The sequence below is a fragment of the Micromonospora chokoriensis genome (assembly GCF_000718555.1).
Classification (GTDB): domain Bacteria; phylum Actinomycetota; class Actinomycetes; order Mycobacteriales; family Micromonosporaceae; genus Micromonospora; species Micromonospora chokoriensis_B.
In genome coordinates this window covers 1-57,671 of record NZ_JOAN01000014.1, presented here as the reverse complement: position 1 = coordinate 57,671, position 57,671 = coordinate 1, and the positions used below count along the sequence as shown (strand labels likewise).

General features: G+C 72.6%; 54 protein-coding genes (1 of these 54 running past the window's edge). 25 read left to right on the top strand and 29 right to left on the bottom strand.

Annotated elements, in window-relative coordinates; translation table 11 throughout:
* Both IF46_RS0119175 and IF46_RS0119170 read right to left on the bottom strand, forming a co-directional pair.
* On the bottom strand, positions 1-764 hold the 5' portion of the coding sequence (locus IF46_RS0119175) for an aldo/keto reductase (RefSeq protein ID WP_030489717.1). 154 nt of this gene lie to the left of the window's left edge; only the first 764 of its 918 coding nucleotides appear in the window; it begins with the start codon at positions 762-764; its stop codon lies beyond the left edge, outside the window.
* Positions 765-837: 73 nt separating this feature from the next.
* Positions 838-2,100, bottom strand: coding sequence for an MFS transporter (locus tag IF46_RS0119170; RefSeq protein ID WP_036392565.1), 1,263 nt, complete (start codon positions 2,098-2,100; stop codon positions 838-840).
* 159 nt (positions 2,101-2,259) lie between these two features.
* On the opposite strand from IF46_RS0119170, the gene IF46_RS0119165 reads away from it, so the two are divergent.
* The gene (locus IF46_RS0119165; protein WP_030489715.1) at positions 2,260-3,249 is read left to right on the top strand and encodes a LacI family DNA-binding transcriptional regulator; all 990 of its coding nucleotides are present in this window, start codon (positions 2,260-2,262) and stop codon (positions 3,247-3,249) included.
* Positions 3,250-3,267: 18 nt separating this feature from the next.
* Here the strand turns inward: IF46_RS0119165 and IF46_RS0119160 are convergent, their stop codons facing one another.
* Both IF46_RS0119160 and IF46_RS0119155 read right to left on the bottom strand, forming a co-directional pair.
* Complete coding sequence (locus IF46_RS0119160; protein ID WP_232234088.1) at positions 3,268-4,494, bottom strand: FUSC family protein; 1,227 nt, start codon at positions 4,492-4,494, stop codon at positions 3,268-3,270.
* Positions 4,495-4,564: 70 nt separating this feature from the next.
* Positions 4,565-5,032: an NUDIX hydrolase gene (locus IF46_RS0119155; RefSeq protein ID WP_051724011.1), complete on the bottom strand. Its 468-nt coding sequence runs from the start codon at positions 5,030-5,032 to the stop codon at positions 4,565-4,567.
* A gap of 170 nt (positions 5,033-5,202) precedes the next feature.
* On the opposite strand from IF46_RS0119155, the gene IF46_RS32625 reads away from it, so the two are divergent.
* The 16 genes from IF46_RS32625 (at position 5,203) to IF46_RS0119075 (ending at position 19,496) form a co-directional block, all read left to right on the top strand.
* On the top strand, positions 5,203-5,985 hold the full coding sequence (locus IF46_RS32625; protein ID WP_051724010.1) for an LppM family (lipo)protein: 783 nt from the start codon (positions 5,203-5,205) through the stop codon (positions 5,983-5,985).
* A 147-nt stretch (positions 5,986-6,132) separates the two neighbouring features.
* Positions 6,133-6,477, top strand: a complete 345-nt coding sequence (locus IF46_RS0119145; RefSeq protein ID WP_030489839.1) for a hypothetical protein — start codon at positions 6,133-6,135, stop codon at positions 6,475-6,477.
* An 11-nt stretch (positions 6,478-6,488) separates the two neighbouring features.
* On the top strand, positions 6,489-7,097 hold the full coding sequence (locus IF46_RS0119140) for a hypothetical protein (RefSeq protein WP_030489712.1): 609 nt from the start codon (positions 6,489-6,491) through the stop codon (positions 7,095-7,097).
* The gene (locus IF46_RS0119135; protein WP_030489711.1) at positions 7,094-7,792 is read left to right on the top strand and encodes a carboxypeptidase-like regulatory domain-containing protein; all 699 of its coding nucleotides are present in this window, start codon (positions 7,094-7,096) and stop codon (positions 7,790-7,792) included. Before IF46_RS0119140 ends, IF46_RS0119135 begins: the two co-directional genes overlap by 4 nt.
* A 23-nt stretch (positions 7,793-7,815) precedes the next feature.
* Positions 7,816-9,066 (top strand): phage tail sheath family protein, encoded by a 1,251-nt coding sequence (locus tag IF46_RS0119130; protein WP_030489710.1) that lies wholly within the window; start codon positions 7,816-7,818, stop codon positions 9,064-9,066.
* 1 nt (position 9,067) lies between these two features.
* Entirely contained in the window at positions 9,068-9,550 is a 483-nt protein-coding gene (locus IF46_RS0119125) for a phage tail protein (RefSeq protein WP_030327509.1), read from the top strand.
* Positions 9,551-10,784: 1,234 nt separating this feature from the next.
* Positions 10,785-10,919 carry a hypothetical protein gene (locus IF46_RS35530; protein WP_269639473.1) on the top strand — a complete coding sequence of 45 codons (135 nt, stop codon included), beginning with the start codon at positions 10,785-10,787 and terminating at the stop codon, positions 10,917-10,919.
* Complete coding sequence (locus tag IF46_RS0119115; RefSeq protein ID WP_030489708.1) at positions 10,919-11,770, top strand: hypothetical protein; 852 nt, start codon at positions 10,919-10,921, stop codon at positions 11,768-11,770. Before IF46_RS35530 ends, IF46_RS0119115 begins: the two co-directional genes overlap by 1 nt.
* On the top strand, positions 11,722-13,359 hold the full coding sequence (locus IF46_RS0119110) for a phage baseplate assembly protein V (RefSeq protein WP_232234087.1): 1,638 nt from the start codon (positions 11,722-11,724) through the stop codon (positions 13,357-13,359). The genes IF46_RS0119115 and IF46_RS0119110 overlap by 49 nt, the downstream gene beginning before the upstream one ends.
* Positions 13,359-13,697: a hypothetical protein gene (locus IF46_RS0119105; protein ID WP_030489706.1), complete on the top strand. Its 339-nt coding sequence runs from the start codon at positions 13,359-13,361 to the stop codon at positions 13,695-13,697. The genes IF46_RS0119110 and IF46_RS0119105 overlap by 1 nt, the downstream gene beginning before the upstream one ends.
* Positions 13,694-14,128 carry a GPW/gp25 family protein gene (locus tag IF46_RS0119100; protein ID WP_030489705.1) on the top strand — a complete coding sequence of 145 codons (435 nt, stop codon included), beginning with the start codon at positions 13,694-13,696 and terminating at the stop codon, positions 14,126-14,128. The genes IF46_RS0119105 and IF46_RS0119100 overlap by 4 nt, the downstream gene beginning before the upstream one ends.
* On the top strand, positions 14,125-16,794 hold the full coding sequence (locus IF46_RS0119095; protein WP_030489704.1) for a putative baseplate assembly protein: 2,670 nt from the start codon (positions 14,125-14,127) through the stop codon (positions 16,792-16,794). Before IF46_RS0119100 ends, IF46_RS0119095 begins: the two co-directional genes overlap by 4 nt.
* Positions 16,775-17,290, top strand: coding sequence for a phage tail protein (locus IF46_RS0119090; RefSeq protein WP_030489703.1), 516 nt, complete (start codon positions 16,775-16,777; stop codon positions 17,288-17,290). Before IF46_RS0119095 ends, IF46_RS0119090 begins: the two co-directional genes overlap by 20 nt.
* Positions 17,287-18,216 (top strand): hypothetical protein, encoded by a 930-nt coding sequence (locus tag IF46_RS0119085; protein ID WP_030489702.1) that lies wholly within the window; start codon positions 17,287-17,289, stop codon positions 18,214-18,216. Before IF46_RS0119090 ends, IF46_RS0119085 begins: the two co-directional genes overlap by 4 nt.
* The gene (locus tag IF46_RS0119080) at positions 18,213-18,674 is read left to right on the top strand and encodes a hypothetical protein (RefSeq protein ID WP_030489701.1); all 462 of its coding nucleotides are present in this window, start codon (positions 18,213-18,215) and stop codon (positions 18,672-18,674) included. Before IF46_RS0119085 ends, IF46_RS0119080 begins: the two co-directional genes overlap by 4 nt.
* Before the next feature lie 42 nt (positions 18,675-18,716).
* Entirely contained in the window at positions 18,717-19,496 is a 780-nt protein-coding gene (locus IF46_RS0119075) for a hypothetical protein (RefSeq protein ID WP_030489700.1), read from the top strand.
* 159 nt (positions 19,497-19,655) lie between these two features.
* Here the strand turns inward: IF46_RS0119075 and IF46_RS0119070 are convergent, their stop codons facing one another.
* The 6 genes from IF46_RS0119070 to IF46_RS0119045 are packed head-to-tail and all read right to left on the bottom strand — an operon-like array spanning position 19,656 to position 25,578.
* Positions 19,656-20,510 carry a PmoA family protein gene (locus tag IF46_RS0119070; RefSeq protein ID WP_030489699.1) on the bottom strand — a complete coding sequence of 285 codons (855 nt, stop codon included), beginning with the start codon at positions 20,508-20,510 and terminating at the stop codon, positions 19,656-19,658.
* A complete protein-coding gene (locus IF46_RS0119065; protein WP_198041469.1) occupies positions 20,507-21,196 on the bottom strand; it encodes a hypothetical protein in 690 nt (229 codons plus the stop codon). Before IF46_RS0119065 ends, IF46_RS0119070 begins: the two co-directional genes overlap by 4 nt.
* Entirely contained in the window at positions 21,180-22,070 is an 891-nt protein-coding gene (locus tag IF46_RS0119060) for a carbohydrate ABC transporter permease (protein WP_051724009.1), read from the bottom strand. Before IF46_RS0119060 ends, IF46_RS0119065 begins: the two co-directional genes overlap by 17 nt.
* Positions 22,070-23,053, bottom strand: coding sequence for a carbohydrate ABC transporter permease (locus IF46_RS0119055; RefSeq protein WP_030489696.1), 984 nt, complete (start codon positions 23,051-23,053; stop codon positions 22,070-22,072). Before IF46_RS0119055 ends, IF46_RS0119060 begins: the two co-directional genes overlap by 1 nt.
* 25 nt (positions 23,054-23,078) lie before the next feature.
* Positions 23,079-24,428, bottom strand: coding sequence for an ABC transporter substrate-binding protein (locus IF46_RS0119050; protein WP_030489695.1), 1,350 nt, complete (start codon positions 24,426-24,428; stop codon positions 23,079-23,081).
* A gap of 19 nt (positions 24,429-24,447) precedes the next feature.
* On the bottom strand, positions 24,448-25,578 hold the full coding sequence (locus IF46_RS0119045; RefSeq protein ID WP_036392619.1) for a LacI family DNA-binding transcriptional regulator: 1,131 nt from the start codon (positions 25,576-25,578) through the stop codon (positions 24,448-24,450).
* A 235-nt stretch (positions 25,579-25,813) separates the two neighbouring features.
* Here IF46_RS0119045 and IF46_RS0119040 point away from each other — a divergent pair, with 235 nt between their 5' ends.
* From IF46_RS0119040 to IF46_RS0119010, 7 genes are all read left to right on the top strand, one after another.
* A complete protein-coding gene (locus tag IF46_RS0119040; RefSeq protein ID WP_030489693.1) occupies positions 25,814-27,142 on the top strand; it encodes a Gfo/Idh/MocA family protein in 1,329 nt (442 codons plus the stop codon).
* 25 nt (positions 27,143-27,167) lie between these two features.
* Positions 27,168-28,601, top strand: coding sequence for a glucuronate isomerase (gene uxaC / locus IF46_RS0119035; protein WP_030489692.1), 1,434 nt, complete (start codon positions 27,168-27,170; stop codon positions 28,599-28,601).
* Complete coding sequence (locus IF46_RS0119030) at positions 28,598-29,902, top strand: enolase C-terminal domain-like protein (RefSeq protein WP_030489691.1); 1,305 nt, start codon at positions 28,598-28,600, stop codon at positions 29,900-29,902. The genes uxaC and IF46_RS0119030 overlap by 4 nt, the downstream gene beginning before the upstream one ends.
* A complete protein-coding gene (locus IF46_RS0119025; RefSeq protein WP_030489690.1) occupies positions 29,893-31,386 on the top strand; it encodes a mannitol dehydrogenase family protein in 1,494 nt (497 codons plus the stop codon). Before IF46_RS0119030 ends, IF46_RS0119025 begins: the two co-directional genes overlap by 10 nt.
* Before the next feature lie 18 nt (positions 31,387-31,404).
* On the top strand, positions 31,405-32,616 hold the full coding sequence (locus IF46_RS0119020; RefSeq protein ID WP_232234086.1) for a Gfo/Idh/MocA family protein: 1,212 nt from the start codon (positions 31,405-31,407) through the stop codon (positions 32,614-32,616).
* Between the two features lie 92 nt (positions 32,617-32,708).
* Complete coding sequence (locus IF46_RS0119015; RefSeq protein WP_030489688.1) at positions 32,709-33,434, top strand: HD domain-containing protein; 726 nt, start codon at positions 32,709-32,711, stop codon at positions 33,432-33,434.
* 149 nt (positions 33,435-33,583) lie between these two features.
* Positions 33,584-35,077, top strand: a complete 1,494-nt coding sequence (locus tag IF46_RS0119010; RefSeq protein WP_030489687.1) for an FAD-binding oxidoreductase — start codon at positions 33,584-33,586, stop codon at positions 35,075-35,077.
* Positions 35,078-35,298: 221 nt separating this feature from the next.
* Here IF46_RS0119010 and IF46_RS32620 read toward each other — a convergent pair whose 3' ends face one another.
* From IF46_RS32620 to mptB, 19 genes are all read right to left on the bottom strand, one after another.
* Positions 35,299-36,078: an AfsR/SARP family transcriptional regulator gene (locus IF46_RS32620; protein WP_084597956.1), complete on the bottom strand. Its 780-nt coding sequence runs from the start codon at positions 36,076-36,078 to the stop codon at positions 35,299-35,301.
* 137 nt (positions 36,079-36,215) lie between these two features.
* Complete coding sequence (locus IF46_RS0119000; RefSeq protein ID WP_030489686.1) at positions 36,216-37,343, bottom strand: hypothetical protein; 1,128 nt, start codon at positions 37,341-37,343, stop codon at positions 36,216-36,218.
* A 13-nt stretch (positions 37,344-37,356) separates the two neighbouring features.
* A complete protein-coding gene (locus IF46_RS0118995) occupies positions 37,357-39,705 on the bottom strand; it encodes a hypothetical protein (protein ID WP_030489685.1) in 2,349 nt (782 codons plus the stop codon).
* An 8-nt stretch (positions 39,706-39,713) separates the two neighbouring features.
* On the bottom strand, positions 39,714-41,150 hold the full coding sequence (locus tag IF46_RS0118990) for a baseplate J/gp47 family protein (protein ID WP_030489684.1): 1,437 nt from the start codon (positions 41,148-41,150) through the stop codon (positions 39,714-39,716).
* Entirely contained in the window at positions 41,143-41,646 is a 504-nt protein-coding gene (locus tag IF46_RS34825) for a hypothetical protein (protein ID WP_030489683.1), read from the bottom strand. Before IF46_RS34825 ends, IF46_RS0118990 begins: the two co-directional genes overlap by 8 nt.
* Position 41,647: 1 nt before the next feature.
* On the bottom strand, positions 41,648-41,971 hold the full coding sequence (locus IF46_RS0118980; protein WP_030489682.1) for a hypothetical protein: 324 nt from the start codon (positions 41,969-41,971) through the stop codon (positions 41,648-41,650).
* Positions 41,972-41,983: 12 nt separating this feature from the next.
* Positions 41,984-44,011, bottom strand: coding sequence for a hypothetical protein (locus IF46_RS0118975; RefSeq protein ID WP_030489681.1), 2,028 nt, complete (start codon positions 44,009-44,011; stop codon positions 41,984-41,986).
* Positions 44,008-44,658 (bottom strand): hypothetical protein, encoded by a 651-nt coding sequence (locus IF46_RS0118970; protein ID WP_030489680.1) that lies wholly within the window; start codon positions 44,656-44,658, stop codon positions 44,008-44,010. Before IF46_RS0118970 ends, IF46_RS0118975 begins: the two co-directional genes overlap by 4 nt.
* Entirely contained in the window at positions 44,658-45,158 is a 501-nt protein-coding gene (locus IF46_RS0118965) for a hypothetical protein (protein WP_030489679.1), read from the bottom strand. Before IF46_RS0118965 ends, IF46_RS0118970 begins: the two co-directional genes overlap by 1 nt.
* A 2-nt stretch (positions 45,159-45,160) precedes the next feature.
* A complete protein-coding gene (locus tag IF46_RS0118960; protein ID WP_030489678.1) occupies positions 45,161-46,642 on the bottom strand; it encodes a hypothetical protein in 1,482 nt (493 codons plus the stop codon).
* On the bottom strand, positions 46,639-49,872 hold the full coding sequence (locus IF46_RS0118955) for a hypothetical protein (protein WP_030489677.1): 3,234 nt from the start codon (positions 49,870-49,872) through the stop codon (positions 46,639-46,641). The genes IF46_RS0118960 and IF46_RS0118955 overlap by 4 nt, the downstream gene beginning before the upstream one ends.
* Positions 49,866-50,120 carry a hypothetical protein gene (locus IF46_RS0118950; protein ID WP_030489676.1) on the bottom strand — a complete coding sequence of 85 codons (255 nt, stop codon included), beginning with the start codon at positions 50,118-50,120 and terminating at the stop codon, positions 49,866-49,868. Before IF46_RS0118950 ends, IF46_RS0118955 begins: the two co-directional genes overlap by 7 nt.
* Positions 50,121-50,180: 60 nt before the next feature.
* On the bottom strand, positions 50,181-50,609 hold the full coding sequence (locus tag IF46_RS0118945; protein WP_030489675.1) for a hypothetical protein: 429 nt from the start codon (positions 50,607-50,609) through the stop codon (positions 50,181-50,183).
* A gap of 17 nt (positions 50,610-50,626) precedes the next feature.
* The gene (locus tag IF46_RS0118940) at positions 50,627-51,796 is read right to left on the bottom strand and encodes a hypothetical protein (RefSeq protein ID WP_030489674.1); all 1,170 of its coding nucleotides are present in this window, start codon (positions 51,794-51,796) and stop codon (positions 50,627-50,629) included.
* A gap of 69 nt (positions 51,797-51,865) precedes the next feature.
* Complete coding sequence (locus tag IF46_RS0118935; protein WP_030489673.1) at positions 51,866-52,807, bottom strand: hypothetical protein; 942 nt, start codon at positions 52,805-52,807, stop codon at positions 51,866-51,868.
* A 314-nt stretch (positions 52,808-53,121) separates the two neighbouring features.
* The gene (locus tag IF46_RS0118930; protein ID WP_051724008.1) at positions 53,122-53,496 is read right to left on the bottom strand and encodes a barstar family protein; all 375 of its coding nucleotides are present in this window, start codon (positions 53,494-53,496) and stop codon (positions 53,122-53,124) included.
* 93 nt (positions 53,497-53,589) lie between these two features.
* The gene (locus IF46_RS0118925) at positions 53,590-54,039 is read right to left on the bottom strand and encodes a ribonuclease domain-containing protein (protein WP_232234085.1); all 450 of its coding nucleotides are present in this window, start codon (positions 54,037-54,039) and stop codon (positions 53,590-53,592) included.
* Positions 54,040-54,098: 59 nt separating this feature from the next.
* Positions 54,099-55,322, bottom strand: coding sequence for a glycosyltransferase 87 family protein (locus tag IF46_RS0118920; protein WP_051724007.1), 1,224 nt, complete (start codon positions 55,320-55,322; stop codon positions 54,099-54,101).
* Entirely contained in the window at positions 55,319-56,722 is a 1,404-nt protein-coding gene (mptB, locus tag IF46_RS0118915; RefSeq protein ID WP_036392547.1) for a polyprenol phosphomannose-dependent alpha 1,6 mannosyltransferase MptB, read from the bottom strand. Before mptB ends, IF46_RS0118920 begins: the two co-directional genes overlap by 4 nt.
* 142 nt (positions 56,723-56,864) lie before the next feature.
* On the opposite strand from mptB, the gene IF46_RS0118910 reads away from it, so the two are divergent.
* Positions 56,865-57,671 (top strand): hypothetical protein (locus tag IF46_RS0118910; protein WP_157563162.1); only part of this gene is annotated, 807 nt, incomplete at its 3' end.

Genomic DNA, 57,671 nt, shown 5'->3' with positions numbered 1-57,671 from the left:
CGTACCTGCTGTGGGGTTACGTCGTGCGCGCGAGCCACCGCCTCGACGGCCTGGCTCTGCGCGGCGCTCGCACCCGCCTCCCGCCCGGTGCCGGCCAGCGCGAAGAACGGCACGTAGGCGATGCCCCGCTCACCGCAGAGCCGGACTAGGTCGTCCTGCTCCCGGTAAGCGTCCACCCCGTAGTTGTTCTGCACACAGACCACCGGCGCGATGCCCGCCACCTCGTCCAACTGCTCCGGCCGGACGCCGGAGAGCCCGAGGTGCCGGATCAGCCCAGCGGCACGCAGTTCGGCGAGCGCGCCGAACCGATCAGCCAGCGGCGCCGCGCCCGGCCCCCGGCCGAGCCGCAGGTTCACCACGTCGAGTTGGTCGCGGCCGAGCCGACGCAGGTTCTCCTCCACCTGGGCACGCAGCTGCGCCGGGGTGAATGCCTCGGTGAACCCCGCCTCCGGGTCGTACCCGAAGCCGACCTTGGTGGCGATCACCAGCTCCTGCGGGTACGGGGCGAGCGCCGCGCGGATCAGCTCGGTGGCGTAGCGGGCCGGGCCGGCGCCGACGCGCAGGGTACCGCCGGGCGAGACGTAGAACGCGGCCGTGTCGATGTGGTTGACGCCGAGCTCCACGGCGCGGCGCAGCAGGGCGACGGCCCGGTCGCGGTCGGGGTTCGCGGTGATCCGCATGGAGCCGAAGCCCATCCGGCGCACAGTGCGGTCGCCCAGGTTCCAGGTGCCCGCCGCGGCGGCGGGGATCTCGTCGATTGGCATCGGGCGACGGTAACCAGCACGGGTGCGCAGCGCAGTCGGCCACGCACCCGATACCGCCCGACGGCGAAGTGGGTTAGTTTTTAACTACCGACGGAGCAGTTTCAGCGGGGTGCGGCGGGCGCAGCACCGGCACCAGCAGCAGGGTCGGCAGCAGCAGCAGTGGCACCACCAGCAGCGCGCGCAGGGTGCCGACCTCGTCGCCGATCAGCCCCAGCAACGGCGGGCCACCGAGGAACGCGGTGTACCCGATCACCGCGACCACGCTCACCCGCACCGCCGCGTGCGCCTCGTCGTCGGCCGCCGCGCTCATCCCGACCGGGAAGCCCAACGACGCACCGAGGCCCCACAGCGCGACGCCGACGATGGCCACCGGCCCGGAGCCCGCCAGCACCGCCAGGCCGGCGCCGACCACGGCGAGCCCGATGGTGCCGCTGAGCACCGGCACCCGACCCCACCGGTCCAGCGCGATGGTGCCAACGGTGCGCCCGACGGTCATGCCCACCACGAAGACACCGAAGACCGCCGCGCCGGCGGCCTCGCTCAGGTCCCGCCCGTCGATGAACGCAACCGCCAGCCAGTCGTTGGCGGCACCCTCGGTGAACGCCGCGACCAGCACGAACAGCCCGATCAGCAGGGTGCGCGGCTCCCGCCAGGCGGCCAACTGCGCCCGGCGACGGGCAGCCGCAGTGGCGTCCGCCGGGTCGCCGGTGTGATCGCTGCCCACGGGCAGGAACGTCCGGGCGGCGAGCGCGGTGCCGGTCAACACGACCACCGCCACCGCCACGAGGTGCGTGCCAACCGACACGTCGAACCGGGCCGCCACGGCGCCCAGCCCCGCGCCGGCCACCGACCCGAGGCTCCACCCCGCGTGGAAACGGGGCATGATCGTCCGGCCCAGCCGCCGTTCCACCGCCGCGCCCTCGATGTTCATCGCGACGTCGCAGGCGCCGGAGCCGTAGCCGAAGGCGACCAACCCCAGGGCGACGATGGCGAACGACCCGGTCATCGTGGCGCCCAGCCCCGCCACGGTCAGGCCGATCGCGACCAGCACGGTGGCCATCGTGACGGTGCGGGCTGCCCCGAATCGCTGGGCGAGCAGGCCGGAGGTGGGCATGGCGAGCAGCGCGCCGACGCTCATCGCCAGCAGCAGCAGCCCGAGGCGGCCGGCGGAGAGGTCCAACGCCTCACGGACCGCCGGTACGCGGGAGAACCAGCTGCCGACGGCCAACCCGTTGAGGGTGAAGGTGACAGCGACGCCGTTGCGAGCGAGCCGCACCGCCCGCAGAGGCGGTGGTGCGGTGTCCGGGGCTACGGGTCGACTGGTGGGGGCGCTCACGAGGTCAGGTCCTCTTTCTCGGGGTGAATCCTGGCACGATCGCACACCTGAGAGCGCTACCACCGCAACCGGCGACCGCCCCTTACCGCTGGTGCTCCGGCCGGGGCATGATGTGAGCAGGCGTTTGTCCGACCGGACGGGCCGCCGCAGGAGGCGACGATGACGACAGCGGCACACCGACCGGCCACTCTCGAGGACGTGGCCCGGGTCGCCGGGGTGTCGAGGTCCACGGCGTCGCGGGTGATCGCCGGCACGGGGTTCGCCTCGCCGGCCGCCCGGGAACAGGTCACGGCAGCCGTCGACCAGCTCGGCTACGTGCCCAACCCGGCCGCCCGGGCGCTGGTCCGCGGCGGCGGCGTACGCCTGGTCGTGGCCGCTCTGGGGACCAGCGCCGCGGTGCTGGACGACCCGTACGTGCACCAGGTGGTCGGCTCGGCCGCCCGAGTGTGCACGCCCGCCGGGGTCGGTGTGGCGCTGTACTGGCTGCCGGTCGGCGACCCCCGCGGCCTCGCCCAACTGGACGGGGATGGCAGCGTGTGCGGGGTGATCCTGGTCAACACCACCGAGGAGCTGCTGGAGGCGGTGCCCCGGTCGCTGCGCGGCCGGGTGGTCTCGATCGGCGTCGGCTCAGCGACCGTGCCGTCGTTCGACGTCGACAACGCCGCCGGCTCCGAAGAGGTCCTGCGCCACCTGTACGCCACGGGTCGCCGCCGGATCGCCATGGTGACCGGCCCCCGATGGCTGCCCTGCGCGCAACGCCCCGTGCAGACGTACCGCCGGCTGATGGGCGAGGCCGGCCTGCCGGAGCGGATCCTCCCCGGGGACTTCACGGCGGCGCGCGGCCGGATGGCTGCCGGCGAGGCGCTGCGCCGCTGGCCGGACCTCGACGCGATCTACGCGATCAGCGACGACACCGCGCTCGGGGTGATCGCGGGCCTGCGGGACGCCGGTGCGCGGGTGCCCGGCGACGTCGCGGTGGCCGGCTTCGACGACATTCCGGTGGCCGGGTTGACCACCCCGGCGCTGACCACGGCGAGTCACCCGGTGGGGCGGATCGCCGTCGCCGCGGCTACCGCTCTGCTGGACGGGCGTCCGACCGCTCCGGTGACCCTCTTCCCGTCCGCGCTGGTGGCACGGGCCAGCGCCTGATCCGACACTCAGCGGGCGTCAGGTGTTGGGGAGGCCCAGGGCTTCGTCGACGCGGGCTACGGCGTCGTCGTTTTCGGGATTGACGCCCCGCAGCAGGTCGACGGCCGTGGACCGGACCTGACCGATGATCATCGCCAGTGGGAGAGTCTGCGTGGAGCCGAAGAGCTGCCCGGCGGCGCGCACGGCGGCCAACGCCGACTCGTCGACCAGGGTGGCGTGCCGGTCGGCGGTCTCGTCCTGCCCGTCCAGGTCGGCGGCGAGGGCGGCACCGGCCTGACAGACCGCCTCGGCCAGTGACCGCAGGGCGGCGCCCAGCTCCGGCGGAGCCGGGGTGTGCAGCCGGCTGAGAGTCACGCCCGCACGGGCCAGCACCCGGACGTTGCGGACCGCGTAGTCGATCTGCCGGATCGACTCGTCCACCGAGCGCAGCCGACCGATGTGCTGGCGTCGACGGACGTTGAGCCGCAGCGCCTCACCGGCGGCCAGCACCCCGTCGCGCAGCCCGTCCACCCGGGCGTCCATTCCCCGGGCCTGCGCCAGCGCGGCGACCGCGGCCGGCTCGTCGCGGTGGTCCAACGCGTCGGCGATCGCGCTCAGCAGCCCGGCCAACTCGTCGAAGGTCAGCCGCACCTCGGCGACCAGCGGGGCCAGCGGACGCCGGGAGTCGACCAGCAGACTGGCCACGAGCGCTACCGCGCCACCGATCAGCGCGTCGACGAAGCGAAACGGCACCAAGGACCCGCCCGGCGGTGCGACCACCACCAGATAGAGCGCGGAGACCGCAGCCTGCACCATCGTCACGCCGGTGGCGCCGAAGGCCACCGCGAGCAGGACGGTGAACAGGATGACGGTGAAGACCGTCCAGGTGCTTCCCGGGCCGAGCGCCTGCACCACCAGGTCTGCGACGAGCACCCCGGCGGCGACCCCGAGGATGACCTCGACGGCTCGGTGGATGCGCTGCCCACGGGCCTGACCGAGAACGATCAGCGCGGCGGCTGGCGCGAAGAAGGGCTGCGGCTGCCCTAGCAACCGGGTGGCGAGCAGCCAGGCCACGGTCGCCGCGACGGTCGCCTCCAGCACCGGCCGCCAGCCATGCCGCAACCGCCCACCGGCCGTCCGCAGGCCGCTGAACCCCACCATCGCCACCTTCTCCCACCCGCGCAGGCCGGCCTGCCACGAGCACCACGCCGCCAGCCCGTGACGGCCTGGGGTGATCGTCTCCCACCACACAACGGACCTGCCCACCGGGGCTACTCCGCGCCCCGCCCGGCGTGCCGGGGTGTGACGGCCGGCCGAGCGCGCCGTGTGCCGGTGACTACGCGGACTGGCAACCACCAGTGGGCTGAGCTGGCCCGATGGTCGTCCGGCCGGTGGCCGCGGCGGCGTACTCCGGTGAGGCGAGGAACTCGGTCAGCACCTCGACGGTGCCCGGAGTCCAGGGACGACCGTCGAGCACCTCGGCACCGGGGACGAAGAGCATCGCCGCGCCCTCGCCGAGCACCACGTCCTCCTGCCGGGCCCGGGTGCTGCCGAGGAAGTAGTGCTTCACCCGGTCCAGTTCGGGTAGCGGCTGCACGGCGACCGGGCGCAGCGGCCCGTCGGCGCGCAGGCCAGTCTCCTCCCACAGCTCCCGCTCGGCGGTCTGCTCGGGCGTCTCCCCCGGCTCGCCGTGGCCGCCGGGCAGACCCCACACGTTCGGGTGGTGCATCGCGTCGCCGTCACGCAGTTGCAGCAGCAGTTGCCCGTCGGGATCTACCAGCAGGACGCACGCGACGACTCTCATCCGACCAGCCTACGGTCCACGAGGAACCGTCGTCGCCGCAAAGCTCCAGAATAGTCGCTCGGGTCTCCGTCGGAGCTAATCAAAGGCGACAGTGCGCCGGTACAATCGGCGACTTCGTTGTGACCGATCGCTGACTGCTGATAGTGAAAGCGATCACACACACTGAGCCCATGAACAGGAGAGTCAACCGCGGTAAGGCACTCCGCGTCGCGGTGTGTCTCCTCCTTCTCGCCGCGCTGAGCGGTTGCATGGAACTCAACATGGGGTTGACTGTCAACGCCGACGACACGGTCGACGGGCAGCTACTGCTGACGGCCCAGAAGTCCGTGCTCAGCGCACGGAACAAGAACATCCCGGCCGCCTTCGCGGAACTGCGGCAGAACATTCCCGCCCTACCGGCCGGTGAAGAGACCAAGTACGAGGACGACAAACTCTTCGGCTCCCAGATCAGTTACCACAAGGCGCCGCTGGCCGGCTTCGACACCGAAAGTGTGAAACTGGTTCGCGACGGTGAGCTGTACCGCTTCACGCTGCCGCTCGATCCCAAGAAATACGGCGGAAAGGTCGCGGAGCAGAATCCGCAACAGCAGCAGGCATTTCTCCGGCTCATGTCGTTCGAGATCTCGGTGACATTTCCCGGCCGGGTGATCGACAGCAACGGCAGCGTCAACGGCCGATCGGTCAGCTGGAAGGTCGACTCCAGCCAGGAGAAGCCGCTCGAACTGCGGGCCGTGGCCGAGGCGCCACCTCGACCGTCCGCCTCGCCGGCCGCGGCCGACGACGAGGACGACGGCGGATTCCCCTGGCTGCTAGTCGTCGGCGGTGTCCTCCTGCTGCTGCTGATCGCCGCGGTGGGCGTACTCCTGGTGCGCCGCCGTCACCCCGCGGCGCCGGCTGTGCCCGGTCCGACCCCGCCGCCGGGCCCGCCCGCCGGCGCCCCGGGGCCCGGCTGATCTACCTGGTGGCCGGCTTCGCCGGCCACGCCCGGCCCCGGCCGCCCCCGACACGACGGCGACCGGCCCCGGTGCTCCCCCGACAGGCGCACCGGACCTCACCACCACCACATCCCGGTCGCACCATCGCAGAAAAGGGGGATCGTCATGAACGATCTCTTCACCTGGGCCGCCCTGGGGACCATCGCCGGCGCGAGCGCCGCCACCCTGCTAGCCACCAACGTCATCGGCGGGCTGATCGGCCCGAGCGGCGACAAGCTCCGCAAGTGGATCGCCATCGCCATCGCGCTGCTGCTGTCCTACGTGACGGCGGCGTTCGCCGACGACGCCGGCGGCGAGAAGTGGGTCATCGCGTTCTTCAACGCGCTTGTCATCTTCTCCGCCGCGCTCGGCGTCAACCAGTTCCCGCCCGGCAACCGGCAACCGACCCAGGCGTCGCCCACCCAGGTCGCGCAGGGTCGCGAGCCCCGAGTCTTCCGCTCCTGGGTCTGAGAGGTGTCGTCATGATCTTCGGAATTCTCAGCGCGGCCATCCAGGTCGGCTTCGGCGCCCTGCTCGGCTTCCTCGCCGGTGGCCCGATCGGGCTGCTGATCGGCGCCGTCGTGGGCCTGGTGGTCGGCGCGGTCTTCGGCTGGTCGGTGGCCTCCGCCGGGGTGTACGCCTCGGACGCCCGCGGCATCTTCCTCTTCGTCGTCGACCACACCTGGAGTCTGCTCAACACGGTCGTCGGCGCCATCTACCTGACCATGCACCTGATCTTCGGGCACTCGCTGGACCGGCCCACCTCACTGGGCAGCGGGCGGGTCAACGTGGTGGAGGGGGTCTCGCCCCGCTACGCCACCACCATCGGCACCGTCTGCGCCGGCTCCAACTCGGGCATCCAGCGGCACGAGGACGTGCACATCTTCCAGGGCCGCCTGCTCGGCCCGCTCTACATCCCGCTGGTGCTGGCGAACTACGTCCTGTTCACCATCGCGCCGGTGTGGCTGCTCTACCACGACCACACCAACGCGCCGATCAACCGCTTCACCAGGTACTTCGAGATCGGCGTCTACCCGCACGTCTGGAACGAGGCCATCGCGTACCGGATCCAGGGGACGCCGCCGCGATGAGCACCCACGGGCGCGGACCGATCGAGACCGCCACCGCCGAGCTGGTCGCCTGGGTGAGCAGCACGGCGGGGGAACCGGTCCCGATCGGCCCGCCCCGCGCGTGCGACGACGCCGACGGGCTCACCCTCTGGCCGATGGAGCTACGCCCGGCCCGGCAGACCCGCTCCAGCGGCGCGGTCCGCGAACCGTACCGGTTCACGGTTCGCCACCTGCTCTGCGTGACCGGGCCGGCCGGGTTGCCCCGGCTGGATCGGGTGCTGACCGCCGCGACCAGCGACGGCAGTTACCCGGTCGTCCTGGAGGCCGGTGACCCGCCGCTGTGGACGGCGTTCGGTACGGCGCCCCGGCCGGCGCTGCTGATCGACGTACCCGCGCAGGTGGATCACCCGACTCCGGCCGCGCCTGCGGTGCTGCAACCGCTGCGGCTGCGCCAACTCGACGTGCGCAGTCTCAGTGGACGGGTGGTCGGCCCACAGGACCAGCCCCTGGCCGCGATGCGCGTCGAGCTTCCCGGCACCGGGTCCGCCACCCGCACCGACCCGCAGGGCCGGTTCCTGATCGTCGGCGTTCCACACGACCCCGAGCACCCGAGCCCGGTCCGGCTGCGGCTGACCGGACGTGGGCTCGTCCTCACCGCCGACGTCGACGCGGACGAGGACGACATTGTCATCGTCTGCGCGCCACCGACCCACTGACACCCACCTGCACAGGAGGATCGATGCCCAGTTACTTCTCCCCCGGCATCTATGTCGAGGAGGTCCCCAGCGGCGCCCGACCGATCGGCCCGGCGAGCACAAGCATCGCCGCGTTCGTCGGCGTCTCGCCGGACCGCTCCGCCCACCTGGGCAAGGCGGTGCCGGTCAACAACTGGACCGAGTTCCTGCGGCTCTTCGCTGGTGGGGAGCGGGTGGAGAGCACCCCGCTGGCCCGGGCGGTCTTCGGCTTCCTGGACAACGGGGGCGCTCGCTGCTGGGTGGTCAACGTCGGCGAGGGCGGCGCGATCACCGGCACCGGGCAGCGGCGCGGCGGTCTGCAACTGTTGGAGGCCGTCGACGAGATCTCCATCATCGCCGCACCCGGCTTCCACGACGTGGTGTCCCACGAGGCGCTGCTCAGCATGGCCGAGCGCACCCGCACCATGGTCGCGATCTGCGACCCGGCACCAGACATCGACGACATCTCCGCGTTGACCCGGGTCGCCACGCCGTCCTCCGGCAAACCCGCCAAACCCGCCGAGGGTACGGGCGGCGGTCCCGGCGGCGGCCCGGCCCAGCCGGGCGGCTCCGGTGGGCACGAGGGGGCCGCCTATCGGCCGCGGCAGTCCGAGTTCGGCGCGTTCTACTACCCCTGGCTACGGGTACGCGACCCGATCAGCGGCGAGTTGGAACTCACCCCGCCGAGCGGGCACCTGGCCGGCATCTGGGCCCGCACCGACGCCCTGCGCGGCGTGCACAAGGCCCCGGCCAACGAACCCGTGCGCGGCGCCGTCGACCTGGCGTACCTGGTCACCCGACCGGAACACGACGTGCTCAACCCCAAGGGCGTCAACGTGATCCGCTACTTTGCCGGCGAAGGCATCCGCGTCTGGGGTGCCCGTACGCTCGCCGCCGAGGCCAGCGAGTGGCGCTACCTCAACGTCCGGCGCCTCAGCATCGCCATCGAACAGGCCATCGCCAACGGCACCCGGTGGATGGTGTTCGAGCCCAACGACTTCACCCTCTGGCGCTCGATCCGGCGCGACATCGGGGCGTTCCTGACCCGGGTGTGGCGCGACGGCGCGCTGCTGGGGCGCAGCCCCGAGGAGGCGTTCTTCGTCAAGTGCGACGAGGAGACCAACCCGCCGGACGTGCGCGACGCGGGCATGGTGATCGCCCACATCGGCATCGCGGTCGTCAAACCCGCCGAATTCGTGGTGTTCAAGCTGAGCCAGTGGGCCGGCGGCACCGAGACCGAGACGATCGGAGGCTGACATGCCCACCACAGCCACCCCGCAGCCCGGCGCCCCGGTCGACCCGTACCGGGCGTACAACTTCCGGCTGCTCATCAACGGCGTCACCAACGGCCACTTCACCGAGATGACCGGGTTGGAGGTGAACATCCCCGGGCAGCCGTACCGGGAGCACGGACTGGGTCGGATGCGGATGGTGCCCGGTCAGGCCGAGTACGAGCCGGTCACGCTGCACTTCGGCCTCACCGCCTCCCGCGAGCTGTGGGACTGGGTGAACGCCACTGCCCAGGGCACCCTCAACCGTCGCAACGTCTCCGTGGTGCTGCTCGACTCGGTCGGGACCGCCGAGGTGCTGCGCTGGAACCTGATCGACGCCTGGCCGACCCGGTGGCGGGGTGCGCACCTGAACACCCTCAGCCACGAGATCGCCATCGCCTCGCTGACCCTGCGCTATGAGGGCCTGGAGCTGGAGACCGGCGGTGCCACCGCGCCGACACCCGCGTAGCTGGCTGGCCGGCCGGCTGCGCTCGGCGGCCGGGGCGGTGCAGCGCCTCGCCGGACGGGTCGAGCCCGTCGGACATCGTGCACCGCAGCCGCCGCCGGATACCCCCGTTCCGACACCGCGCCGTTTCGGGGAACCCCCGCAGCACTGGCTGGACCTGGTCGCCGCCCACGCGCCCGGTCTGCTGCACGACCTGGACCTCGACCCGCCCACTGCTGAACCGGCGGAGGCGCGCGATGACCCCACCGGCGGGTCCGGCTTCGGCGATCGGATCGATCAGGACGGACCGGACCGGTGGACCGCGGTGACCCGACCAGCTCGACCCGACGGGGAGAGCGCCGGGCCTGCTGCCGACTCGATGGGTCGTCATGCCCCTGACACGGTGGGTCGTGTCCCCGGCACGGGTAGTGGGCTCGGCCGCGCAACCAGCGTGCGCAGCCCTGACCTGGCCGCACCCGCTGACGGGCGGGGCCGCTCGGCGTCCGCCACGCCTGGCACGGTGGGTAACGACGGCACGGTGGGCGCGGCGTACGGCGTCGACGGGCCGGAGGTAGTGCGCGGGGGCGCAAGGCCGGACGGGTTGCCCTCGATGGGCACAACCGGGAGGCCGGAGCACGCGTCGAGCGCAGCCGACCGATCCGACAGCCCAGGGATCGGCAATGCCAGCCCACGGGGTAGCAGCGACGCCGCGATGACCGCCGAGGTGCCCCTCGCCTCGAACGCGGACCGACGTTCGTCGGCCCGGCCGCTGGACGGTTGGCGTCGACGCGCGCCATCGGGCCGGTTCACGGCCCCGGACAACACCACGGCCACCAACACAAGCGACCTACCCCAATTCGAAGAGCCCTCCTCCCCTGCGATCCCCACCGTCCCCACCACCCCCACCGTCCCTGCCGAGATCTTGAAAGAATTCGGCCCCTCCAGGGGCAGTTACCTTCCAAGGTCCACAGCTGCCGACCCCGAAGTCGGCGGGGCGAGGCCGGGGCGGGCGGCGGCTCGGGACGGGCGGTCAGCGGTTGGCGCTGGCTGGGGGTCAGCCGAGGGCAGGGTGACGGCGGCTGGCAGCGGCCTGTGGCCGGCCCTTCCGTATGATCGGGCACGGTCGGGGCAGCAGGTTGGCGAACGAGTTGGACCGCACGCCGGGCACGGCAACGGTCCGGCCGCGAGGGCCGCAGGTGTGGCCTGGATCGGCTCGACGCACCACGATCCGGGCGGCGGACGGGGGCCGGAGAGCACAGTGATCCAGGCCGACGCGACGGAGTTCGACCCGTGGCCGGCCCTGCCGGACGACACTGCACTGTGGTCGGTCGCCGGCGCCGCGCTGGACACCGTCCAGGTGACCCGGCTGGATCGGGAACAGGCGGGCGACTGATGGAACGCGTCGCCTTCCTCATCGACTCCTCAGGCGTTCGGGTGGACTGCCTGCTCAACCCGGAGACCGTGCAGGTGACCCGGCTCGCCGGCGTACGTCACCGGGGTGCCGGCGGCGGGCAGCTCACCGGATCCGGCCTGGCCGACGACCCGCTTGTCTTCACCGGCGGCGGCCGGACCGAGCTGGTGCTCGACCTGCTCTTCGACGTCGACTTCGTGGAGGCACAGCTGCGTCCGGCCGACGTCCGGGTGCTCACCCGTCCGCTGTGGATGCTGGCGGAGAACTCCACCGCCGAGCATGGTTGGCTGCGACCGCCGCTGGTCCGGTTGGTCTGGGGCAAGACCTGGAACGTGCCCGGTGTGATCATCGCGGTGGCGGAGCGGTTCGACGCGTTCACCGGCACCGGGTCGCCGCGACGGTCCTGGCTGCGGCTCAAGCTGGTCCGGGCCGCCGAGACGGCCGACCAGGCCGAGGCCGGCTTCGCCGAGGAGTTGGCCGCCGCGAGCACCCCGACCGCCGCGCCGGGCAGCGCGGTGATCGCCGCCGGTGACGGCGCGGCCGAGCCGGGTCGCTCCGGGGTGCGCTTCGACCTGCTGGCCAACGACGCGCTCGGCTCACCGTTGCGCTGGCGGCTGCTGGCCGAACACAACCGGATCACCGATCCCCTCGCCGTGCCAGCCGGGACCACCCTCGCGGTCCCACCAGTCACCAGCACCGGTGACGGCTCGGTGACCGGGCTGGCTCGGGCGGTGGCCGGTGCGGTGGGTGCGGGAGCGTCGTACGTAGGCGCCTCGGTCGCAGGGTGGGGCGCGAGTTCGAGCGGGCCGGGCAACCCCGGGGGTACGCCGTGACAAGCGTCGCGCCTCGGGCGTTGATCGTCGCGCTCGACGGCGTCGAGCTGGTCGGCGCGGCCCGTCAGCGGGTCCGCTCACTGCGGGTGGCCGCCCGACTCGACCAGCCCACCCAGGCCGAGTTGGTGCTCGCCACCACCGCCGGGACCGGCGCGTTCGACCCAGCGGTGCGACCCGGCACAGCGCTCGACGTACGGCTCGCCGACCACACCGACGCCCTGTTCACCGGTGAGGTCACCTGTGTCGAGGTGGAGTACGCGGCCGACGGGGCCGCGGTCCTGCGGCTGCGGGCGTACGACCTGCTGCATCGGCTGCGTAAGCGGCAGGGGTTGCGGGTCTTCACCTCGGTGACCGCCGTCGAGCTGGCCCGGGAGCTGTGCGGCGCGGTGGGGCTGGACGTGACGGCGGACGTGGACGGGCCACGGCTGGAGCGGCTGCTACAGCACCGGCACAGCGATCTGGAGCTGCTGCGCGAGGTCGCCGGCCGGGCCGGGCTGCACCTGGCCACCGACGGCGACGGCGTCCGGCTGGTCACTCTCGCCGGATACGGGGAGCCGGTCGCGCTGGCCCTCGGCGCGAGCGTGCACTCCCTGCGGGTGTCCACCAACACCGACCAGGCCAGCGGTGCCAGCGCGGCGCTGGGCTGGCACCCGCAGCGGGCCGAGGTGATCAGCCAGCAGGCCGACGAGGCGCGCTGCGGTCGACCCGCCGATGACCGCCCGGACCCGGCCGACGTGGGTGCCGGCGGCATTCGCACCGCCGTGAACCAGCCCGGCCGCAGCGACGACGAGTTGGCGGCGCTGGCCCAGGCCCGCCTCGACACCCGGGCGGCGGCGCTGGTCACCGCCGAGGGGGTGGCCGAGGGCGATCCGGCGCTGCGGCCGGGCCGCCGCATCGACCTCGGCGGTGTGCCCGACCCGGTCGCCGGGGCGTACGTGCTGACCGAGGTGGTGCACACCGTCGACGGCAACGGGCACCTGACCCGCTTCTCCACGGTGCCGCCGAGCACCCCGACGGCCCCGGCTGGCGGCGCGGTGGTCACCCTCGGCACCGTCACCGACGTCGCCGACCCGGACGGACTGGGCCGGGTCCGGTTGACCCTGCCGGCGTACGGGGACCTGGACGCCGGCTGGCTGGCGGTGCTCTGCCCCGGGGCCGGGCCGGGCAAGGGTCTGGTGGCGCTGCCCGACCCGGACGACACGGTGCTGGTGGTGCTGCCCGGCGGCGAGCCGGCCTCGGGCATCGTGCTCGGCTCGCTCTTCGGCGCCGTCGAGCCGTACGACGCGGGCATCGACGACGGCAAGGCCCGCCGCTGGACGATGCGCACCGCTGGCGGGCAGTCGATCGTCGTCGACGACGTGCGACGCAGCCTGCGGCTGGCCACCGACGGCGGCAGCTTCCTGGAGTTGACCCCCGACCTGGCGACCCTGCATGCGGCGTCCGATTTGGTGATCTCCGCACCCGGCCGGGCCATGGTGGTCCGCGCCCGCAGCGTGGACTTCCTGCACGCCGCCTCGACCGAGGACCCGACCACCGCGGCGGAGCAGGCCCGAACGCTTGCCCGCGCCCACCACGAAGGAGGCGGCTGATGCGCTGGATCCACCGGGACTCCGTGATCACCTGCGATCACGACGGCCGGGTCGAGAACCGACCCTCGCGGCAGTGGGTGACCGTCACCGGCGTGCCCGTGCTCGTCGACGACGACCCGGAGGGACGAAAGATCATCGCCTGCCCGAACTACGGCCCGACCATCAAGCCGTGCACGACGACCCTGACCGTCCGGGTCGGCTACAGCGACTGGGTCCGCGTCGACGGGCACCGGGTGGTCCTGTCGCACCTGGAGGGTTTCACCAACGGCACGCCGCCGGGGCTGGTCAAGCACACGGTGCGCGACCCCGCTCAGGTGTTCCTGGGGGCGGACCGATGAGGGCCTTCCGCTTCGTCGGCGCCGGCTTCGACGCCGGGCGTACCGGCGGGCTGGCGCTCACCGCGGCCGGCGGCCTGGCGATGACCGAGGGCGACGAGAGCGTACGACAGGCGCTGTTTCTGCTCTTGTCGACCACGCCGGGTGAGCGGCTGATGCGACCCGGGTACGGCTCCCGGCTGCACCGGTTGGTCTTCGCGCCCAACGACGACACCACGGCCGGTCTGGCCATCCACTACGTCCGGCAGGCCATCGCCCGGTGGGAGCCCCGGGTCGAGGTGATCGACGTGGACGCCGGGCCGGACCCGGATGACGCGTGGCGGCTGGTGATCCGGTTGGACTACCGGGTGCGGGCCAGCCTGACCCCCGGGCAGCTCGTCTTCTCCGTGGACCTGCTCCCCGTCGACGAGCCCGCTCAGGGAGGAGCGTCATGACGCTGCCCGTGCCGCACCTGGACGATCGTGGGTTCCTCGACCTGGTCACCGAGGCCCGGGAACGGATCCGGCAGTCCTGCCCGGCGTGGACCGACCTGTCGGCGCACGACCCCGGCATGGCGCTGGTGGAGACGTTCGCGCACCTGACCGAGGTGATGATCTACCGGCTGAACCAGTTGCCGGAGAAGGCGTACGTCTCGTTTCTGAATCTGCTCGGGGTCACCCGGCACGCACCGACCGCGGCCTGGGCGGACGTCCAGTTCACCCGCACCGGCACCGACCGGGCCGTGGTCCGGATCCCGGCCGGTCTGCGGGTCGCGGCGGCCCGGGGCGCCGATCCCCGGCCGGTCGTGTTCGTCACCACCGAGCCGACGCTGCTGCCCGCCGACGAGACCTCGGTGACGGTCCGGATGCACCACTGCGAACCGGTCGAGGCGGAGCTGCTGGGCGTGGGCACCGGCCAGCCGGGGCAGGTGCTGCGCGCGGCGCACGCGCCGCTGGCGCACACCGCCGAGGCGTTGGACCTGCTGCTCGGGGTGGAGGTGCCGGCCGGAACTGTCGAGCTCGGCGCGGCGGCCCGTGAGCACGACGGTCGTACGTTCGAGATCTGGCGACCGGTGGACAGCTTCGCCGGGCTCGGCGCGCAGGCCAAGGCGTACCTGGTCGACCGCTGCTCGGGCACCATCGTCTTCGCCCCGGCCCTCGATCTGCGGCCCCCTGCCGGGCCGACCCCGGACGCCGGGCCCGCGCCGGAAGGGTCGACCTCGGTGACCGTCGCGGCCGTGCCGCCGGCCGGGCGGCAGATCCGGCTCTGGTACCGCGCCGGTGGCGGGCCCACCGGCAACGTGGCGGCGGGCACGCTGACCAACCTGCGCGATCCACTACCGGGGGTACGCGTCGACAACCCCGCCCCGGCGGCCGGCGGCCGGGACATGGAGGCGCTGGAGTCGGTGCTGCTGCGCGGCCCGTACGAGTTCTTCGCCCAGCAGCGCGCGGTCACCGCCCGCGACTTCGAGGTGCTCGCCACCAGCTCCGGCGCGGTGGCGCGGGCACGGGCGTTCACCCGTGCGGCGGTGTACAGCTTCGCCCGGCCCGGCGAGGTCGAGGTGGTGCTGGTGCCGTACGTGCCGGAGGAGGCCCGTCCGGGCGGTCGACTGCCGGTGGCGGTGCTGCGCGAGCACGAGGTGCCCGAGGCCCGTCACCGGGTCGAGGCGGACCTGGAGGAGCGCCGGATGGTCGGCATCCGCTCCCGGGCCACCTGGGCGCGCTTCAAGGCGGTGTCGGTACGGGCCCGAGTGGTCGTCCGGCGGGAAGAGGACGTGGACGCGGTCCGTCGCCGCATCCACGACCGGCTGCACCAGACGTTGAGCCCGCTGCCCACCGCGCTCAACCCGACCGGCTGGCCGTTCGGCGAGCCACTGCGGGCGTCCAACGTGTATCGGCTGCTGGAGCACGCCGAGCCGGGTGTGCGCTACGTCGAGTCGGTGCGGTTCGTGGTCGACGAGGCGCCCGACGCCGACGTACGCGCTCTCGCCGTCGACAAGTACCAGCCACGGACCTGGTACGCCGGGCGCGGCCCGGTGCTGTTCCGTTCCAGCAACGGCGGCGCGGGTTGGGAGCCGGCCGGTCGCTTCGACGGTGAGACGGTGCTGCGGGTGGCGCCCGCGCCCGCGCCGGTGCGGCCGGGCATCGTGGCGCGTCCCGGCTCGGTGGCCGTGGTGACGCTGCGCGAGTCGGGCGGCTCCCGGGTGCATCTGAGCACCGACCTGGGCGAGACGTGGTCACCGCTGACCGGCCTGGACGCGCGGATCTCCGACGTGGCCTGGCTGGACCGCGACGGCGCGGGCGCGCTGCTGGTGGCCACCGACACCGGCCTGTACGAGGTGTCGCTGCTGCCCGGGGCGGTGCCGTTGCAGATCCTGGTCGACCCGTCCGACGCCGACCGGGGCTTCTACGCGGTCCGCACGTTCGTCTCCGAGCGAGGCGCGCCGGGTGTGGCGGTGGCCGCGCAGGCCAGCTTCGGGGTGTACCTGTCGACAAGCGGCGGCCGACCCGGCAGCTTCACCCACGTCGGGCTGGCCAACGTGGACAACCGGGTCCTCGCCGTGCAGTACGACGGCCCGGCCACCCTGCTGTGGAGCGGGGCCGGTGAGCCGGACCCGAAGAAGCCCGGCCAAGGCTGTCACCGCACCCGGCTGTTCGAGTCCGACGTGAAGTGGCAGTCGATGCAGGCCGGGTGGATCGGCGGCACCTGCCGGGACCTCGCGTTCGCCGGCCAGCAGGCGGTGGCGGCCACGCAGAGCGGCGGGGTGCTGCGGCTGGACACCCTGGCCGCCCAGCCGCAGTGGCAGGCCGTGTCGGTCAACTGCGGGTTGCCGTTGCGGGACCGGACCCGGTTCGTGCCGGTCGACGCCATCGCGGTGAGCGGCCCGACGGCCGGCGGCACGCCCGGCGGGGGTGCGGAGGCCGGCGGCAACGGCGCGGCGGAGCGGCTGATCCTGGCCAGCGGCGAACGTGGCGTGCACCGCAGCGCCGACGCCGTCACCTGGACGCCCAGCGCCAATCAGGCCACCGCCGACGTGGTGACCGTCCCGGATACCTGGCTGCTCTGCTCCGGCGAGCACGACATCGAGGTGGTGCGCCAGGATGCGACGCTCGGCGATTGAACGGCTGCTGCCCGCCGCCTACCAGCGGGCCTGCGTGCCGGGCAGCGTGCTCTGGGCGCTGCTGGACGTGATGGAGGGGCTGCACGCCCCGGACGAGGCGATCCTCGCCGAGGTGGACGCGCTGTTCGACCCGTACCGGGCGCCGGACGGGCTGGTCGTGCGGTTGACCCGCTGGGTGGCGATGGACCACGTGGTGGCCGCACCTCGACCGGACACCCCGCTGCCGCTGCCGGTGGGTCGACTGCGCGACCTGGTCGCCAACGCCGCCCTGCTGGCCCGCTGGCGGGGCACCCCGTACGGGATGCGCAGAGCCCTCGAGCTGGCCACCGGGATGTCGGGCTTCGCGATCGACGAGCCGGACGAACGGCCCTTTCACGTCGTGGTGCGGGTGCCGGTCGCCGCCGCCGGCCAGCTCGCCGTGATCACCCGCATCGTCGAGGCGGAGAAACCCGCCTCGACGACCGTCGAGATCGTCCTGGAAGAGGAGTCGTCATGACCACCGAGTGGGCGGTCGTCGCCGCCGCCGAGCAGTTCACCCTCGACCCGCGCAACAGCGGCGAGCTGACCTTCACCGTCTCCAACCCGGGCAACGCGCCGGACACGGTGGTGTTCGACGTGGCGCCCGGTGACGGCTCCCAGCGGGCGTGGTTCACCGTCGCCGAGCCACAGCGGGTGGTCCCCGGGCAGGGCTCGGTGTCGTTCCTGGTCAAGCTCGCCGTGCCGGCCGGCACCCCGCCCCGACGCTACGACATGACCGGGTTCGCGTACTCGGCGAACACCGCCCCGGAGGAGAGTTCCCGTTCCAGCGGCCGGGTCACGTACGAGGTGCGGGCGGTCGCGCCGCCACGGCGTACCCCATGGTTGTGGATCGCCGCCGCGGCGGCGTTGGTGCTGGTGGTGGTGACCGTGGGGGTGGTCCTGCTGACCCGCGACGGCGAGCCCGCCCCGGGCGAACCCCGGGTGGTCACCGTCGAGGCGGAGAGCCTGGTGGACACCGCGGTGGTCAAGTCGCCGCAGAAGAGCAAGGCGGCCGTGGGCGCGCAGCCCAACTGCTGCGGGGTGACCTGGTCCGGGGACAAGCAGCTCTTCTTCACGGGCCTGGCGATCGGCGATCAGGTCACCGTGACGGTGCAGATCCCGGCCGACGGCACCTGGCGGTTCGCCACGGTACGGACCACGGCCCTCGACTACGCCAACACCGTCTTCACCATCGACGGCAACCAGGTCGGCGGCACGTTCCTCGGCTTCACGCCGAAGGTGCAGAAGACGGATTTCCTGGACGTCGGAACGGTCCGGCTGGCCAAGGGGCCGCACCAGGTCACGCTGCTGGTGGTCGGCAAGACACAGGGCACGAGCTCCTACTTCGCCGGGGTGGACACGATCCGGTTCACCGAGATCGTGGCGCAGGCCGTGGCGCGATGAGTGGTCGGCAGAAGGCGCTGCTGGGGCTGCTCGCCGTCCTGCTGGTGGCGCTGTTCGCGGTCGCGGTCGGCGCCGGCCGCGACGACCAGGGTGATCCGGGGGCCCGGCACGGGTTTATCGACCGGTTGGGCGCGCTGGGCGGCGAGCGGTCCACGGTGGACCCGGCGACGGTCAGCGCCGACTGCGCCGACGAGCCCGGTCGGCTGGTCTTCTCCGGCAGCTGCGCGGTGCGGGTGGCGGACCCCGGCGGGCTGCGCACCCTGGTGCTGCGCAGCGCGGCACGGTTCACGGTCGTCGCCCCGACGCCCGGCGACGCCGACCTGACCATCCGCGACGAGGTCGAGCCGGCGGCGGACGGCACCGGGGCGGTGGCGAAGATCGCCGTCGATCAGGCCACCGAAGTGGGCCTTAGCTGCCCCGGCCTGGGCGGCTGCGAGGTCGTCGTGGCCACGTCCTGAATCGTTCCTGGCCTCACCCGGACTGGAGAGGAAGGTGCCGCCGTGGGTGACCTGCGCAAGCCGTTCCTGCTGCTGGCCATGCTCGCCATCGTCCTGGCGATCGGTGTGGAGTTGGGTGCCGGGCTGCTGCTCGGCGGCGCCGACGCCGGCGCGGCGCTCGCGGACAGCGCCGGCACGCTGGACGTGGAGATCGACGACGTGTCCGGGGTCAGCGAGCCGTCCGGACGGGGCACCGGCTACCTGGCGCTGATCGACGCGGTGGCGGTCTGGACCACCGGGCTGTTCTGCCTGGGCCTGCTCCTGCCCGAACGTGTCCAGGGTCGGGTGCAGGGCGTCGCCAGCCTGATCTTCTCGATCATCCTGATCATCGTGGGGCTGATCGCGGTGGTCATCGCGTTCGTGGAGCTGATGATCATGGTGTCGCTCTTCCTGGCCGTCCCGTTCGGCACCCTGGCGTACCTGGCGCTGTGGGGGTTCTTCCCGGTCGGCAAGGCGGCGGTGCTGCTCGGGCTGGTGCTGCTGCTCAAGCTCGTGTGGGCCGGCCTGCTGGTGCTGGCCCAGCCCCGCTTCCTGCAGAACAAGGGCCTCGTCCTGCTGATCCTCACCACCCTGCTCTGCACTGTCGTGCTGGAGTTCCTGCACAACCTGGTGCCGGTGATCCTGGTCAGCATCGTCGACGACGTGGCGGCGCTGGTCTTCGCGATCATCGCGATCATCTGGGGGCTGGTACTGCTGATCGGCTCGATCCCGGCGATCGTCAAGGCCATCCGGGTAACCGCCGCCCTCCCGGCCCGCGCCGCCACCCGTTCCCCGCCCCGTTGATCCCCCGCCCCGGCGATCCCCCGCCCCGTCGATCATGAGGTTATTGCCAGCTCGGCCGGCGTGTCGTGACAATAACCTCATGATCGACGTTGGGATGGGGCTTCCTGATCCGTCACGTCCGCCGCCAGCATCCGTCGGGCGAAGAACAGACCACGGGAATCAGGTGAGATTCGCGGCGAGGGCCGCGGCGGTGGCGGAGTCCAGGGCACCGTCGGCGACGACCACCGTGTGTTGCCCCTGCCGCCTTGCGTCGGCCGCGATGGTGACCGGATGTTCGAAGGCGAACGCCACCCCCACGCCCGGATACATCGCGGTCCTGGTGAACCACCGGTCGCCGTCGCCGAGACCAGCAAACACCAGGGTGTACGCCCTACCGTCCGGCCCGGTACCGCGCAGCGCGATCCACGGCTCGTCGGAGCCGTTGACCGCCTCCTCCCCCGTCGCCGAGGCGCTGAACACCGACGCGGGCTCGACCGAGACCGCTCGCCAGAAGAACCCGCCGTAGCCGGCCCCGTCCGGTCGGCCGTTGGTGGCCGGGCTACCCAGCCGCACATCCTGCCCGGCCGGAGCACTCAGCGCGTAGTCCACGTCCAAGCGCCAGGCCGACAGGTCCCCGGCCAGCGGGGTTGCGGCGAGCCGACGGCGCTCGGTGAGCAGCACCGCCCCGTGCGGGTCGCGCCACTCAAGCCGATGGGCCAGTCGGTCGGCCGACCGCTCCGACCAGCCGGTGTGCGCGATCCGCCCATGGTCGGCGCGCCAGGTGTAGCCGACGTCGCGGACGTAGGTGCGCCCTCCCCAGAGGTTGGTGCCGTTGACGTCCTGCACGGCCAGGGAGGCGCCCAGATGCCACACGTGATCGGCTGGCAGCGCGTCGGTGACCACCGTGCCGCCGAGCGTGCGCACCGGATGCAGGTACGGACGGGGCCCGTGCCGCGCGTCCAGCGCAGGGTCGACCACGTAGCGGGCCACCTCCGTCCCCCCGACAAATAGCCGCGCCGACTCCTCGCTGGTCATCGCAGCTCCGGGTGCGCGGGGACCGGCCGGCGGCCGGCGGGGTCAGCGGGGACCGGCCGGCGGGCGGCAGGGTCAGCGGGGACCGGCAGGCGGCCGGCGACGGCGTGCAGGGCGGCCACGGTGTAGCCGGCGAGGATCGGCACCGCGACCGGGGCGACCAGCACCGCGAGCAGCCCGGCCAGCGCGGTAACCCCGGTGAGCGCGGCCCAGCGGGCAGGCGCGTCGAGGCAGGCGCGGGCGGTGAACCGGGCCGCAGCCCGCCACCGCCCACCCCCGTTGCCACCCACCTCGACGACGACCAGCCCCGCGTACCCGGCCAGGCCGGCCGCGATCAGCGCGGTCACCAGCAGCGCCACCGGGCCGCCCGGCACCGAGCCGGTCGCCAGCGCGGCCAGGTCGGCGGCGAGCAGCGCGGCCACGCTGAGCGCGAGCAGACTGACCGGCACGCCCGGCAGCACCGAGCGGCCGAACCGGCGCAGGGTCGTCCGCGCCGACGGCCAACTGCCGGTACGCGTCCAGTCGTGCACCGCCGCGCTGGCCGTGCCCGCCGCCGCAGCGGCGGTGAGCAAGGGCACCGCCGCGAGGGTCAGCAGGACGCCGAGCAGCGCCAGGTCGGCGGCGTCGCGGACGACGTCGCGCCAGTCCCGCCGCCCGCCCACCTCGATGGCCTCAGCCCTTGATGCCACTTGTGTTGATCCCCTCGACGAGCATCCGCTGAAACGCGACGAAGAACAGGAAGACCGGCAGCAACGACAGCACCGACATGGCGAACATCGGCCCGACCGCGCTCTGGCTGGTGGAGTCGATGAACAGGGTCAACGCGACCGGCACGGTGTAGTCCTCCAGTTGGGACAGGAAGACCAACTGGCGGAAGAAGTCGTTCCAGGTCCAGATGAACGAGAAGATCGCCGTGGTGACCAGCGCGGGGCGGCTCAGCGGCAGGATGATGTGCCGGAAGATGCCGAACGGGCCGGCGCCGTCGATCCGGGCCGCCTCGTCCAACTCGCGGGGTACGCCCCGCATGAACTGCACCATGAGGAAGACGAAGAACGCCTCGGTGGCCAGGAACTGCGGGATGAGCAGCGGCAGGTACGGCCATTCGCCGCCGACCAGCCCGAGCGTGCGGAACAGGATGTACTGCGGCACGATCAGCACGTGCTGGGGCAGCAGCAGTGTGCCGATCATGACGGCGAACCACATCCCGCGCAGCCGGAACCGCAGCCGGGCGAAGGCGTACGCGGCCAGCAGGCAGGAGAGCCCGTTGCCGACCACGGTGAGCAGGCTGACCATCGCGCTGTTGAGGAAGAACCGGCCGAAGCTGACGTCGAAGTTGGACCACCCGGCGGTGTAGTTGCCCGGGGTGAACCGCTCGGGCAGCAGCCCGACGTTGTTGACGATCTCCTCCTGGGACTTCACCGAGGTGCCGACCATCCAGATCAGCGGGTAGAGCACCACGGCGACGATCGCCACCAGGATGAGCAGCCGCAGGACCGGCCGTCCGCCGGGCCGGCGACGCGTGGTCGGCGTTGGCGCGTCGACAGTCGGGGTGAGCGTCACCATCACCGGTCCTCCCCGTCGGAGTAGTGCACCCAGAACCGCCCGGTGCTGAAGAAGATCGCGGTGATGACCGCGATGGCGAGCAGGAACACCCAGGCCATCGCCGAGGCGTAGCCCATGTCGAGGTCGGTGAAGCCGGTGATGTAGAGGTTCAGCGTGTACATCAGGGTGGAGTCGACCGGGCCGCCGGTGCCGTTGCTGAGCACGAACGCGGCGGTGAAGCCCTGGAAGCCGTTGATGGTCTCCAGCACCAGGTTGAAGAAGATGACCGGGGAGAGCATCGGCAGGGTGACGTTGCGGAACTGACGCCACCGGCCGGCCCCGTCGACCGACGCGGCCTCGTACAGCTCGGTGGGCACCTGCTTGAGCCCGGCCAGGAAGATCACCATCGGTGCGCCGAACTGCCAGATGGCGAGCACCATCAGGGTTTCCAGGGCCCAGTCGGGGTCGTTGACCCACGGTTTGCCGGTGATGCCGAAGAGGCCCAGCAGCGAGTTGAACGCGCCGTCGCGGTTGAACATGTTGACCCAGACGATGGCCAGCGCGACGCTGCCGCCGAGCAGGGACGGCAGGTAGAACAACCCCCGGAAGAGCCCGACCCCGCGCCAGGCGCGGTTGAGCAGCAGCGCCACGCCGAGCGCCGCGGCCAGCTTCAGCGGTACGGCGATCAGCGCGAAGGTCAGGGTCACCCGCACCGCATGCCAGTACGACGGGTCGGCGGTGAACATCCGTTCGTAGTTGGCCCACCCCACCCACTGCGCCTCGGAGAACGGGGTGAGAATGTCGTAGTCGGTGAAGCTCAGGTAGAGCGACAGCAGCATGGGGACCGCCGTGATGCCCATCAGGCCGATGAGCCACGGCGACAGGAAGACGTACCCCGCCAGACCTTCGCTGTGCCGGATCCGTCCGGGCCCACGCCGCCGCGTGTGGGCCCGGACGGATCCGGGGCCGCCTCGGGTCGGGTCGGGCGCCGTGGTCAGCGCCACGAACAGCTCCTCTCCTCGCGGCCGGTCAGGCGATGGCGGACTTGCACGCCTCGACGAACTGGGCGGCCGCCTCGGCGGGAGTGGCCCGGCCGTACTGCGCGTTCTCGGCGGCCTTGATCAGCTCGGACTTGACCTTGCTGTGTCCCTTGATCGGCACCTGCGGCGACGGGCCGAACTTCTGGGTCAGCTCCGCCTCGACGGCGATCGACTGCTTCATGGCCGGGTCGGTGGTGTTGTCGCTGACCACCCGGCGCAGGTCCAGGTTGGACGGCAGACCACGGTCGGTGCCGAGCAGCGTGACCGCCTCCTGGTCGTTGTTCAGGAAGTTGATCACGTCGACCGCGACGTCCCTGTTCTTGCTGCCCTTGAAGACCGACCAGTACATCGACGCTCGCGCCCACTGTGCGCTGGGGTCACCTGGGTAGGCGATCACGCCCAGCTCGTCCTTGGTGTTCTTCTTCAGGTCCGGCATCTGGTTGGCCCAGACCCAGGAGGTCGCCGACTTGCCGGTGACCACCAGTTGCTTGGTGACATCGCTGGAGTTGCCCTCGTGGATGATGTCGGCGCTCGGCGTGGCCTTGCGGTCCCGGGCGCCCTTCCACAGGTCGAACCACGCGGTCACATCCTCGGCGGTGAAGCCCAACTCCTTGCCCTTGTAGAGGTCCTTGCCCTGCTGGCGCAACCAGACCCAGAACGCCTTGTAGTCGGCGCTCGGGTCCTGGGTGCCGGGCACCTTGGTCTTGGCGGTGACCTGCTCGGCCCAGGCGATGTGCGCCTCCCAGCTCATCCCGGTGGTCGGCTCGGGCAGGTTGTTCTTGGTCAACAGCGTCTTGTTGTAGACCAGGCCCTGGGTGTTCTCACCGGCGGCCAGGCCGGCGAGCTTGCCGTCGACGACGCCGTACTGCCAGAGGCTCTCGGGGAACTTGGAGGTGTCCAGCTTTCCGGACTTCTGGTAGGAGGTGAGGTCGAGCGTGGTGTTGCGGGCCGCGTACTCGGCCAGGTAGTTGTCGTCGATCTGGAACAGGTCCGGCGGGTTGCCGCCGGCGGTGAGCGTGGCCAGCTTGTCGAAGTAGCCCTGGTTGGCCTGCCAGGTCTTCTCGAAGGTCACGTTCGGGTGCTTCTTGGTGTAGAGGGCCAGCGCGTCCTCGGTCAGCTTGGCCCGGGCGTCGCCGCCCCACCAGAAGATGGAGAGCTTGACCGGCGCGTTCGGATCGGCGGCACCGCTGCCGTCGTCTCCGCAGGCGGCGGCACCGAACATCAGCGGCGCGGCGACCGCTGCGGCGAGCAGGCCACGCAGCAGGCGCCGCCGAGGCAGCGGGGTACGGTGAGCGCGCCCGACGGGCGCGTCAGTGGTGGGGGGCGTTGCGGGGTGCATGTGCGCTCACTCCTCGGCATTAGGAGGCGACGGCGTCACCGGTGGCCGCAGTCGGGATGCCCGGGCCCGCAGGGCAATGCGGGTCCGGGCCACGCGGTGCGGCCAGGGGACGTGCCGGTCGGGCGTACGGGCCCGGGCCGGTCGAGTCGCGGATGACCAGGTCGGTCTGGAGCATTACCTGTGCGGTGGTACGACGGACGCCGAGCGCCGTGCCGGCACCGGACCCTCGCGCGCCGCGCGGTGACTCGATGTCCTGTTGCAGCAGCATGTCGACGGCCGTCCGGCCGGCGGCCCCGGTGGGTGTGGCCACCGTCGTCAGTTTGGGGCGGGTCAACCGGCTCAGGGTGATGTCGTCGACCCCGACGACGCTCACCTCCTGCGGCACCCGGACCCCGAGCGCGTCCAGCCCCTCGATCAGGCCGATCGCCATCAGGTCGTTGTAGGCGAGCACTGCCGACACGCCGCTGCGTCGCACCTGCTCGGCGACGGCGGAGCCGCCGACCTCGGTGGGCGCGTTGGGGCCGAGCACGGTCAGCTGCGCGCCACCGGCGCGGGCGGCCGCGCCAGCGGCCCGGCGCATCTCCCGGTTGGTCCACGAGCTGCGCGGGCCGCCGAGCAGCGCGATGCTGCGGTGCCCGAGGCCGACCAGGTGCTCGATCGCCGAGCGGGCGCCCTGCCCGACGTCCATCAGCACGCAGGGCAGGCCGGTCACCTGACGGTTCACCACGACCAGTGGCACCTCGCGGCTGAGCTGTTCGATCAGGCTGTTGCTCATCCGCGGGCTGCACAGCAGCACCCCGTCCACCTGCTTGGCCAGCGCGTGGACCAGCTCCTCCTCGGCGGTCGGGTCCTCGTTGGTGTCGGCCACGAAGACGTGGTAATCGCGGTGCCGGGCCTGACTCTCCGCCGCCTTGATCAGCGGTGGAAAGAACGGGTTCGCGATGTCCGCGATGATCAGCCCGATGTTGTGCGTCCGCCCGGTGATCAGGGCCCGGGCGGCGCGGTTCGGCCGATAGCCCAGGTCCTCCGCGCAGGCCAGCACCCGGACCCGGGTCTCCGGGTTGACCAGGTGCGGGGCGGAGAAGGTGCGGGACACGGTGGAGATGTGCACACCGGACGCCCGGGCGACGTCCCGGATGGTGACTGGCACGGCGGCCCCTTCGTCCGAGGTGGTCGCGGTCACGTGGGTGGGCTCATTAATGCAAACGGTTGCGCCAGTGTCAACGGTCAATGTTTACGGCTATGTTGCATCCGCCCTCCCCTTGGCGACTTTCTGCCCCACAAAAACTGACATATAACGCCGATCCCATCGCCGTCGTTGACGTGATCGGATCGATCATGATTACTTCATTGCAAACCTTTGCAGCGTCACGGGAGGCGACCGCATGGCACCGAGAGCCGCCGGACGGGTCCGGTACGCCGTGGTGGGCACCGGCGCGCGGGCGGAGATGTTCGTCCGGGCGCTCGTGCTCGACCACGCCGACACCACCGAGCTGGTCGCCTTCGCCGACGTCAACCAGGCCCGGATGGACGCGCACAACCGCTGGCTGGGCGAGCTGGGTCATCGTCCGGTGCCCACGTACCCGGCCGGTGACTTCGCGGCCATGCTGGACTCCGAGCGCGTCGACGTCGTCCTGGTCACCAGCGTGGACGTCACCCACGACGAGTACGTGGTGGCCGCGCTGCGCGCCGGCCGGGAGGTCGTCACCGAGAAGCCGATGACCGTGGACGCGGCGCGCTGCCGACGGATCCTGGAAACGGTGCGCGAGACCGGCGGGCAGGTGACTGTCGCCTTCAACTACCGCTACAACCCGCTGCACGAACAGGTCCGCCGGCTGCTCGCCGAGGGCGCGGTCGGCGAGATCGGCTCGGTGCACTTCGAGTGGCTGCTCGACGTGCGCCACGGCGCCGACTACTTCCGCCGCTGGCACCGCGACAAGGCCACCTCCGGTGGGCTGATGGTGCACAAGGCCAGTCACCACTTCGACCTGGTCAACTGGTGGCTGGCCGCCACCCCCGTCGAGGTGTACGCGGCCGGGCGGCTCTTCTTCTACGGCGAGGACGGTCGCCGGCACGGCTACGCCCGCGACTACGACCGGGCGCACGGCTCCCCCGCCGCCACCGACGACCCGTTCGCGCTGCGACTGGACGCGCACCCACGGCTGCGCGAGTTGTACCTCGACGCCGAGGCCGAGGACGGATACCAGCGCGACCGCAACGTCTTCGCCCCCGGAGTGAGCATCGAGGACGACATGGCGGTGCTCGCCCGCTACTCCACCGGCGCCACGATGACCTACCACCTCACCGCGTACGCACCCTGGGAGGGTTACCGGGTGATGGTCAACGGCAGCCGGGGCCGGCTGGAGCTGGACGTGGCCGAGAACGACTTCGTCGACCGGGGTACCGCCGGCGCGGTCAAGGGCGCCGCCCTGCACGGCACCGAGGCGCCGGCCGAGGGCGGTGGTGCGATGCTCACCCTGCGCCCGTTCTGGGGCCCGCCGCGGCAGATCCCGGTGCAGGGTCGCAGTCGGCACGGGCACGGCGGCGCGGACGCCCGGATGACCGCTGTGCTCCTCGGCGGTCAAAGCGACCCGCTGGGCCGCGCCGCGACCGCCGACGACGGCGCGTTGGCCCTGCTCACCGGCCTGGCCGCCAACCGGTCCTTCGAGACCGGTCAACCCGTCCGCGTCGCCGACCTGCTCACCCCCCGCTGACACCGGAGACGAGGAGCCGCACCCCGTGCCCACGTTCGACCACACCGACCTGCTGTTGCCGCCCGAACCAAGCCAGCGCGCGCTGGCCCGGGAGCTGTACGCCCTCGCGGCGGAGCAACCCATCATCTCGCCGCACGGGCACGTCGACCCGGCCCTGCTCGCCGAGGACCGCCCCTTCCCGGACCCGGCGCAGCTGCTCATCGTGCCGGACCACTACCTGACCCGGATGCTGCTCAGTCAGGGCGTACCCCCGGCGGATCTGGGGGTGCCCACCCGCGACGGCAGCCCGGTGGAGACCGATGGGCGGGTGATCTGGCGACGCTTCGCCGCGCACTGGCACCTGTTCCGGGGCACCCCGTCGCGGCTGTGGTTGGAGCAGACCTTCCGCACCGTGTTCGGTGTGCACACCCCGCTCGGCCCGAGCACCGCCGACGCCCTCTACGACGAGATCGCGGCCCGGCTCGCCGAGCCGGGCTTCCGGCCCCGGGCGCTGTTCGAGCGGTTCAACATCGAGGTTCTCGCGACCACCGAGTCGCCGCTGGACGACCTCGGGCAGCACGCCAAGCTCGCCGCCGACGGGTGGGGCGGGCCGGGCGGCCGGGTGGTCACCACGTTCCGCCCGGACGACGTGGTGGACATGGAGTTCGAGGGCTGGTCGACGAACGTGGACCGGCTCGGCGAGCGGGCCGGCGAGGACACCGGCACGTACGCCGGCTATCTGGCCGCGCTGCGGGCCCGCCGCGCCGCGTTCATCGCCGCCGGCGCGACCTCCACCGACCACGGCCACCCCACCGCCCGTACCCTCGACCTGACCCCGGCCGAGGCCGAGCGGCTCTACGACCGGGGCCGGCGTGGCGAGGCCGACGCCGCCGACGCGGAGGCGTTCCGGGCACACATGCTCGTGGAGTTCGCTCGGATGTCGCTCGACGACGGCCTGGTCATGCAGCTGCACCCCGGCGCGGTCCGCAACCACAACCGGTGGTTGCACGCCCGGCACGGCCGCGACGTCGGAGGCGACATCCCGCAGGCCACCGAGTACGTGCACGCGCTCGCCCCGCTGCTGGAGCGTTACGGCAACGACAGCCGGCTGCGGCTGGTGCTCTACACCCTCGACGAGGACACCTTCACCCGCGAGCTGGCGCCCCTCGCGGGCGGGTACGCGGCAGTGCTGCTCGGCGCGCCCTGGTGGTTCCTGGACTCCCCCGAGGTGCTGCGCCGATTCCGGGAGACGGTCACCGAGAGCGCTGGCTTCTACAACACCACCGGGTTCGTCGACGACACCCGGGCGTTCTGCTCGATTCCGGTCCGCCACGACGTGGCCCGCCGGGTGGACGCCGGCTTCCTGGCCCGGCTGGTCGCCGAGCACCGGCTGCCGATGGACGAGGCCGCCGAGACCATCGTCGACCTGGCGTACCGGCTGCCCAAGCGGGTCTTCAACTTCGGAGGCGACTTTCAGTGAGCGTCACCATCACCTCGGTCGAGGTGCACGACGTGCGGTTCCCAACCGCAGCCCGGGGCGACGGCTCCGACGCGATCAACCGGGGCGACTACTCGGCGACGTACGTCCAGTTGGGCACCGACGCCGGCCCGGTCGGCGCGGGGTTCACCTTCACCAACGGTCGCGGCAACGAGATCACCTGCGCGGCGGTGCGGGCCCTGGCCCACCACGTGCGGGGACGCACGATCGAGGAGATCGCGGCCGAGCCGGTCGCGTTCTGGCGCTCGCTCAGCGCCGACGTGCAGCTGCGCTGGCTGGGCCCGGAGAAGGGCGTCATCCACATGGCGACCGGCGCGCTGGTCAACGCGGTGTGGGACCTGCGGGCCACCCTCGCCGGCAAGCCGATGTGGCGGTTCCTCGCCGAGTTGCCCACCGACGAATTGGTGGCCAGCGTCGACTTCCGGCACATCACCGACGCGCTCACCTCGGACGAGGCGACGGCCATCCTGGACAAGGGACGCGACGGGCTGGCGGACCGGTTGGCGACGCTCGAACGTGACGGTTTCGCTTCGTACACCACCTCGGTCGGGTGGCTCGGTTACCCGGACGACAAGGTGCGGGCGCTGACCCGGCGCGCGTACGCCGACGGCTGGCGGGCGATGAAGATGAAGGTCGGCGGTCCGCTCGCGGACGACCTGCGTCGGGCCCGGATCATGCGGGAGGAGATCGGCCCGGACGCGCTGTTGATGATGGACGCCAACCAGGTCTGGGACGTCGACGAGGCGATCACCGCGATGACGGCGTTGGCCGAGGTCGACCCGTACTGGATCGAGGAGCCGACGCACGCGGACGACATCCTCGGGCACGCCCGGATCGCCCGCGCGGTGACCGAGTTGAGCGGCGGCCGCTGCCGGGTGGCCACCGGTGAGGTGGCCGCCAACCGGGTGGTCTTCAAGCAGTTGCTCCAGGCCGAGGCGATCGGCGTGATGCAGATCGACGCCTGTCGGGTCGGCGGCGTCAACGAGGTCCTGGCCGAGCTGCTGCTGGCGGCGAAGTTCGGCGTGCCGGTCTGCCCGCACGCCGGCGGCGTGGGTCTCTGCGAGTACGTCCAACACCTGGCGATCTTCGACTACCTGCGGGTGGGCACCGGGCTGGACGGTCGGATGATCGAGTACGTCGACCACCTGCACGAGCACTTCGTCGATCCGGTACGCACCCGCGGTGGCCGCTACCTGCTGCCCGAGCGGCCCGGTTACAGCGCCACCATGAAGCCCGCGTCGATCGCGGAGTTCCGCTTCCCGGACGGTCCGGCGTGGCGGTGACCGTGGGCGCCTCCCGGCTCGGCCTGGGCATGTTGCGCCGGCTGCCCGCCGAGGCCCGACCCCTGGTCCGGCCGGGCACCGTGCCGACCGGCGTCGTGCACCTGGGGCTGGGCGCGTTCCACCGGGCGCACCAGGCCGTCTTCACCGAGGCGGCGGTCGGCGCGGCCGGCGGCGACTGGGGCATCGTGGCCGTCGCCCCGCGCAGCTCCGCAGTGGTCGAGGCGCTCGCCGCGCAGGACAACCTGTTCACCGTCAGCACCCTCTCGGCCGCCGGCAGCGCCACCCGGGTGGTGGGCGCCCTGAGCGGCGTACGGCACGCTCCTCGCGACCCGGACGCCGTGGTGGCCCTGCTCGCCGACCCGGCGGTCCGCGTGGTGACCCTGACCGTCACCGAGAAGGCGTACCAGCTCGACCCGGTGACCGGTCAACTGTCCCCGGACGCGGCGCTCGCCGCGGACCTGGCCGGCGAGGGCCCGCCGAGCACGGTGCCGGGGCTGCTGCTGCGCGGGCTGGCCGCGCGGGCCGCCACGGATGCCGGGCCGGTGGCCCTGGTGAGCTGCGACAACCTGCCGGCCAACGGTCGACGACTGCGCGGCATGCTCGACCAGACGGTCGGGCGTGCCGGCGGGGTGAGCGCCGGGCTGGTCGAGTGGGTGGCCGGCAACGTCACCTGCCCGGGCACCATGGTGGATCGGATCGTGCCGGCCAGCACCCCGGAGACGATCGAGGCGGTACGCCGGGCGCTCGGCGTGACCGACCTGGCCGCGGTCGCCGCCGAGCCGTACGCGCAGTGGGTGATCGAGGACGACTTCCCCGGTGGGCGGCCGGGCTGGGAGCACGCCGGCGCGGTGCTCACCAACGACGCCGGCCCGTGGGAGCGGCTGAAGCTGCGCACCCTCAACGGCGTGCACTCGGCCATCGCGTACCTCGGGGCGTTGGCCGGTCGGGAGACGATCGCCGACGCGCTGGAGATCCCGCACCTGAGCGACGTGCTGCGCCGGCTGATCGCCGAGGACGTGGCGGCCAGCTTCATCCCGCCGGACGGGGTGCGGGTGGTCGACTACGGCGAGCAGGCCTTGGCCCGCTTCGGTAACTCGGCGATCCACCACCGCACCCTGCAGGTGGCGATGGACGGCTCGCAGAAGCTGCCGCAGCGCGTCCTGCACACCATCGCCGACCTCCGCGCGGCCGGGCGGCCCGCGCGCTGGGGCGCGTTGGTCGTGGCGTCCTGGTTGCGCTTCGCGCTGGGGTACGCCGACGACGGCCGGCCGTTGCCGTTCCAGGACCCCCTGGCCGGGCCGATCCGGGCCGCGCTCGACGACGGCGCGCAGAGCCCGGCTGGCGCGGTCGACGCGGTCTTCGCACTGCGTGAGGTCATCCCGGTGGAGGTGGCCGAGGACGACGAGGTCCGCGCCGACGTGATCGCCTGGTTGACCGCGCTGGAACGGCACGGCGTGGAGGCCACCCTGGCCGGTGCCCGGTGAACGGGCCGACACTGGCTGGTGCCCGGTGACAGGGCCGACAGTGGTCGGTCGGTGGTGAGCGGGGTGACGCCACCCCGGGTGGCGGTGATCGGGGCGAACGGGCACGGTCGCTGGCACCGGCGGGTGATCGCCCCGCTGCACGCCGCCGGGCGGTTGCGGCTGGTCGCCCTTGTCGACGTCCGGCCGGTCCAGGACGACCCGGTGGCACCGGTGCCGCCCGGGGTCGCGGTGTTCACCGACCATCGGGCGATGCTCGCGGCCACCCGTCCGGAGGTGGTGGTGATCTGCACGCCGCCGCACACCCACCTGGCGATCGCCCGCGACGCCCTGGCCACCGGTGCGGACCTGCTGCTGGAGAAGCCGCCGGTGCTGTCGCTGGCCGAGCACGAGGAGCTGATCTGGGCTCTCGCCGCCGCCGGCCGGGTGGCTCAGGTCGGCTTCCAGGCGCTCGGCTCGGCGGCTCTCACCGCGCTGACCGACGCGCTGGCGGCGGGCCGGCTGGGCACGGTCACCGGCATCTCCACGGTCGCCGCCTGGCAGCGGCCGGACGCCTACTACGCCCGTTCCCCCTGGGCCGGTCGACGGAGTCTGGACGGCCGCCCGGTGCTCGACGGCGCGCTCGCCAACCCGCTCGCGCACGCGGTGATGCAGTGCCTGGCGATCGCCGAGGCGCTTGCCGGGGCACCGCCCTGGCCGGTGGCGATCGAGGTGGAACGCTACCGGGTCCGGCCGATCGAGGTGGAGGACACCGCCGTGCTGCGGGTCCTGTTCCGTGCCGGGCCGCCGGTGCTGGTGGCGGTGACCCTGGCCGCCGAGGAGTTCGTGGCGGGCGAGGTGGTGGTGACCGGTACGACGGGGCAGGCGGTGCTGGAGTACCCGACCGACCGGCTGCGGCTGCCCGGCGACGTGGTGACCCGCCGGGTGCCGGGGCGACTGGGCCTGTTGGAGAACCTGCTCGCCCACCGGGTCGACCCGACCGGCGTGCCGCTGATCGCGCCGCTGGCCCGTACCGCGCCGTTCACCGCGCTGCTGGACGCGTTGCGGCCCGCGCCGGAGCCTCGGCTGCTCGACGGCGATCTGGTGACCACTGTCGGCGAGGGCGGGGAACGGATCCGCCACCTGCGGGGCGTCGTGGACGTGCTGCGCCGGGCCGCCGAGCGGGGGGCGTTGCCGAGCGAGCTGGCAGTGCCGTGGGCGTCCGCCGCGTACCGCGCCGAGCTGGCGGGATAGCGGGCGGCGCCAACTGGGATCGATGCAGACTCGCCGTCGGGTCGACGACGTACGGGCTCATCGATGTGGGGAAGATCGGCTATAAGTGACGCATGGACTTCCCGCCGCACCTGGGCAGCATGCCGATGCACGCGATCACCGAGATCCACGGCGAACCGGGCCTGCTGGAACGTTTCCGGTTGGAGGTCCAGCAGTTCGACGAGCCCGCTCGGGCGCGGTTGACCGCCGCGCTCGACCTCGCCGCCGAGCTGCACCGCGACGATCGACGCGTCCGCGAGCCGTACCTCAACCACCTGCTGCGGGTGGCGATCCGGTTGATGCACCACTACCAGGTGCGCGACGTGGACGTGATCGTCGCCGGTCTGCTGCACGACGCGGTCGAGGACCACCCGGCCGAGCTGGCCGACGGCGATCCGGGTGCCGACCCGACCGCGGCCGCGCTGAGCGCGCTCGCCGCCCGGTTCGGGCCGCGGGTGGCCACCCTGGTCGCCGCGGTCACCAATCCGGTGTACGACCCCGCGCGGGATCGCAACGCGCAGTACCGGGAGCACCTGGCGGTCAGCCTGGACCGGGAGCCCTGGGCCCGGGTGATCAAGGTGTCGGACTTCACCGACAACGGCGTGGGCGTGATCCACACGGTCGGGCCGAAGGTGGTCTCGTCGGCCCGGAAGTACCGGCCGTTGGTGCCGCTCTTCCGGGACCTGATCGGTCGGCCGGACACCCCATTGTCACCAGCGGTGAAGCGGCACATCTTCGGCCAACTGGACCTCGCCGAGGAGCGGTTCAGCGCCATCCTGGACCAGCCCGCCCCGAACTGACAGGCCCGCGGATCACCCGACCGTGTTCCGTGACAAGTTCTCGGATATTTGGTGAATCCTCAGCACTACGGTTGGTTTGCGCCAGATGAGAGGCATTCGTCCTCTTGGTCGACCTTTCTGGTGTGACCCCGATTGAGAGGATTCGGACCATGCGCGACCTTTCTCGTCGTGATCTGCTCAGGGCCACGGCCGTCGGCGCCGGAGCGGTAGCCATCCCGAGCATGATCGCCGGCAGCGCGGCAATCGCCGCCGACGGTCCCGGGTGGCCCGCCGACACGTTGTACCCGCCGGCGCAGCTGACCGGCCGTATCGTCCGCCCGCAGAGCCCCAACTACGCGCAGGCCAGCCTCGGCTGGGACGAACTCTTCGTGCACTACCCGCTGGTCATCGTCTTCGCTCAGGAGACCCAGGACGTGGTCAACGCGCTGACCTGGGCGCGGCAGCACAACGTCGCGCTGCGGGTACGCAGCGGCCGGCACAGCCTGGAGGGCTGGCCGAACGTCGACAACGGCATCGTGATCGACGTCAGCGAGCTGAAGGACGTCCACATCGACACCGCCACGCGCACGGCGAAGCTCGGCGCGGGGCTCACCCAGTCGGAGGCGGTGACCGCCCTGGGAGAGCACGACCTCGCGGCGACGACCGGCACGGAGGGGACCGTGGGTCTGTCCGGCGCGACCCTCGGCGGCGGCTTCGGCTTCCTCACCCGCTACCTCGGGATGGCCTGCGACAACCTGATCGGCGTGGAGATCGTCGTGGCGGCGGGCGCGGACGGCGCGAAGGTGCTCGAGGTGGACCCGTGGAACCACTCGGATCTGCTCTGGGCCCTGCGCGGCGCGGGCAACGGCAACTTCGGGATCGTCACCTCGCTGACCTACAAGGTCGCTCCGTTGAAGAGCGTCGCCTACCTGCAGGTGACCTGGCCCGGTCTCGGTGACCTGCACCAGGTCTTCGACGCCTGGCAGCGGGTCGGGCCCTTCACCGACCCCCGCCTCGGCACCCAGGTGGAGGTCCACCCGGACGAGATCCTGCTGTTCGCAGTGTTAGCGGACGGATCCGAGGCAGAGGCCAGGAAGTTGCTGGCGCCGATCCTGTCGATCGGCAACCCCACCATCACCGTGCAGATCGGCGGCTGGGGCGACGTCTACGCCGGCTTCCAGATCCCGAACGAGGAGGAGCCGGCGAAGTGGAAGTTCTTCTCCCAGTTCACCCGCGAGCCGTTCCCGGCGGAGGCGGTCAGCATCGTCCGTGAGTTCATGGAGAAGGCCCCTTCACCGGACAGCAACTTCTTCACTCAGGCCTTCGGTAACGGGGCGCAACGGCAGGAGCCGTTCGGTGGTGCGGCCTTCCCGCACCGCGACGCGCTCTTCTACTCCGAGCCCGGCGCCGGCTGGGGCACCCGCGGCGAACCCGACAGCGATGACGCCGTCACCCCGATCGCCCAGACCTGGATCGCCGAGTTCAGTCAGGCGCTGCGGCCCTACGTGGACGGCGCCTACGTCAACGTGCCGAACATCGGCATGGCCGAGTGGGAGACCGCCTACTGGGGGCGCAACTTCCCCCGGCTGCGCAAGATCAAGGCTAAGTACGACCCGCACAACGTCTTCCAGTACGAGCAGAGCATCCCGCCCGCGACGCACTGACCCGAGTGACCGGCGGTGCGGGCCTCACCACCCGCACGTCGGTCACCACCAATCCCACCCCAACCCAACCTTTGCTCTGCACCCGCGGAGGCGACGGCTACGGTCCGTGACTGGTGCCGATCCGGGTGCAGAGCAAAGGACCTGCGAGGCAGGTTGAGGTATCGCGCTGGCGGGCACGAGGGTGTTACCGCACGCCGGCCCGCAATGGGCGGTGCGGCCGCTCACGGATGCGGAAGCGCGGACCCGGACTTGCCGGCCTGCACGAGGTGTTCCAGCCAGGGTGTCGGGGCGACGCCCAACTCCCGGCCGAGATCGGCTCGGAACAGCTCGAACCGCCGTACCGCCTCGTTGATGTTGCGTTCCGCCAGGTGCACGGCGATCAACGCGCGGGTGGCGCTCTCCCGCAGCGGCTCCAACTGCACGGCGGTCAACGCCACCTGCACCGCCTCGCCGAACCGGCGCTGCGTGGTGAGCCACTCGGCGAGTGTCTCCAGCGCGTACAACTGGGTCTGGCGCAGCCGTTCTCGCTCGGTCAGCACCCAGTCGTCGTACCAGCCGGGCAGCAGTTCGCCGGTCGCCAGCGCCGGCACGCCGGGGCCGACGGCGAGCGGCGCACCACCGGAGAGCAGTGCGGCGGCCGCCGCGCCCAGGGTGGCCACGTCGCTGGTCACCCCGGCGGCCAGGGCCAGCCGGTCGTCCTCCTCCACCAGGGGCTCGGGGGTGACCCGGTGCAGCCGCCAGAGCATGGTGCGCAGGTTGGCTCGGGCCCGCTCCTCGTGCGAGCCGGGCCAGAGCGTGCCGGCGGCCTCGGACCGGCCACACCGCTGGCGTACGCCGAGGTAGGCCAGCAGCCGGCGGGCGCCCTGCGGCACCGCCACCACCCGCCCGTCGCGTTCCAACCCGAACCCACCGAGCAGCCGTAACGCGTACCGGGCGGGCTGTCCCGCGTCGGTCTCGGTTGCCCGGGTGCGAAGGTCCTGCGTTACCTCGTGCACAGCCATGCTTGCGCCTTTCGCACCCGATCGCCCCGTGGCAGTTCCACGCTCGGGTGTGGACGATCGACGCGCCAGCGCTGTGTCGCTTCACCGACCCGGCGAGCGGCGGAGATCAACCGTTCGCCGGATTCGGTCCCGGCCGTTCAGCGCAGCTTGCTCAGCGTCCGGGCGTACGCGGTCCACTCGGCGGCGTCGCCGACCTCGGCGCGTATCCCGGCCTCCTTCATGATGCCGAGCACCTGCTCGGGCTTCGCATCAGCCAGCTTGCCGAGGGTGCTGATCCCGGCGCGGGTCAGCGCCGCCCGGGCCTTGGTCGGCACCCCGGCGAGCATGGCGATGTCGGCGTCGGCGACGTTCTCCAGCTCGGCCTCGACGCCGAGCGCGGCGGCGACCGCCGACTGGGCCCCGACCGTGGTCCGGACGATCACCGCCTCCCGCTCGCTCACCTCGCCGAACATCGCGTCCACACTCTGGTAGGCGCTCTCGGCCGGCAGCACCTTGAGCACGTCGCGGACGGTCCGACCGTCGGCCAGCTCGTCCTCGCCGAAGAAGCGGATGAACTCGGTCAGCTTCACCTCGCGCGGGAAGCGCTGCCGGACGTCCCCGTTCTCGGCCGCGTACCGCTCCAGATAGGCCGCGCCTCGGACCTTCGGGCCCACGACGACGTCCACGCCGAGGGTCTCCACGGCGGGCAGCACGATGGTGCCGGCCTTGGTCTGCCAGATGCTGACCTTCTTGTCCATGAACATCGTGGTGCCCATGTACTTGCCGAAGTCCAGGGCGCCGATGTAGTTGGGGATCTGCTCGATGGCGTGCGGGCCGAGGGTCACCTTGTTCTCGTGCACCGTGGAGTGCAGCCGGTTGATCTCCGCGCGGATCTCGTCGAGCAGCCGGCGCAGGCTCACCCGCATCGCCGCCATGCAGGAGAACGCCTTGGCCAGGTCGGTGCCGAGGTGGTCCAGGTCGTGCTCGATGCGGTGGAACCGCTCGTTGAAGCCCTGCTCCCCCGGCGTCTGCCCGGCCTGCACCACGTCCTCGCCGTCGACCCAGTCGGTGTGGGCGAAGGTCCGGGCGAACGGCGGCGGCGCGCAGCCCGGCTCCACCGCCGGAAACGACTCGGCGTAGCTGAACACCCGCTTCGCGGTGCCCACGTTCTCGTAGATCCAGGACGAGACCAGCACGCTGGCGTCCGAGGCCGGGATGCCGTGCTGGGTGAATGCCTCGTACAGCTCGGTGACGGTCACCCCGTCGTAGTTGATCTCGCTCGCCATGGTGGTGTCCCTCTCAGAGCTGGTCGTACACGCCGCGGTGCCGGCGCTGCTGGAAGGTGCGGAAGGTGCGGGCCACCGCCGGGCGCAGCGGCTCGGCCGTGCCGTCGTCGTCGAGGTCGACGTGGTCGCGCCGAATGCCGAACGTGTTGATCTCCACGCCGAGCGGGCAGACCCTCGTCAACGCGTTCATCAGCCGCTCGTACTGCGCCAGGGTCAACGTCACCCCGTCGGGCAGCTCCACCCGGAACTCGTACGGGTCGGTCAGGCCCGTGCGCACGTAGGAGAGCGCCACCACGGCGACCACACCGGTGTGGGTGGGACGCAGCGTGGTCCGCGCGCCGACCGCCTTGATCTCCGCCGTGCCGCCGCCGAGCCCGACCGTGTACCACCGGAACCCGGTGGCCCGGCGCTCGCTGAGATTCAGCCCGGCCTGCGGCAGGCCGATCACGCTGCACACCAGCAGCACCCGGTTGCCCGTCTCGACCAGCGGCAGCGCGGCGGCGAGGTGCTGGTCGCGCAGCAACCGGACCAGTCGGGCCAGCCGGTCGCCGGCAGCGGGCTGGCCGGCGATCAGCGCGCTGGCCAACGCGGCCGGCAGCTCGATGGTCTCCAACAGCTCGTCGGGGAGCCGGTTCAGCGCGGCCACCACCGGTGCCGGGTCCCGCACCGCCGGCAGGCCGGCGGCGGCCAGCACCTGGTCCACCGGCTGCCCGGCCGGCCGGGTCGGCACCGCCGCCCACCGGGTCCGGGCCACCGCGTCGGTCAGCGGCGTCCACGCCGGCTCCCCGGCGTCGGTCCAGGCCCGCGCGGCGGCGGAGAGACCGGCCAGCAGCAGCGCGTTGCCAGCCGGGTCACCCGGTGCGTAGAACTGCGCCTCGACCGCCGCGTCCGCGCCGAGGGCCGCGCTCAGCGGCGCGGTCACCGCCAACCCTCGGGTGGGCAGGTGGGACAGGTACATCCTGGTGGTGCTGATCCGGTGGGTGGTCGGCAACCCGCACACCCGCCACAGCCAGGCCAGCTCACCGTCGGCGGCCACGGTGGGCACACCGGCGGCGCGGGCCGCGGCGATCAGCGCCTCGGCGGTCCGGTCGCCGGTGGCCGCCCGGCCGGTGTCGAGCACCCGGTTGCGCAGATCGGTGGCCTGCGCGGGGGTCGGCCAGCTGACGTCGACGCCGAGACCCAGCTCGTAGCGGCTGCCGCCGGCGTCGTCCTGGGCCCGGGTCACCTGCCACACGATCGTCGAGCCGAGCGCCCGGCAGACCCGCCCGGCCCGGTCCAGGGCGGCGGCCAGCGGCGGCGCGATGCCGTGCGCGCTGTCGAAGGCGTACGACTGGCGCAGGCTGGCCCGCAGGGCGGTGACCTCGGTCAACCGGCTGGCCGGCAGCGCCCGGCCGGCGTGCACGGTGTTGTTCGGCGGGGTGTTGGCGGGCAGGACGAGGCGGTCGCGGCGCAGTTGGGCGAGGAAGTTCGTGCGGTGCTGCGGATCACCGACGGCGACCAGTCGGATCGCCACCGCGAACCGGTCGTCGTCCTCGCGCAGGGTGAACCGCGCGCCGCCGGGCAGGTCGGCGAAGAGCCCGGTGTTCGGGTCGGTGTCCGTGCCGGGGCCGTTGAGCAGTCGACGCACCGCACCCGGGGTGGGCAGCAGGAACCGTCGGTAGAGCCCGAGCCGGTGGGCGTACGCGCCGTCCGACTCACGGGCCGGCGGGGCGAGCCGGCGCGCGTACACCTCGCCGTTGGTTGGCTCGTGCACCAGCTCGTCGACGAAGCGGGCCACGCCGACGTCGGCGCCGATCCGGTCCAGCGCGTCGCGGCGGGCGTGCGCCAGGGTTCGGTACGCGTGCACCTCGCGGGCGGCGCGACGCAGCCGGTGCTTCTCGTACGACACCAGGTAGAGCAGCCGACCGAGGTTGCCCTCCAGCACGGCCAGCTCGACCAGAGCGGGAAGCGCCGTACCGGTGACCGCCGTGGCGACGGCGCCGTCGACGGTCCGCTCGGCCGCCACGGCGACGGTGAACGACGCGACAAGCGCCTCGTCGGCGGTGTCCGGCACGTACGCGGGCACCGACGCACCGGCCGCCGACCAGGGCGCGAAGACCACCGGCGGCAGCACCCGCTCGCCGGTCCCGCCCGGGTCCACGGTGACCGTGACCCGGACGGTCTCCTCGACCAGGTCCCGACGCAGCACCACGGTGAGCAACGGGTGCCGGCTGGTCCAGTCCACCGCCGCCGCGCCGCTGGCGGCGATCGGCACCACCACCCGCCGGACGGTGCCCGGGTACGGGCCTTCCAACTGGTCAACGAGGTTACGTTCGACGGACGGGTCGGCCCCGTCCACCGGCACCCGGATGTCGGTCACCATGCCCCCGCTCAGACGATCCGGAACGGCCGGGGGTCGTCCCGGTCGACGTAGACGGGCACCTGGTTCGCGGCGAGCACCGCGTTGTCGCCGACCGGCAGTCGCTGCACCCCGTCGCCGGTGGGCGCGCTGCCGGTCACCACCACCGCCGAGTCGGCCGGGAAGCGGACCAGCCGCAGGTCGCGGACGTCCGCGACACCGGGCTCGTTCATCAGCGTCCAGATCACCTCGGCGGCGCGGACCGGCTCACCGAACGGCAGCTCGTCGACGTAGCGGCGTAGTCGGGCGTGCAGCCGGGCCCGCAGCTCGGTGGCGGCGGTGGAGGCGTTCACCGTCTCCTTCGAGCCGGTGGGCAGCGGCAGGCCCCGGATCACCAGGTCGGCCTCGACGCCGATGCCCACCTCGTCGGCCCGGTCCACCGAGGCGAAGATGCCCACCGGGCGCAGGTCCTCGATGACCGAATCGACGGCCGCGTGCAACCCGTCCGGGCCGTCCCAGATGGCCGCGGCGGTCGGCGCGACAAGCACCGTGACGTAGTACGGATTACCCAGGTCACGCTCGGTGCTGAAGACCCGCTCGATGAAGTTGAAGTTGCCGAAGATGGACTGGTTGAGGTCCAGCCCACCCCGACCGTCGAAGACCTGCACCTGGCGTACGCCGGGCACGGTGGCCACGGCCAGGCCGATCGCCTCGGCCGTCCAGATCGAGCGAGGCGCGGCGAGCAGCAGCTGCCGGTAGCGGGCGTCGGAGACCTGCTGCTCGCCCCCGGTCAGCGCGACGGTGTGGGTGATCTCCACCAGCTCCGCGCCGGCGGCCTGCTCGGCGTCGTCCAGGTCGGCCAGCAGGGTGTCGGCGCGGTTCCACCTGTCGATCTTCTGGCTGGCCTGCGTCGGGTCGAGGTTGTGCGCCGGGCCGGGGTAGAACGCGGCGACGGCCGGCACCCGTTCAGCCACGGCGGCGGAGAGCACCACCGTCTCGTCCAGGGCCACGTGGTGCCCGCCCGGTGTGGACAGCCGGGCGCCCCGGGGCAGCGTGAGCTGGGTGCGGCCGGTGGGCAGCGCCGCCTTCAGTCTCAGCTTCACCGTGCCCCGGGCCGACAGGTAGGGCCGGGGGATGCCGAGTTCCTCGCCGAGGCGGGTCAGCGCGTCGGCGGTCGCCGACACCACGTACGAGTTGTCGTAGACCGCGCCGAGCGCCGCCCACAGCCGGGCGTCCTCCAGCGCGGCCAGTTCGAGGACCTTGCGCAGCACGGCACCGCTGGTCAGGTCGATGTCGTCGCCGAAGAGCAGTCGGGCGGTGGCCAGCTTCTCGGCGAGCAGTCGGGCGAAGGACTTCGGAACGAAGCCGCTCTCGACGATGCCGAAGCCGGTCGAGCCGGTGGCCCGCAGCGCGGCGGCGTCGACGGCGAGGACGTCGGCCAGCTCGGCGGGGAGGGTGGGATCAGACACTGGGCAGCTCCCCGAGATGCACCGAGAGCCGGTCGTCGGTGATGGTTTCGAACTGGACCTGCACCTGGAGGGTGCGAGACGAGCGCAGCGCGGCTCGGGCGGCGTCATCGGCGCCGGCCGCGCCGAGCCGACCATCGTCGAGGTTGACGTCGACGATCTTGCGGACGCGGGGGTCGCGGTCGAGCAGAGTGATGATGCCGATGCGTACCTGCTCGCGGATCAGGTTCGGCTCGATCTGCTCGGCGAGGGCGTTGAGGCCGTCGAAGCCGAAGGTGGCGTCGAAGACGTTCGAGCCGCGCAGCGTGGTCAGCGCCACCGCGAGGCTCTGGGCCACGTTCTCGGTGCCGGCGACGAGGGCCAGCACCCGGCCGTTGGGGCCGTCGTCGAAGACGACGTCGCGGGCCAGGTCCACGCCGGGCATGGTGGGTTCGAAGGCGAGGCCCCAGCCGAGGTAGCGGCGCTGGGCGGCCTGCCGTTCCCGTTCGGTGCGGTCCATCTCAGACCGCCTTCAGCTTGGTCTGCCCGGCGCTGGCGGACAGGCCGGGGCTGGAGCCGTCGGTGGCGCCGCTGAGCGAGTCCAGAGCCACCCCTGCCCCGCCGACCTTGAGCTTGCTGGCGGCGCCGGTCGCGGTGGTCACCGTGCTGCACTGCTTGGTGGAGTTGCTGGTGGTGATGGTGCACCCCGCCACCGACTTGCCGCTGATCCCGTCCGGCCGGGTCACCGCGACGTGGTCGACGGTGAGCTTGCTCTGCCCGGCCGGGGAGACCTTGCCCTGGTTGGGGCAGTGCACGTCGCTCGACGTGGTGAGCACGAAAGCCATATCGCTCTCTCCTCAGTGGACGTTCATCGCGTTGCTGACCTGGACGTCGACGTCGTCGGCGGCGATGTTGACGGTGCCGCCGCTGATGTTCACCGCGCCGTTGCCCGCGTCCAGGTCGATCTGGGTGGCGGTGATGGTGATCGAGCCGTCCTGCTTCATCACGATCGACGACCCTCCGGCGGCGTGCTCGATGGTGATGCTGTCGGCCTCGTCCGCGCGGGCCGGGCGCTGACCACGGCCCTGCAGCTGGGCCCGGCCCACCCGCACGGTCAACTCCCCCAGCTCGATGACTCGGTTGCCGTCGCCGTCGGTGAGGTCGTGCGCCACCTTGCCGTCGTGGTCGGCGGGGACCACCGAGTCGCCGATCGACGAGCGGCTGCTGCTGGCCACCCCGACCGGCAGGGACAGCCACCAGTCCCCCGGCTCGGAGACCGGGGCGTGCCCGGTCGGCCAGAGCGCACCCACCTCCACCGGGTCGTCCGGCGCCCCGTTGCGGTAGGCCAGCGCCACCCGGGTGCCCGGGTAGCGGGGCAGGATGAGCCCGCAGCCACCCCAGGCGAACGGGGTCAGGTAGGTCACCCCGGGCAGCGGCGCGGGCTGCTCCCGGCGTACCGGCAGACGGCGGACGCCGTTGGGTCGGCCGTCCGGGCGGGCCAGGCCCTCCCACACCGTCTCGGTCTGCGCCGGCGGTTCGACCGCGCCGCTGGCGTTGGTGGCCGCCGCGCGCACCTCGCCGATCTCCAGGCCCCGCGTCTCACCCCGGGCGGCGCGGGCCGCGCGACGCACCGCCTCGGCGGCGGCCACCCCGGGCGAGGACGCCGGGCCGGCCGGCTCGGCGGTGCCCACGCCGGAGGCGTCGCTCCAGCTGTCCCACGCCTGGGCGCCCGAGGTGACCTCGACGCCCTGCACCACCGTGACGAATCCGGCGGTACGCGACAGGGTGTGCCGGGCGGCGCTGAGGTAGAGCAGTTTCGCCCCCGCGCCCAACTCCCCGGTCGACGGGGCGAACGGCGCCGCGAACGAGCCGAGCAGCGCCGCGCCGACGCTGCCCAGCGTGGTGGCCTCGTCCACCGCCGGCGGGTCGAAGCACACCAGGTCGCCGGGCTTCAGGTCGGGGCGGCCTTTGAGGGTAAGCGTCCACGCCCGACGGCGCGGTGCGGCGGTGCCGCCGGACTCGGTGGCCGCGTACGGGTCGGTGTCCTGGCTGCCGTTCTCGGTGCAGGCCAGCAGCCCGGTGGCGAGGGTCAGCGGCTTGGGCTCCCCCTCCGGGTACGGGATGGGACGCTTGCCGACGTGCACGGTACCGTCGCGGATCAGCAGCATCCCCCGCCCGTACGCGTTGAGCGACTGCTGCAACGCGCCGCCGATACGCTCCAGCGCGGCGCGGTAGAGCAGGCCGGCGCCGAAGGCCACCCGCTCGTCACCGGCTGCCTCGGTGGCTCCCCGGGTCATCGTGCCGTCCGGGTTGCCGCCCCAGGTGGCGATGTCCACCCGGGTGCGGTCGGCGACGGCCCGGATCGCGGCGGTGAAGGTCGCCGCCTCGAACCGTTCGGTCACCCGCTGCCCGAGCCGGGCGTACGCCTGCTCGACGAGGGTCAGCTCGGTGTCGTAGGTCCGCTCGCCGGTGAGCCGACGCACCTTCGTCACCCGCAGCACGGCGACCAGCGCCTGGGTCAGCTCGGCCGGGGTCGGGCCCGCGTTGACGCCGACCAGGTTGGTGAAGAACGCGCCGACGGAGGTGTTCGCGTCGCGCCAGTACAGGTGCAGCTTGGCCACCAGCGGCGGTTGCCCCTCGGCGGTGCGCAGCGCGGCGAAGTGCTCGTCGATCAGCCCCTGCACGGTGATCGTGTACGCGCCGGGGCCCAGCCCGTCGGGCAGCGCGGCGTCGATGGCCGCGTAGTAGTCGGCACTGGACAGGGTGAGCGCGGCGTCCTGACTCAGCCCGGTCGGGGTCTCCCGGTGAAACGTCAGGGTCCAGCCGGCGTCGTTGCCGACCGCACCCTGGCGTACCTGGCCGGTCTGGAACGGCGTGAGCGTCATCGCAGCACCCTTCGCAGCTTCTTGTCGAGCAGGTAGCGGTAGCGCAGCCGGGCGGGGCCCAACTCGGATTCGACGCGCTGCGCGGGTGGGCGGCGACGCCAGACGAACTCGTTGATCGGCGGCGGCCCGAACTCATCCACCGCCCGGTCGGCCCGACGCCAGGCCAGCGCGATGGACGAGCCGTAGTCGCCGGAGCCGCGGACCGTCCCGGCGTGCACCAGCCAGCTCAGCACCAGCAGCTCCACGGCGACCGAGGCGGATCCGGCGCTGTCGGCGGGCGTGCCGGCGTCGGGGCAGACCCGGCGCAGGCCGGCGGCGAGCGGCACCGAGCCGAGGATCCGGGTGCCCTGGCGGACGACGAGGCGCAGCGGCACCCGACCGACCAGGGCCGGTGGCGCGGGTGTGGCCGGCGGCGCGGGCCGGGGCGCCAGGTCGTCGGCGGAGCTGCTGACCACGGCGAGTGGGTCGGTGTGCAGCCACTGCCGGGCCAGCCCGGTGGGCAGGATCAGCACCGCGTGCACGCCGACGCCCAGCTCGACGCGGTGCGGGAGGCCGGCGGTGAGGCTCTGCCGCACCTCGGTGAACCCGTCGGGCACCTCGACGGGTGTCTCCGGCAGCAGGTAGCGGTCGATCGGGAACTGTGGCATCAGTTGCCCAACCCGTCGGCGAGCGCGCCGACTCCGATGCTGGCCACGTCGAGCAGCTTGCCGAGCAGGCTGGGACGGGGCACGTGGACGAGGGTGATGGTGGTGTCCAGGACGTCACGGCGGGCGGCCGAGGCGTTGAAGGTCAGCGACTGCACCTGCATGTCAGTGCGGATGGTCATGGAGGTGACCAGGATCAGCCCGCCGAACTTCCCCCCGGAGTACGCGGCGAGGGCGGTGCCGCGTTTGCTCGCCTCGGCCATCGTCTCCAGCGCGAACTTCCAGGCGTAGCGTTCCGCGCCGACGAGCACCCCGGTCAGCGTGATGGTGTCGTCGTGGGTGGCCACGATGGCCTTGTGCGCGGTGGAGCCGATCGGCGGCAGGTGGTACGTCTCGGCAAGCGAGATAGCGGTGACCGCCCAGATCGGAATCGGCAGGATCCCGTCGCTGATTATCGCGGACGGCACCGTGCCGTACCGCATGAAGCTGCTGGTGATGGCCATGCTCAGCGCCCTCCGGTGGGTGGCAGCGGCACCGGCGTGCCGGTGGGTTCGACGGCCAGGCCCAGGTCGCGCAGCGCCTGGGTGATCTCGCGGACCTCGCCGGCGGCGCTGGTGACCCGCAGCCGCAGCCGGCGTGCTTCCAGCGCGGCGCTGATCCGCGCGGGCCGGGTGGACGCGGAGCCGCGCCGGTTGATCCGGTCGATCTCGGCGGCGGCGTCCTCCATCCGGGAGATCGCGTCGAGGATGCGCGGGTCGGGGGTGAAGCCGGGGTCGTCGCGTTGCAGTCGGGCGATGGCGTCGCGGAAGTCGGCGGCGTCGCGGCGCAGGTTGGTGACCAGGTTCTCGGTGAGCGCGCTGACTCCGCTGACGCTCGTCGCGCGGTGCGACTTGTCGTCGAGCAGCCAGACCCAGCCGTCGTGGCCGATGCCGACGAGGTCGGTGCCGGCGACCTTGACGTTGGCGTCCGGGCCCTTCAGGAACAGCTCGATGCTGCTCAGTGAGAACGCCGCGCTGTACTCGCCGAGCACACCCCGCCCGTAGGTGACCATGTCGTGGCGCAGGTAGGCGCGGAAGCCGGGGCCGTCGTCGGCGCGGCCGCCCCGGTCGCGGAAGCGCCGCCAGAGGGTGGCCAGGGCCTCCGGGTTGTGCACGGCGAGCTGCTGGGTGAGCCAGACGTCGCCGCCGGACACCACGGCCCGCAGGTCCGGGTCGGCGATCCGCGCGAGAGCTTCGGCCAGTCGCGCCTCGCTCATCTGCAGGCCGCGCGAGCGGGCCTTGCCGAGATCGTCGACGGCGGTCCGCAGCCGGGCCAGCTCGTCCGGGGTGAGCCGGCCGCCGAGCCGGGTCTCCAGGTCCGCCAGGGCGGCCCGCTTTGCGGCCTCCGACTCGGCGGCCACCGCGTGCCACAGCGCGGTCGGTTCCAGCGCGGCAGCACGGCGCAGCGCGGCCTGCCGGTCCGCCGGCATGGCCTGGAACGCGTTGCCAACGATGTCGGTGGGCTCCACGTGCCGGCCGCCCGCGCCACCGCCGGCGGCGTCGAACTCGCGCAGCAGCGAGTCGGCGTACGCGGCGGAGTCGTCGGCCAGCCGCAGCGGCGCGTCCCCGACGATGCCGTCGCGCGGTCGGCTCAACTCGCGCATCTCGGTGCTGAGCTGGTCGAAGTGCTCGCCGAGGGTGGCCACCCGCACCCCCTCGGGCAGGGTGCCGCCCTCGAGTACGTGGTCGAGGATGGCGGCGATGTTGTCGCGCAGCACGGTGATGCGTTCCAGCCGGTTGAGCGCGTTGTTCAAGTACAGGTCGGCGACGTCGTCGATCATGCGCCGAACGAGGTGTTCCAGGAGTCGCCGGGAGCGCACCTCGCCGGCCTCGCTGTGCGCGGCGACGGTCCGCATGAACTGGCGCAGCCGGGGGTTCGCGTCGGCGGCGGCGTGCACGGCGGCGGCGTCGAGGAACCGGCCGGCGCGGAACCGGCGCGGCCCGGTCACGGCCGCACCACCGGGACGCGGGGGCCGGCGGCGGCGCCACCGGGTTGTGAGTCGAGCACCATGAGGATGAACCGGGCGCCCTCCGGGCCACCGACCGCGCCGCTGAGCATCGCCTCCCGCTCCACGTACGCGAGCACCGGCTCCATCAGCTTCTGCACGACCCGTTCCAGCACCTCGTTGAGCAGGATCTCGGTGAGGAACCCCTGGAGCAGGTCACGGGACGCGGCTTCGATGATCTGCCGGGTGACGCGACGCACCACGTACCCCCGGGCGGCGCGCAGCCCGGCGCGGACGCCGAAGCGTAGGGCGACCCGCCCGCCGCGCACGGCCGCGCCGCCGATGGTGCCGGCCTCCGGGATCAGCGACAGCGCCAATCCGAGGTACGCGGCGAACAGCTCGACCTCGACCTCGGTGCGGGTCAGCACCAGCTCCGGGTCGAGCATCGAGGAGTAGAGGCGCTCGCGCTGGTGGGCGTGGGCCACGTCGACGGCGGCGACGGCGACCCCGACCACGAAGCCCAGCGGTGGGCAGAGCAGCGACAGCGCGATGATCCCCACCATGACGGCGAACGCGCTGAGCGCCTCCCGGCCCAGCTCGGTGCTGAACAGGTCGTCGACGCCGGTGGCGTAGTAGAGGTTGGCGCCGAAGAACTCGCCGATCTGCTGGTGGGTGACGAGGTGGATGCCCTGCAGGGCGAAGCGTCCACGGGGGATGGTGGCCGACGGGATGTGTTCGCTGATCCGGCTGGACCGGAAGGCGAACCGGGCGTCGGTGCGGGCGCGGCCGAGCATCTCGGTGTTGTTGCGCCGCATGTCCTGCAGGACCCGCCACAGTTCGTCGCGGATGGCGGACCGGTCGCCGGCGAAGCGGGCCAGCACGTCGGGCAGGTCGGTGATCTGCTTGACCAGCGGGTCGATGCCCTCGGCCTCGCCGCGTTGGATGACCAGCGCCTGTTCGATCTCGGCGAGGGTCCAGAGCACCGCGTGCGAGTCGCGGATGCGGGTGGTGCCGTCGCGTTCGACGATCTCACCGGCCGCGCCGGGGCTGCTCAGGGCGGCCTCGGTGGCGAGGAACGCGCTGGAGATGGCGCGGGCGGCCCCGTACCAGGCGGTGGACGGGTTGGCCATGCTCACCGTGGCGAGGGTGCCGCCGCCGAGGTCGGTGTGGGCGGACACCCACCGGGCGGCCTCGTGGCGGCGCAGCCGCTCCCGCAGGCCCTGCAGCTCGGCGTAGTCGGTGAGCTGGGAGACGATCAGCCGCTCGAAGATCGGCGCGTACCTGTCGAAGTGGGCGATCCGCGCGTCGATGCCGGTACGCGAGCTGAGCAGTAGCTGCACCAGCATGGCTTGGCTGCCGACCATGAAGAGCTGCCCGACGGCGCCCTTGACAGCGGGGCTGAACGCCTGGATGAAGTGCAGGTTCCAGGACGCGGACGTGTCGATCCAGCCACCCTGGATCCGGGCGAAGTGCTCGGGCTGGCTGTAGCGGCCCATCACCAGTTGGGCGAGTCGATCCAGTCGGGGCACCACCCCGGCCAGGTGGCGCAGGAACTGCACGGCGGGTGAGGCGACCGGCCGGAAGTCCAGCGGGCCGAGCCGGCCGCTGCCCTCCGGTACGGGTCGGGTGAACGCCTCCCGCTCGGCCGAGCCGACCAGCAGACTGATCGCCGCGGCCCGGCCGCGCAGCATGGCGGCGGCCTGCAGGCAGAAGTTCGCCGGGTAGCGGCACGGCTCGCCCATCTGCAACCGGAACGCGATGTCGTCCATCAGCCGGCGCAGCTCGTCGCCATCCGGCCCGAGCGCGGCCAGCTCCGGTTCGCCGTTGTACGGCGCGCAGGCCCGCAGCTCGGAGTGCGCACCGGTGACGGCGGGGAACCGTCGTCCCTCGACGCCGGGCGGGGCGCTGGGGCTACTCGGGTCGAAGACGAACCCGCCCCGTCGGGCGCCCCCGGTGCCGTCCCCAGCGCTGCCACCGGCGTCACCGCCGGGCCCACTGCCGGTACCCAGCCCTCCGGTGCCGCCCGGCCCGCTGCCCGTGCCGCTGCCGGGGCCGGAGGCGCTGCCGTTGCCCGAACCGGCGCCGGTGCCGGCCGCGCCGGAGCCGATGCCGCCGCCGGGCGGGGCGTTCGGGTCCGGTGGGGTCGCCGGACGCTGCTCGACGCTTATCGGCAACAGGTTGGCCGTGCCGGTCCAGTGCAGCGTGGCGTCGGTCTCCTCGGTGCCCACCAGCAGCAGGGACACCCCTCCGACGCGAACCACCACCAGGCTGGTCGGCAACGCCCCGCCCACCGAGGCGAGGATCCCGTCGACCCGCCGGGTCACCTCCACGTCGACGGCGCGTTCGATCTGCGTCCGGTACTCCTCGACGCTTGTCGTCTCACCGCGCGGCTGGGCGAGGCGCAGCCGCTGCCGGATGTCGTCGCCGAGTTCCGCGTCCACCATGGCCACCAGCCCGGCCCGGTCGGTGACCGGCCGACGCTCCACCGTGCCGGGCTGCGGGCTGGGCACCCGCGCCTCCACCTCGAAGTGCGGCTGCGGGGTGGCCCGGAACACCGTCTCGCCGAACGTGTCGAAGGTCAGGTACGACAGCGGGGTGGTGGTCACCATGACCAGCCACACCTGCCGGCCGGTCGGGTCGATCACCCGCGCGATGACCCCCTGCGGGGTGCCCGACGGCAGGCCACCGTGCTGGCGTACCGCCTCCCGGGCCAGCTCGGCGAAGTGCCCGACCAGGTAGGTGACCGGCCGCAGCAGCCACTGGTGGGTGACCGGGGGCGGCTCGTCGCCGTCCACCGGCACCTCGGCGGCGTCACCACCGTCGTCGTAGGACGGCACCCGGTAGACGGCCAGCAGGTGGCGCATCCGCTGTGGGTCGAACAGCTCGGCCGCTGGCTGGCTCAGCGGCACGGCCACCCCGGGCGGCAGCCCCGGGTCCAGCCGCGCGGCGGTGACCACCTCGTCGACGCGCCGGCGCAGCCGGGCCTCGACGGCCCGCCGGTCGTCCGGGGACACCCTCTGCACGCCCGCACCGGTCCAGCGGAAGGTCGGCGCGTTGGGGCGTACCTCCAGGTAGCCGCCGCGGGGCGTGACCACCTCGCGCCGGGAGCGTTCCAGCGCGCGGGCCAGCGCCGCGCCGAGCGCGTCGGTCACCGCCTCCGGACGCTCAGCCAGCGAGCGGGCGTCCACCCGGATGCGCACCGGAACGTGCACCGAGATGGCCACCGTCAGCACCGCCCGTCCAGGTGCTCGGCGAGGCGGGCCAGCGCGAGGTCGGCGAGCGCGTCGGCGTCGACCGCGCCGCCGGCCGCGACCACCTCGATCTCCACCGGGAAGTGGTACGCGATCACCGCGCGGTCGTCCTCGGCCACCTGCTCGGCCTCCGCCTCGCTACCGGCCGCCGGCAGCACGATCTCACCCGCGTGCACCAGGGCCAGCCCGGTACGGGTGACCCGGGCGGCACGGCCAGCACCGGTCGCCATCTACTACCTCCGGTCAGTCGTCGTCGGCGGGTTTGTCGTCGGCGTGCCGTCGTTGGCCGGTCAGGGCAGGACGGACGGGTCGCCGGTCTTCGGGTCCACCGAGGCGGCCAGGCTGAAGCCGCTGAAGGTCGCCGCCGGTGCGCCGGAGATGGTGGCGGTGGTCGGGGTGGCGCTGGTGATCAGGCAGTCCCGCAGCACGAACGACGAGAACGACCAGTCGTCGCCGGTGTGCTCCAGCAGCGCGATGTCGAACAGCTCGCCGTCCAGGGCCAGCTTGGTGAGCCGACCGGCGACGTCCCCGATCGCCTTGACGGTCATCGTGAAGTTCATCGAGACCGGCGCGTGGATGACGCCCAGGTGGGTCACCTCGCACGAGTGCAGCGCCTCGACGTTGAGCGAGAAGGACGGGCTGAACGAGTCGATCGGGCTGATCAACACCGTCTCGGTGCCCTTGGTGTACTGCACCGCGAGGCGGGTCTTCCACTCCATGGTCTGGTTCCTCCGGGTCAGAACTTGGCCACGAGCGTGACCAGCAGGCGGCTCACGGCCGGGCCGTAGGTGACGGTGACGACCAGGTCGACGGTGCGGTCGGCCCGGGCGGCGGTGACGATCGAGGTGTCGGTGGCGGTACGTGCGACCTCGGGGATGGCGAGGATGTCCAGCACCGGGATCTCGATGCGGTAGTCGTCGATCACCGCCTGCCGCTTGAGTGGGCCGAGGATGCCGTCGACCTGGGTCTTCAGCAGCGTCATGCCCGGCTTGGTGATCCGGGCGTCACCGACCAGGCCGATCAGGCCGGCGCGCAGCATGAACTCGATCTGGTCCAGGGTGCGCACCAGGTCGACGTGCAAAAGGCTCGCGTCGGAGGTGAACAACCGCCCGTCGGCGAAGTGCAGGCTCTCCCCGGTGATCAGCGTTGGGTCGATGATCGGCGTCAGGTTGGCCTCGGAGAGTCCCTTGATCTCGGCCGGGCTGTACTGCTTGGCCACCGGGATGGCCACTCCCCGGATCTTCTTCAACACGATGCTGTGGTGCACCGGCAGCCCGGCCACGGCCGCCATCGCGGCGGTGGCCGCGTCACCGTCCGCGCCTCGAGCGGCGATCATCACCATCCGGCTGGTGCTGCTCTTGAGCGGGTTCGCGGCGGTGGTGATGTCCGCGACGTAGGTGGGGCCCTTCTCGGTGGCCGGGTTGACCATGGCGAAGCCGATCCGTCGCTGGCCGGCCGCGGACATCGTCTCCACGTGCGCCTTGAGCGCGTGCAGCCCGGTGGGTGCGCCCGCACCGGCCGGGTTGCCGACGCCCGACTCGTTGGCCAGCGACACCATTGTCACGTCGTCGGCGGCCTCCAGGCCGCTCAGGGCTGCGGCGTAGTCGTCGCCGGCGACCTTGACCCCGTACACCTTCGCCGGACGCGGGTCCTGCAGGAACGCCAGCTCAAGGGAGTTGTAGAGGGCGTTGCGGACCACGTTGCCGGTCTGCCGGCGGGCGAAGTTGGTGACCGCGTCGTCGAGGGTCTCGATCCGCACCGGCGTGTTCGCCGGCGCCGAACCGCCGTCGGCCGTGGACGGCGCCTTGCCCACGACGGCGATGACACCCGGCGAGCGCTGGGCCAGCGGCGCCGGTGGCGGCACGATCCGGACCTCGATGAACGGGAATGCTGCTGTCGGTGCCACGGGTCCTCCCGGACGAAGTTGCTAGTGCGGTCTCTGGCGGCCCCCGGCCGCCGTGGTCGTTGGGCGGGGTCAGGTCGTCACGGCGGCGAGCCCGATGCCGCTGCGGGCGAGCCATTGGCCGGCCCGGGCGAACCGGGCGGCGCGCTTCTGCGCGTCGGTGCCGGTGTCACCGCCGGGCCAGCCGTCGTCGTCGAACGTCTCGATGGGCACCACCCAGACGGCGACCACCCGGTGTCGCCGTCGCACGTCGTCCGGCGCGGGCACGTCCAGGCCCAACTCCTCGGCGCGGGCCCGCACCAGGCGGGTCTCGACCAGCAGGTCGGCCAGGGAGAAGCCCTGGTCGCGGATCAGCACGGCGGCGGCGAACGGCAGCGGGCGCGGGGTCGGTGGGGCGGCCGACGGCGCGGCGTAGCGCAGTTTCACGGTGGCCCCGGCGGCCTGCCCGCGCATCCGCGCCACCAGGTCACCGGCGTTGGTGGCGCCGACACCGGCGAGCAGCCGGTCCAGGTGGGCGTCGGTGAACGCGGCCGGCTGGTGCAGCCCGGCCCGCAGCCGGGTCACCAACCGGGTCCGCCGCTCAGCCTCCAACTGCGCCGGGTCGGCCGGCAACGCGCCAAGGTCGGCGACGATCTGCGGGTCCACGTCGAAGGCGGGCATCGCCACGTCGAGGTCCTCGACCCGGTCCCGGGCGGCGCTGGTCCGCACTACCAGGCTGCCCCGCCACAGGGCGTCGATGCGCAGCGCCGAGCCGCCGAGGCCGTGCAGGCGTACGCGCAGCTCGGTGCGGTTGGTGCCGCCGGCGCCCAGCCACTCCCCCTCGGCCATCGTGACGGGGGCGGCGGCGAAGCCGAGGGTCAGCTCGTCGAAGACCGCCGCGTACGGCGGCCCGACCGGCATCGCCTCGGTGTCGTACGCGGCCTCGACCAGGTGCGCCAGCGACGCGTCATCGAAGAGCGCGGCGCGGGTGCCCGGATCGGCCAGCCGCACCAGCACCCCGTCGACGAAGTCCACCGCACGGCCTCCCCGCTGCCCGTGCCGGCACACCCTGACCGGCTCGGCACGAGGATCGCGGAGGGCCCGTCACCCAAGCGTCACCGCCACCGTCACCGTCGCCCGATGCGGCGGTCATTGTCGGAAACTGAGCACCCGCACAGCCGTCTGTCGCTCTCGACCTGCGCAATCGCCGCCCGGGCACTGCGGCTGCGCCGCAAGAGCCGATCGGGCGGCGCGGGCCGGCGCCGTGTTGCTCCTGAGCGTGATGACTCTCAGGCATCACGATGACTGTGAGGCATCACGCTCATCGCAGCTCGTGCCCCCGGCTGCCGTCACCCACCGTGTGCCGGTGGGGCCTCGTCGAGGACGACGCGCAACGGGTGCGAAGCGCTGCCGGCGAGGTTGCCGAGCACGGTGAGCAGCAGGGCGTACTGATCGGCCGGCTCGTCGGCGAGCAGTTGGCCGGCGTCGGTGATCAGTAGGGTGAGCGGGCCGGCGTCGAGCCGGTCCCGGAGCACGTCGGCGAGAGCGTCCCAGGTGTCCCCCAGGTACGCCGGCAGGGCCAGCGCGGTGGCGAGCGCGACGAACAGCCCGGCCCTGGTCCGGGTCGCCGTTCCGGCCAGCGCCACCGAGTCGGGCAGCTCTGGGGCGTCGTCGCGGCACACGATCAGCCAATCGGGCATCCGATCCTCGCCGTCATCGATCATCGCGTGCCTCCTGATCCGACCGGGGCGATATCTGACCGGGTCGACGCTGCCGCAGCGGGGCCGACCGACCGTGACCGGTCGACCCCGGGCCGGTCAGAGTCGGTAGAAGTCGGTGTAGTGGTTGGGCGAGAACCAGGTGACCCCGGTGCTGCGGTTCACCACGATCCGGTACGCGTCCCGGGCGGCGCCCTGGGTGCGCGGGTAGACGTCGTACTCGTAGTAGATGGCGTTGGTGGGCAGTTGACCCTCGTAGTTGTAGAACTGGCCGCCGGCGAAGTTGGACTTGCCACCGCTCCAGGAGTACCAGCCGCGACTGGTCGGGAACCCCTTGGCGGACCAGCCGGATCGGGCGGTGCGGGCGTCCGCGCAGCGGCTCATGGTGCAGGAGCTGTAGACCGCAGCCGAAGCCGAGTCGGTCAGCCGGGTGGAGACCACGGACGGGCCGACCAGCGCGGCGGCGACCATGGCAACGAGCAGGGCGAGGGTGGTGGTACGCCGGCGGATCGCGCCGAGCGTGGCCAGCGGGGACACGAGGGTGGACACAGGCTGCCTCCAGACCATCCGATCCATCGATCCGTGTGATTGTCGGACCGGACCCAGTCTCACCGCTTCCGGTCGGTGACAACACCCCTCGGCACCCCAACTGCTCCACAATGCTCGGTTAACCCCGGATGATCACCTGTCTCGGCACGCCCGATCGGGAGTAGCGCGAGCAAACCGATGCTGACCCAGACGTACGCGTTGGCGCCCACGAACCCCAACGGCCCGGTCGACCCGTTGGCGAAGACCCACACCAGCCCACTACAGAGCACGACGTAGCCGGCGACGCCGGCCCGCGTCCGACGGCGGGCCGTCGCGTCGACCGGCGGCCACGGCAGCGTGGACGCGGCGAGCACCACCAGCCCCGGCACCAGCCACACCAGGTGATGCACCCAGGTGACCGGGCTGACCAGGCACGCGGCGACGCCGGTCAGCGCGAAGCCAGCCCGTTCGTCGCCGTCGCGTACCGCCCGACGTACCCGCACCGCCCACACCGCCAGCACGACGACGACCAGTAGCAGCCACAGCCACCGGTCCGGGTGCTCCGGGTCGAGCCGGGCGACCAGGCCGAGCAGTGACTGGTTCGACACGTACGCCAACGCACCGACCCGATCGGTGTCCCACAGCGCCTCGGTAAAGAACGTCCGGGTGGCGTCCGGGGCGAGCGCCGCCGCGACAAGCGTCGCTCCGACGGCCGTGCCGATGGCCGTGGCGGCGGCCCGCCAGCGCCCGGTGACCAGCAGGTACCCGATGAAGACCGCCGGGGTGAGCTTGACCGCGGCGGCCAGCCCGACCCCGACACCGGCCAGCCGACTGCCCCGCTCCAACAACCACAGGTCCAGATAGACCAACGCCACCAGCAACAGGTTGACCTGCCCGAAGCTGACCGTGTCCCGCACCGGGTTGAGCCCGGCCAGCAGGCAACAGGCCAGCGCGAGCGCGTACCAGCGGGTCCACCCGTGCCGCCGGGCCAACGGGTCGACCAGCAGGTGCAGCAGGAAGGCGACGGCCAACGCGGTGAGCAGCAGGTTCGCCACGATCGTCGGGTACCAGGCCAGCGCGGCCATCGGCACCATGCTGACCGCGGCGAACGGTGGGTAGGTGAAGCCGTACCCATTGCTTGTGGTCCACTCGTACAGGTCGCCGCCGCGCATCCAGTGCCCGACCGCGCCGTGGTAGACACCGACGTCGAACCAGCCCCGATGCCCGGGCAGCACCGCGATCGCCACCGCGAGCAGGGTCACCAGGCCGAGCACCGTCACCACGCGCCGCCGGCCCGCGTTCATCGGGCCACCTCCACCGGGGCGGGCGGCACCAGCAGGCGCAGCGAACCGACCGCGAGCAACCCCACCAGCACCCCGACGGCGGCCAGCACCGCCTGCGCCACATCCGGTCCGAAGCCACTGGGCAGCGCCACGAACGCGAGCACCACCGCGCCCAGCGCCGCCGCCAGCCGGGCCCGCCCGTGCGCCGCCGCCGCGATCAGCACCAGACCCCAGAGCGCGTACCAGGGCCGGGTCGCTGGGCCGAGCAGCGCCGCCGCCACCAGCACCAACCCCAGCGCGTACGCCGGGCCGAGCCGACGCCGATGCCACCACACGCCGACCGTCACCGCCAACGCGGCGGCCACGCCCAGCGCCAGGCAGAGCCGCATCGGGGCGTCGCCCAGGTGCAGACCGAAGCGCCCCGCCGCGCGCAGCGCCACCCGACCCAGCGCGCTGGAGATCGACCAGCTGTGTCGGTACATCGGTGTGCCGAGCGCGCCGACCCACCCGTACCCGATGCCGGTGGCCCAGGTGACCACGGCGGCGGTGCCCAGCGCGACCCCGGCCGTGCGGGCCACCGAGGTCGGCAGCCCACGGTGGCGCGCGGCGAGCGACACGACCACCAGCAGCCCGACCACCGCCGGCACCTTGACCAGCGCGGCGAGGGTGACCAGCACGGTGGCCGCGCCGTAGCGGTGTTCGAAGGCGAGGCTCAGCCCGGCTACCAGCAGCCCCAGCATCACCGCCTCGTTGTGCGCTCCCGCGATGAGGTGCAACGGTACGAGCGGGTTGAGCACGCCAAGCCAGAGCGCGGCGGCCGGGTCGACGCCGCAGTGCCGGGCCAATCGGGGCAGGTACGCCACCAGCAGCGCTACCCCGGCCAACGCCACCAGGCGCAGACCGAGCACGCCGAGCACCAGCTTGCCGCCGGTCGCCGCGGTGACCACGGCCGCCACCGCCAGGAACACCGGCCCGTAGGGGGCCGGGGTCTGCTGCCACATCTGCGGCACCTCACCGGCCAACGCGCCGCCCAACTGGGCCACCCCGTGCCGGTACACGTCGATGTCGGCGAGGACCATCGCACCCTGCGCCAGATAGCTGTACGCGTCCCGGCTGAACAGCGGCGGCGCCACCAGCAACGGCCCCGCCCAGCAGGCCAGGGTGATCGCGGCGGAGCGCCGGTCGACGACCTCGTCGGGTGCGTGTCGGTGCCGGCCCGCCCACCACCAGGCGACAACGAGCAGGGTCAGGCCCGCGTACCCGCAGAGCAACCCCGGCCCCGCGAGCTGCCGCAGCGCGCTCCACCAGGCGGCGTGCGCGCCGACGGGCAGCGCGCCGGCGGCCAGGCCGGCGCAGGACAGCAGCGTGGCACCGACTCCCCCGAGCAGCCGGTACGCGACGACGGTCGGCAGTGTGCGCACCCGGGCAGGATGTCGCCCGCGGCTGACCGCCACACGACGCCCGGACGATCAGCAAGCGACGTCGCGATGACGGCGTGGCGGCCGACATTTCGGGCACCGGTTGTTAGCGTGAAGCGCGGATCCGTGACCGTGGAGGGGTGCCATGACGGACGCCCCCGATGGGAGGCCGAGGCCCGCGGACCAGTGGCGGCACCGGGGCATTCGAGGGTTGACCATCGCCCGCGACGTGAGTGTGCGCGGCTGGCGGTGGTGGTCGCGAAGTTGGGATCGGCTGGTCGCCGCGCTGCAGGACGAGGCGCCCGTCAACTCCGCCGCCGCGCCGACGCCAGCCGGCCCGCTCGTCGAACAGCGCGACGCGCCACGGCTGATCGCGGTCCCGGCACGCGGGTACGTGTACTCGTTCTACGTCCGCGCCACGTTCTCGTGGTCGTCAGCGGTGAGCCTTCGCTCCGAGGTGCTGAGCTGGTACGTGCAGTACTTCCAGCCCACCGCGATCCAGCGACTGACCCGGCTCGCCGCGGACGCCGCCCGCGACCTGCCGCCGCACCGGGCCGGTGACCTGGAGGTGGCGTTGCAGCAGGCGCTCGCCGAGGAGCCGTTGTGGCACTACCAGCGGGGCGACATCACGCTCACCTGCCGCCCCGACGCCGCCGTCCGCCTCGACGAACGGATCATGCCGGCGCTCCAGCCGCACGTCGACCGCCTGGTCAAGCTGGAGTACCAGTTCGACGAGCAGATCCGAAAGGCCCGGTACGCCGAGGCGCTGAGCCGCCAGTGGGCGACGATCCTGGATGATCACGCGGACGACCACGACCTGGCCGACGCCCGCGAGCACATGCTGGCTGCGCAACGACAAGCCGCACGATGGATCGCCGAACTCCTCCACCGCCACAACGAGCACCCCACAGACCCAACAACCCCAGTCCCGCCGCAGCCAACCCCCGCCGCC

Excerpts from the sequence above, each read along its gene's own strand:
- IF46_RS0119165 (WP_030489715.1), top strand. The coding sequence starts at position 2,260 with ATGACGACAGCGGCACACCGACCGGCCACTCTCGAGGACGTGGCCCGG.
- IF46_RS0119155 (WP_051724011.1), bottom strand. The coding sequence starts at position 5,032 with ATGAGAGTCGTCGCGTGCGTCCTGCTGGTAGATCCCGACGGGCAACTG.
- IF46_RS32625 (WP_051724010.1), top strand. The coding sequence starts at position 5,203 with ATGAACAGGAGAGTCAACCGCGGTAAGGCACTCCGCGTCGCGGTGTGT.
- IF46_RS0119145 (WP_030489839.1), top strand. The coding sequence starts at position 6,133 with ATGAACGATCTCTTCACCTGGGCCGCCCTGGGGACCATCGCCGGCGCG.
- IF46_RS0119140 (WP_030489712.1), top strand. The coding sequence starts at position 6,489 with ATGATCTTCGGAATTCTCAGCGCGGCCATCCAGGTCGGCTTCGGCGCC.
- IF46_RS0119135 (WP_030489711.1), top strand. The coding sequence starts at position 7,094 with ATGAGCACCCACGGGCGCGGACCGATCGAGACCGCCACCGCCGAGCTG.
- IF46_RS0119130 (WP_030489710.1), top strand. The coding sequence starts at position 7,816 with ATGCCCAGTTACTTCTCCCCCGGCATCTATGTCGAGGAGGTCCCCAGC.
- IF46_RS0119125 (WP_030327509.1), top strand. The coding sequence starts at position 9,068 with ATGCCCACCACAGCCACCCCGCAGCCCGGCGCCCCGGTCGACCCGTAC.
- IF46_RS0119115 (WP_030489708.1), top strand. The coding sequence starts at position 10,919 with ATGGAACGCGTCGCCTTCCTCATCGACTCCTCAGGCGTTCGGGTGGAC.
- IF46_RS0119105 (WP_030489706.1), top strand. The coding sequence starts at position 13,359 with ATGCGCTGGATCCACCGGGACTCCGTGATCACCTGCGATCACGACGGC.
- IF46_RS0119100 (WP_030489705.1), top strand. The coding sequence starts at position 13,694 with ATGAGGGCCTTCCGCTTCGTCGGCGCCGGCTTCGACGCCGGGCGTACC.
- IF46_RS0119095 (WP_030489704.1), top strand. The coding sequence starts at position 14,125 with ATGACGCTGCCCGTGCCGCACCTGGACGATCGTGGGTTCCTCGACCTG.
- IF46_RS0119090 (WP_030489703.1), top strand. The coding sequence starts at position 16,775 with ATGCGACGCTCGGCGATTGAACGGCTGCTGCCCGCCGCCTACCAGCGG.
- IF46_RS0119085 (WP_030489702.1), top strand. The coding sequence starts at position 17,287 with ATGACCACCGAGTGGGCGGTCGTCGCCGCCGCCGAGCAGTTCACCCTC.
- IF46_RS0119080 (WP_030489701.1), top strand. The coding sequence starts at position 18,213 with ATGAGTGGTCGGCAGAAGGCGCTGCTGGGGCTGCTCGCCGTCCTGCTG.
- IF46_RS0119070 (WP_030489699.1), bottom strand. The coding sequence starts at position 20,510 with ATGACCAGCGAGGAGTCGGCGCGGCTATTTGTCGGGGGGACGGAGGTG.
- IF46_RS0119060 (WP_051724009.1), bottom strand. The coding sequence starts at position 22,070 with ATGGTGACGCTCACCCCGACTGTCGACGCGCCAACGCCGACCACGCGT.
- IF46_RS0119050 (WP_030489695.1), bottom strand. The coding sequence starts at position 24,428 with ATGCACCCCGCAACGCCCCCCACCACTGACGCGCCCGTCGGGCGCGCT.
- IF46_RS0119040 (WP_030489693.1), top strand. The coding sequence starts at position 25,814 with ATGGCACCGAGAGCCGCCGGACGGGTCCGGTACGCCGTGGTGGGCACC.
- IF46_RS0119015 (WP_030489688.1), top strand. The coding sequence starts at position 32,709 with ATGGACTTCCCGCCGCACCTGGGCAGCATGCCGATGCACGCGATCACC.
- IF46_RS0119010 (WP_030489687.1), top strand. The coding sequence starts at position 33,584 with ATGCGCGACCTTTCTCGTCGTGATCTGCTCAGGGCCACGGCCGTCGGC.
- IF46_RS32620 (WP_084597956.1), bottom strand. The coding sequence starts at position 36,078 with ATGGCTGTGCACGAGGTAACGCAGGACCTTCGCACCCGGGCAACCGAG.
- IF46_RS0119000 (WP_030489686.1), bottom strand. The coding sequence starts at position 37,343 with ATGGCGAGCGAGATCAACTACGACGGGGTGACCGTCACCGAGCTGTAC.
- IF46_RS0118995 (WP_030489685.1), bottom strand. The coding sequence starts at position 39,705 with ATGGTGACCGACATCCGGGTGCCGGTGGACGGGGCCGACCCGTCCGTC.
- IF46_RS34825 (WP_030489683.1), bottom strand. The coding sequence starts at position 41,646 with ATGGACCGCACCGAACGGGAACGGCAGGCCGCCCAGCGCCGCTACCTC.
- IF46_RS0118980 (WP_030489682.1), bottom strand. The coding sequence starts at position 41,971 with ATGGCTTTCGTGCTCACCACGTCGAGCGACGTGCACTGCCCCAACCAG.
- IF46_RS0118975 (WP_030489681.1), bottom strand. The coding sequence starts at position 44,011 with ATGACGCTCACGCCGTTCCAGACCGGCCAGGTACGCCAGGGTGCGGTC.
- IF46_RS0118970 (WP_030489680.1), bottom strand. The coding sequence starts at position 44,658 with ATGCCACAGTTCCCGATCGACCGCTACCTGCTGCCGGAGACACCCGTC.
- IF46_RS0118965 (WP_030489679.1), bottom strand. The coding sequence starts at position 45,158 with ATGGCCATCACCAGCAGCTTCATGCGGTACGGCACGGTGCCGTCCGCG.
- IF46_RS0118950 (WP_030489676.1), bottom strand. The coding sequence starts at position 50,120 with ATGGCGACCGGTGCTGGCCGTGCCGCCCGGGTCACCCGTACCGGGCTG.
- IF46_RS0118945 (WP_030489675.1), bottom strand. The coding sequence starts at position 50,609 with ATGGAGTGGAAGACCCGCCTCGCGGTGCAGTACACCAAGGGCACCGAG.
- IF46_RS0118930 (WP_051724008.1), bottom strand. The coding sequence starts at position 53,496 with ATGATCGATGACGGCGAGGATCGGATGCCCGATTGGCTGATCGTGTGC.
- IF46_RS0118920 (WP_051724007.1), bottom strand. The coding sequence starts at position 55,322 with ATGAACGCGGGCCGGCGGCGCGTGGTGACGGTGCTCGGCCTGGTGACC.